The organism is Anaerotignum sp. (genome assembly GCF_051877975.1).
GTDB lineage: Bacteria > Bacillota > Clostridia > Lachnospirales > Anaerotignaceae > Anaerotignum_A.
Window position 1 is genome coordinate 1 of record NZ_JBJEJK010000048.1, and the last position, 42148, is coordinate 42148.

Consider the following 42148-nt stretch of genomic DNA (forward strand, 5'->3'; position numbering starts at 1 on the left):
AGAAAAGAGGGATATTATGCTTAAACCCATGCTTTTCCGCATATTTGATAACCGTTGGCATCTGCTCGAAGCTACAGAATACAATCATGCATGGCGCATCAGATGATTTTCCTCTTCCGTTGCTTTTCTCCGGCTCTTTTTTTAACAGCCTGTTGCAGAAATGAAAATACTCCGCAATATTGAAATTGAAATCTGTATTAAACGCAGCCTTTCCAGCAAGCTTACTTTCTCCGTTTTTGTTGTCCCCGCCGTTATACCACATGGGATTACTGCCGTAGAAATTCGTCCCGATGTTGTACGGAATATCCGCAATTACAAGCTGCGCCTTTGGGATTCCGTATCTCTTGAAATTTTGAAAATTATCGTTGTATAGCTCCGTCTTTATTCCCATTCTTTTATTCCCTCCACCTTTCCCGCTTACTCAGTCCATAAATCCAGTCCAGCGAAAATCCTGTTTCCTTCGCAATCATGTATAGAATCTCTGCTTTCGGCTTCTGCTTTCCTGTCTCATAATTTCTCAGCGTGTAATAGGTGATCCCAGCCATGTCGCAAAATGCCGTCTTGCTCATTCCCTTCCGCAGGCGGATTTCCTGTATCCTCCTGCCGATATATTGATAGTCAGGCATCCTCTTTCCTCCTCTCTCCGTCCTTTCTTTCCTGCCGCCAAACAAAGCACCGACATTCAGTCAGCCCCTTGTTTCCCGCCAGGCGGGCCGGGGGCAGGTCTCCCCGCCCCGGATTTCCTTATTCCTTATGGCAATTTCCAGAACATTGGAATTCTTCCTCCGATTCCATTTCTTTTGTCAGTGCATCAAAAATGACTGATGTTAAATATTCACAGTTTCCCCTAATGTGGCAATCCTTTTCATCAATGACAACAGACGCCCAGACGCTTTCCTCTCTGTCATACACATGAATAGATACGCCGTCTGCGTTGTCATATTCTTCTGCGCCGCTGCATTCGTCGCAGCATCCGGTGCATTCCTCGCAAGCCTTCTCCTGTTCCACCTGCTCCGCATACTCCGCTTCCAAGTCTCTTGCCTTCTCCGCAAAAACCTCCGGAACGAAATCTACTGCTACCGCTCTCCAGTCAATGCCATGCACCGCCGTCTGCAGCAGAAATCCCAGCAGATACCATACTTTTTCCTTGATTTTCTTCACGCAGATTTCATATCCCATGCTTTCGTCATAGTTTTCCTCGCTCACGCAGCTGCTGCTCTCCACGATTTCAAACCCGTTGACCAGCACAGCACGAACCACTGTTGTCTTGTTCCCAAGCGTTTTTGTTTCGTAATGGCTGATAAAATCATCCACCATCTTCTGGCTGATAGAGGGCGCATCCGTTTTCAGTTTCTTGTTTACCTCCAAGGGAAGGTATGCCTTTTCAAATACCGCCTTTGGGCTGAAGCTTTCGTATCCGTCAGGATACCGCACCTTGTAGCCCATCTGGGCAACCTCTCCGTCCGCAAGCATGTAAGCATCAATCTCGTTGTTCTCGTTGCTGTAAATCGCATTCCCAACCTTGAACGCCTTTTCCGCTTCCACCATTTTTGTGCCAATATACTTTCTCATTCCTCATTCCATCCTTTCTTTTTTCCATATCAAATTTCCATAAGCCATCTTCCGGCAAAACGGTTCGTTGCTTTTCCATTGCTTTGCACCGCCTTAATTGCTATGCCTTTCCCCTGCTACTCTCAGCCGTTCCATTTCGCTGCTGTGCTGAACCAGGCCTTGCTTTTCCCTTGCGATTCATGTCTATGCACGGCCCTTCCCTTGCTACGCTTGTCAATTCCCTTGCATTTCAAAACCGTGCCATTCCTTCGCGTTTCGTTTCTTGGCTAAGCCTCTCCGTTGCTAAGCTGAGCTGCGCTACGCTGGTCCTTTGCTTCTCTCTGCGTGTCGGTTATATGCAACACCCAGCCAATCCTTCGCATATCATATCACTGCCCTGCCTGGCTTATCCATATCGTTCGGTGCCACGCCTCGCCCTGGCTTATTCCAGAAAATCAGCGAAGCTGCCTCTCGTTTCCTCCAAAATCTCACAGCGGAATCTGCCCTTGCCGCTGTTGCGCCATTGGCCCAGCCCCCGCAGCTTCCCGTAGCTCAGCCACTCCTTCACAGCCTTATAAAGCCCGTCCTCCATAATGCGGATAGAAAATTCCATTTCTGCCCCTGCGGCAATCTCCTCGCTGTTGGCCAGGCTGATTCTTTCCCCCTGGGGTGTGCTTGCCCGCAAAGGCCGCTGGCAGCTTTGGATGCTCTCCTTCGTCCGAATGGGAATCTCCCTTTCGTCAATGAAAATCAAACCGTCGATTTCCTTCTTGTAAGCCTTAATCTTGCTGCTCTCGCTTCCCTTAATTTTTCGCAGCACCCCGCAGGCGTCCTTGAAAAATCCCTTAATCTGGTAGTCCCAAAGAATGGGAACCCCCTCCTTGTTTCTGGGGAAAACCGTCATGCTCTTTTCAATGGCGCCCTCCACGCCAACAGCCTCAATCTCTTCCTCTCTGCTCTTTGCGTCCGGCGCATGGCTGGCAATAAATTCGCTGTGAATCTCCTTGTTGTTGCTGGCTGTCCCCAGCATGGCTTCCAGTGTTGTTACCTTGCATTTCAAAATCATCATAAGTCCTGCATCCTTTCTTCCTCTTTGTCTTTTTCTGTTTAGAACGGTAAATCATCATCCTCTAATCTCTCATCAATGGGGTAAAATCCCTCCGCAGGCGCCGCCTGTCCGTCTGTTGGTGCAGGTGCCGCCTGTCCGTCTGTTGGTGCAGGTGCCGCCGCAGCCTTCTCCTTCGTTCCGCAGAAATAATGCTCCCCAACGATAACCTCCGTTGTCCAGCGTTTTTTCCCCTCGTTGTCGTCCCAACTGCGCACCTGCAGCCGCCCGGCAATGGCGATCTGCTGTCCCTTTTTCAGGTATTTTTCTGCAAATTCGCCCAGCTTCCCAAAGGCCACGCAGCCGATGAAGTCCGCCTCTTTTTCACCGTTTTTTTTCATAGGCCTGTCCACCGCCAGCGTGTAACGAGCGACAGCCAGGGGTTCTGCCCCCTGGCTGTAACGTACTTCGGGGTCCCGCACCAATCGTCCTATCAAAATGACCTTATTCATAATGCTTAAACTCCCTCTCCTTTTCTCATGTTATATAACCGCTCCGCCTCCTGCGTGCAGTAATAATCGTTCATGTGTGCTTTTCTTCTTTCTTCCGCTTTTTTGATGTTTGCCTGAATGCGCCTTCCCTTTCTCTCCATCAGCCAGCAGAAAAATCCCGTCTCCGCCAGCCAGGCAATGATAACAGCGCACCAAAATGTCTGTTCTGCCCCCATCTCCAAAGCCTCCTTTCCTTTATCCTGTCTCCATCCGCTCCGCTCCCGTGGAATGTAAAATCCAGCTTCCGAAATACTCTATGTATCTGGAATCCTTCCATCTTACGCCGAAGATGTACGGATAGATCGAAACAACCTTGCCGTTTCTCACTCTTTCCTGAATGCTCTTCTTCTCTCCGTCAGAAACAAGCACCTTATAAATAAGCCGCACCCTCTGCCCCTCTCGCAGCCCGCCCATGGGCGGCTGTTTCTCCGGCAGCTCCAACGGCTTCTTCTTTGGCATGTCAACATCTTCCTTTCTTTTTCCAAACGTTTACCCTTTCTTGTCAAGCTCCAATGTTTACTGTTTTTCTTTTATCCTTCCATGCGATGAAATCTTCCTTTTCTACCAGCCATTTCTTCCCAACCTGAAATGCCGGCAGTTCACCGCTTTTGCAAAGCTGCCGAATCCGCTGGTTCCCTAGTCCCGTCAGGATGCTCAGCGCGGCAACGTCAATCAGTAAAGGAAGCTCGTCCCATGATTTGTATATTACAATCGGTTTTCTTGGTCTCATGTTCTCCCTTCCTTCTGATCTGTCATATATAAAAAGGGCGGGGTGTATATTTTTTAAGGGGGAAATATTTTTTCGTTACTGTTTTTGTTCTGCCCCTGCTGCGGGGCGTTCTGAGCATTCAAGTATTTTGGAAGTTCCCCGCCCCTTTTACCTGTGTTAACCGGCGATGTCCTTCGCCTCTTCCCTCGCCTCTTCCTCGGCGATCATCTCTTCCAGCATGTCCACTGCGATGGTCGCCTCCTCGTGCTGCTGTTCAAAGCCCTTCTTGGCCGTTTTGTGTTCATAGTCTGCGCTGCATTCAAAAACTCTCTGTTTCTTCTCTCGCAGAAATGTCTGCAGCAGTTCCTTTCTTGTCATGTTCATGCTCCTTTCTTCTCCTTGTCTTTGCCCCAAAAGTTTTTTATAATGGAGCAAAGAAAGGAGGAATCTTTATGTCCGATAAAGTTACCAGAATTCCTATTACTCATAAGCAGCGAGATATTAACCTTCATGGTTTTGGGTATGTTCCCTGCGAAATAACCGGAAGATATCTCCAGTTTGATAAAACCTATTGCAAGGAAAATAATCTCGTTTTTGTCGATGTCATGGCTGCTGATACAAATTCTGATAGCCCAAGAAAACTGTGTCAGCTTTGCCTTGATATTGCCCTTTTGAAAAAGGTTATCAATGAAATTCAGCCTGAATAGTCCTTTAAAACCTTTTCTGCAATCTCTTTCGCTGCGGCAATATGCTTCTTTGGCAAGTCTGTCATATTGCCGCCCACTTTCAACTCTTTTCTTATCGTCAGAATGGTTTTGTGTATGATTATCCTGGCATCATCCTGCGTCAGCCCGTTTTCCTCTGCGTTTTTTTTGATCCACGCCAGTATCCCAAACCAGGGATGCTCAAAACGCTTATCCATCACCCTGCCTCCTTCTGCTCTCCTTGCCTTTGCCCCAAAAGTTTCCTATAATGGAGCAAAGAAAGGAGAGGTTTCTATGTACTACGCCGATAACGGCATATTCTTAAGTGATAAACAGCTCAAACTATTAAATGCACTCTATAAAAGTGATTTGATGTTAAAAGAGTTTGAGCAAAAAGCCGATTTGATATATGAGGATTGGCTAGAAGTTCTGCATCTGGAAGATTATCTTCAACGCTTCATTGAAGTAACCGAACAAAACGACCCAATGCAAACTATTTTCCATTTAAACTCAGAAGGCCGTGCAATTATAGAAGCTATAAAATCACGCCGCCGAGAAAACCTTATCAATCGACTTTTGTCAATTTTCGCTATTCTTATTTCAATAGCAACATGGATAAAGCAACTGTAGTCCCTGAAAATAATGCTGCCATGAAACGCCAATACTTCAATTTACGCTGCAGCCGAGATATCCGGTCGTCCCTCGTCTGGATCATCGCCTGCAGCGTTTTATCTTTCTTGATTTCCTCTACCCTTTGCAGCTCTTCGTCTACAAAACCAGACAGATTCATCACCCTGCCTCCTTCTCCTCCATCTGCTGTCCTTGCAATATCCAAACCATCCCCTTATAATAAAATTGTCGCAATTTGCGAAGAAAAGGGGGTGAAAATATTGATTTGGAAATTACTTAGTGTCAATTTTATTTTTTTCATTTTGGCTACTCTCTCAAACAGCCGCCTCAGGGCAAGCCTAAATCGCTTGACAACCGATTGTGATAATACGCTAACGTACCTATGTACCAAAAATTCAGTTAGCATCATCTACAATTTTGTTTGGATTGTAGCCCTGCTGATCGCTTCTTTTATCAGCGTATCTGTCTACGCCTTAGTCATCACGGCTATGGCCCTTATGGCATTATCCTCTCTCTTCCGGTTGCTTTCCCATTGCACACCCGGAAAAAGAGAGAGAATCTTGCTCGAATCAAGAGAAATCTCAGGATATAGATTTCTAATCTTCGTTCTGCTGCTTGTGTTTCTGAGTAGGGCTTCGTCCTATCTCATAGTAGCAGGAATCTTCTAAGCCGCATTTTGCGGCTTTTTCTTATCCTGCCTCCTTCTGGCTCTCCATAGCAGAGCGAATCAACAACGTCTGTGCCGCCATGTGGAGAAGATAAACTCCTTGCTCGTCAAGGTTTTTCACCATGTCAATGGTTTCCTGTGTTCTGTCTTTTTTCATTTCACGCATATCAACACCTTCTTTCAAATATCCTGCGTTGTTGTACTCATAATAACACTTCATTTTGAGTAAGTCAACTCATTTTTGCAAAATTTTTCAAAAAAATCCGTTGACCAACTCATTTCAAAATGTTATACTTGCGTAAAGGAGGTGAATAAAATGGAAATCCATGAAAGAATAAAAGAAATCAGAAAAGATAACCATTTAACCCAGAAAGAGTTTGGTGAAAGAATTGGCGCAACCAGAGATGTTATCGGTAACATTGAATTAGGTAGAGTAGAAGCAAAAGAGTATTTAATCAAACTCATTGCAAAGGAATTTGATGTAAACGAAGAATGGATAACAACAGGAGCTGAACCCAAATATCCTGAACGGAATATGGAAGCCCAGCTTGCAAAAAAAATCGGCGAAGTCATTGGGGAAGATGATACCTTCCGAAAACAGTTAATTCTTACCCTTCTGGAACTCAGCGATACAGATTGGGAAGTAATCAAAAAAATCTATCACGAAATGCAGAAAAAAAACGGGTAAGTGTCTCACTTACCCGTTAGTCCTTTTATAAACTCATAAATAATAATCAATTTATTCTCATCTTGTATACTATCTATCAAAGCCCGAATTTTTTCTCTCATGTCTATCCCCCATTCCCTCAATAACAAGAACGTTTGTTCGCGTTTTTATAATATCATTATATCAACAAAAAATCAAATGACTTTCCGCATAAAAAATTGTCGAAAATTTTGTCTGTTTTCCACAATTCCCCTCCCCCTCCCCCTATGTTATGATTTGTGAAAAGGGGGAATTGAATATGGGAAATAATAAAAAAGTATACGAAAATTGCAAAGTTGAGTATGATGAAGAATTTGGCTCTGTCCATGTATACACAAATGAAAAAACGCTATATCTTTATACAAAAACAGATGGAGATAGAGAAAAAGTCAATAAATATGATACTTTAGGTGCAACCGCAGAATTTCTGAGTGGTGTTATCGGTTTTATGATACCGCTTGTTGCTTTCGGCTGTTTATATATGAAAGAAATTATTGCATCCTCAGGAATTTCTTTTGGCTTTATCCTAATCGCTTTATTTGCATCACTTATATGTATCGTAGTAGGCATTATCTTCCTGGTTCCACTTGCTATGGCCTTAATCCATGGATGTAATTTAGATCGAGCTTATCGAAATAAAGAACACTGGAAGATCTTCCTTGCCTCTTTCGTATTCCTTATTCTTACAATTTTGTTTATTTGTATTGATAAACCATATGATTAAAAAAAGAGGATTTTCTTTGTTCTATCGTATCTATCTTAGAAAATCCCGTGCCGATGAAGAAGCAGCTCTTTCCGGAATAATCAAACAATCTCATGGACTGTAAGTCACACCAATAAAAGATAAAAAACCTGACTTGTTTTTGACTAAACCATATCCCCGCAAAGCCAGTAAAATCAACGGCTGCGGGGATTTATTGGTTTTCATTATTTTTGAAATTATTATTTTTTATAGAAAAATATACTATTTTGTCGATATTTGCTAATAGAATTTTGCTCCGCAACGTGTATAATAGAATCAAGAAGAGAATTATCTTCTTACCCTTCGCAATGTGGGACAAAAAAACATTGTCAGAGACAAATACCCTTCGCAATGTGGGACAAAAAAACATTGCCAGAGACAAATACCCTTCGCAATGTGGGACAAAAAAACATTGCCTGCCCTATAGATTCTTTCTATAGGGCTTTTACATAGATAGGAGTTTTTATGATTCAAAATGGTATGTATTTCGGAAAAGATTCTTTTTATCAAATGATTCGCTCTCTTGGCGGTGAATGGAACGATTCAAAAGAACGCCCTCTGGTATGTCTTTTAAAATCCAACGAAAATGATGATCTCTTTTGGGCAATTCCTGTTGGAAACTGGGATCACCGTGATGAAAAAGCAAAAAAAAGAATCCAAAGCTTTCTCTCTCGTCCGGATGATAATATTGGCTCTTGTTTCTATCATCTTGGCAACACAAATGTCAAGTCCATATTTTTCATCAGTGATGCCGTTCCTATCACCGCTTCTCATATCGAAAGAGAATATCTTGATAGACATACCAAAAAAATTTATATAATCAAAAACAAAAAATTATTAGCGGAATTAGAAAGAAAACTCAGGCGTATTCTCTCATGGGAAAACAGCAATCCAAACTTCTTCCGCCAGCATATCACAGATATTAAAAATCACCTGCTCCAAGAGCTTTTGCAGAAGAAATAATCTGACTTGTTTTTGACTTGTCACCATCCCCGCAACGCCAGTAAAATCAACGGCTGCGGGGATTTTATTTTGACTAAAACTTGTTTTTTCCGGCAAGAAAAAAGAGACGTTCCAAAAACGCCTCATTTTTTTGCTTCCCCTGTTTTTTTATCCTCTTTTTGCCAACAAACTCATTTCCAAAACACTTGACTTGATAACTGACTTGAAAAATATCGTTATTTTTAAAATAAAATGCGTTAAAAAACAAAATAACTCTGCAAAAAAAATAAAATAAAAAATCCGAAAACCTTGATTTTTCAACGTTTTCGGACTCTTAATTTCCAATCGAGGCGACAAGATTTGAACTTGCGACCTCTACATCCCTAATGTAGCGCTCTACCAAGCTGAGCCACGCCTCGACATTTTTCGCCGCTCGTTCAGCGGCTCATTTATATTAACACAAGATTAAATCTCTGTCAATTATTTTTTTATCTTTCTTTCAATTTTTTTCTGGCAAAGAAAATCTTTTCAAAAAAAATCGAGGCGACAAGATTTGAACTTGCGACCTCTACATCCCTAATGTAGCGCTCTACCAAGCTGAGCCACGCCTCGATATTTTCTTTACCGCTTTCGTTCAGCGACTTCTATATAATAACACAGGATATTCCAACTGTCAACAATATTCTTTTGTATTTTTTTAAGAACAAATTTAATCTTTTCAAAAAAATAAGTCTCTGCAAAAGCAGAGACTTATTTTAAGTTTCTTACTTCATTTCCGCGATTACTTCAACTTCACACAGAACGTTCTTGGGCAGTGTTTTTACTGCTACGCAGGAACGTGCGGGTTTGCCTGTGAAGTATTTGCCGTAAACTTCGTTGAATGCAGCGAAGTCGCCCATATCAGCCAGGAAGCATGTTGTTTTTACAGCGTCTGTAAATGTCAGGCCGTTTGCTTCCAGAACTGCAGCCAGGTTTTTGCAAACCTGTTCAGCCTGTGCCTGAACATCGGAACCAACGATTTCGCCTGTTGCAGGATCCAGAGCAATCTGGCCGGATGTGAACAGCAGACCATTTACGGAAACTGCCTGGGAGTAGGGGCCCAAAGCTGCGGGTGCTTTATCTGTGCTTGTAAATTTCATTTTCATTACCTCCAAAAAAAATAATACTTTTGTTCGGTTTACCTAACGTATCTATTTTAATCCAAAGACATTATTCAGTCAATGTATTTTCTCCAGAAACACAAAATTTTTCATTCTTTTTACTTTTTCCTCATCTTTATATTCCATTTTTACTGAAATTCAGGTAAAATAAAAATAGTGTGCATTTCACAATAATATAAGAAAAACCATTCTATAAACGAAAGGAAGAAATATATGAGCAACGCAGAAGCGATTCAAAAGCGTCGTATCTTCGGGATCATTTCCCACCCCGACGCAGGGAAAACAACATTGACAGAAAAACTGCTGCTGCACGGCGGTGCGATCCGGGAAGCCGGCACAGTAAAAGCAAGAGGCAAAAACAAATTTGCAAAAAGTGACTGGATGGAAATTGAAAAACAGAGAGGTATCTCTGTTACTTCCTCCGTCATGCAGTTTGAATATGACGGCAAAGTGGTTTCCATCATGGATACCCCCGGTCATAATGACTTCGGTGAAGATACTTATCGTATCCTGACCTCTGTAGACAGCGCCGTTATGGTCATCGACGCGGCAAAAGGTGTGGAAGCTCAAACTGTAAAACTGTTTAAAGTCTGCAGCATGAGGGAGATCCCCATTTTCACCTTCATCAACAAGCTGGATCGCCAGTCCAAAGATCCTCTGGATTGTATGGCTGATTTGGAGGATGCATTAGGTCTGCCCTCTACAGCGGTCACATGGCCCATCGGCAACGGTCTCACCTTTGAAGGCATTTATGACAGACTGGAAAATAAAGTTTACCTGTATAAACAGAAAAACGGCGTTGTGGAACTGGGTGCCAACGGCGTATTTGGCGATACGCTGGAAGGTGTCATCTCCGACGCAAATCTGGACATTCTCCGCAGTGAAATGGAACTGCTGGACGGTGCAGGCAATCCTTTCGATTTGCAAGCCATCAAAGACGGTAAGCTGTCTCCTGTATTCTTCGGCTCCGCTCTGGCAGATTTCGGCATCACACCTTTCCTGCATCATTTCCTAGAATGGTCCCCTGCCCCTGGTGTCAGAAAAACGACCACCGGCGAAGTAAAACCTACTGACGAATTCTTCAGCGGCTTCATCTTCAAAATTCAGGCGAACATGAACCCTGCCCATCGGGACAGGTTGGCGTTCTTCCGCATCTGCTCCGGCACTTTTAACCGTGGTATGAATGTAACCCTCTCCAGAACAGGCAAGCAGATGAAGCTGAGCCAATCCACCCACCTGATGGCAAATGACCGTGAAACAGTAGAGACAGCCATTGCAGGCGATATCATTGGTATCTATGACAGCGGCAACTTTCAGATTGGCGATACCCTGACAGACCGGAAGGAAAAGCTCTTCTTCGAGCCTCTGCCCACCTTCCCTCCTGAATTGTTCTGCCGTGTACGTCCTGTAAACTCCCTGAAGGCAAAACAGTTCCAGAAAGGCGTACAGCAGCTGGCCCAAGAAGGTGCCATTCAGGTTTATCACAATGAATTCAACGATGTGATCCTAGGTGCTGTTGGTCAGCTGCAGTTTGAAGTATTCCAATACAGACTGCTGAATGAATACAATTCCGAAATCCGTATGGAGCCTTTGGAATATCAGGTTGCCCGCTGGGTGGCGCCCGGTTCTCCCAAGGATGTAAAGGATTACGTAGTAGCAAGAAGCACGTTGGTATATGACCACTTTGAACGCCCCATCCTGCTGTTCGCAAACCAGTATACTCTGAACAATTTCATGCAGAAGAACCCCGAGGTGAAGCTGGTTGAAGCCTTGGATGTGGATGATACAGAACATCTGGAAGGCTAAGACCTTGGGGACGCTGTCCCCAACACCCCTGCAAGGGCATCATGCCCTTGACCTGATACGCAAAAGCATTCGCTTTTGCAAAGAAAAATCATTATATCGAGAAATAAAAAGCCCCGACTGCAATTCATAAATGCAATCGGGGTTTCTTTTATCTCTGAATAAAATTAGATATTCTCAATATCTTTCAGCAATTCAGCCACATTTTCTTCTTTTGTCGCCCAGCTTGTGCAGAAGCGAACGGCAGTATGGCTATCCCCCACCTTTGTCCAGAAGGAGAAGGCATATTTTTCCGCCAGTTTTTCCATCACATCATTAGGCAAGATAGGAAATTGCTGATTTGTCTTGGAATCGAAGAGCATTTTGATGCCCTTTGCTTCAAAGGCTCTGCGGATCTGCATGGCCAGATCGTCGGCATGCTTTGCCACTTCAAAATACAGGCCATCCTCGAACAATGTTTCAAACTGGATACCCAGCAATCTGCCCTTTGCCAGCATGCCCCCTCTCTGCTTAATCATATAACGGAAATCTCTTTTCAACGCAGGATTTACGATAACAACGGCTTCCCCCATCATAGCGCCGACCTTTGTACCGCCGATATAGAATACATCCGCCAAATTGGCAATATCGTTCAGTGTGTAATCGCAGCCTTCTGCCGCCAGAGCATAGCCCAATCTTGCGCCGTCGATGAACAAAGGCAGACCACATTTGCGGCAAGTCGCACTAATGGCTTCCAACTCTGCCTTTGTGTATGTGGTGCCATCCTCTGTGGATTGGGAGATATATACCATGCCGGGCTGTACGATATGCTCATGGGTTTCATCGCCCCAGTGGGCATCGTAGCCTGCCTGAATGGCTTCTGCCGTCAGCTTGCCGTCCTCTGTGGTAGGCAAAACGATAACCTTATGACCGGTGGCTTCAATGGCACCTGTTTCATGGACATTCAAATGGCCTGTATCGGCACAGAAAACGCCCTGATAGGGGCGCAGTGTTGCCGCGATCACGGTCATATTTGTCTGGGTACCGCCCACCAGGAAATGCACATCCACATCTTCCCTGCCACAGGCCTGCTTGATCAGCTCTCGCGCACGGTCACAATGAGGGTCAATACCATAACCTGCTGTCTGCTCCATATTTGTTTCCATCAGTCTGTCCAGAATTCTCTGGTGCATGCCTTCTGCATAGTCACATTCAAACCGAATCATCTCTTTATCCTCCTAAATCTCAACTTTTATTATGCAAAATTTTTATCATGTTCATAGGATATCACGGATACTCTTTCTCCGCAACATTCCAATGATTCATCATACAAAAAGAGGCAGTCTGCACCGCCTCTTTTCAGGATTTCTTATTTAAAATAATCTACCATAGATTTGAACAGTTTCATATCATAGTTGCCTGCTACATTCTGATACAGACCATCACCGATACGTTCTGCATGGCCCATCTTACCGATGACACGGCCATCGGGAGAGATCAGACCTTCGATGGCATAAGTGGAGCCGTTGGGGTTGAACTGGATATCGTTGGTAGGCAGACCCTTTTCATCTACATACTGTGTCAGAATCTGACCCTTTGCCGCCAGTTCCTGTACCAGTTTATCTTCCATCAGGATACGGCCTTCCCCATGGGAAATTGGTACGCTGAAGATATCGCCGGCTTTTACATTTGTCAGCCAAGGAGATTTTTCTGTTGCCAATCTCACACGAACGATCTTGGATTGGTGTCTGCTGATGGTATTGTAGGACAGCGTCGGGCAGGTTTCATCTGTATCGATGATTTCACCGTAAGGCACCAGGCCCAGCTTGATCAATGCCTGGAAACCGTTACAGATACCGCAGATCAGACCATCTCTTTCCTTCAGGTGCGCCATTACCGCTTCCTTGATTTCAGGGTTGCGGAAGAAGGCTGTAATGAATTTACCGGAACCATCGGGTTCGTCACCGCCGGAGAAACCGCCGGGGATGAAGATCGTCTGAGACTGTTTCACTTCTTTTGCGAAGCGTTCGATGGAATCTGCGATGCCTGCCGCAGAGAGGTTGTTGATGACGAAGATTTCCGCCTTTGCGCCAGCCCGTTCTACAGCCTTTGCAGAGTCAAATTCGCAGTTTGTGCCGGGGAATACGGGAATCAGCACACGGGGCTTTGCAACGGGTGCCGCTGCTTTATATGTAATGCCTTCTGCTTTTGTTGTGAATGCAGGGATTTCTGCTTTTTCCTCAGCTGCGGCATGCATGGGATAGATTTCTTCCAGTTTATTTTCATAAGCTGCGAAGATTTCTTCCAAAGCAATGCTTTCTCCGCCGCAAACAATGGCACTGCCGCCTGTGGTACCCAACAGGATGCCCGCTTCTGCTTCTGCTGTCAGTTCCAGAACGAATGCGCCATAGTGATAGCCGAAGATATCTTCTTTGCTTACGCCGTCGGCATAAGTAAAGCCGATATCGTTCCCCATTGTCATTTTCAAAATAGCTTCTGCCACGCCGCCGTAAGTAGGTGTATAAGCCGCTGCAACCATGCCGTCTCTCATCAGACCGGTTACGACATCGAATACCTTCTTCAGGCTGTCTGTAGTAGGCAGACCGTCTTTATCATATTCAGGTTTCACCAGAACCACTTTATGGCCTTCGCCTTTGAATTCAGGAGAAATGATGTTGTTGATATTGTCTGTTGTCACCGCGAAGGATACCAGTGTGGGAGGTACGTCGATATGTTCAAAAGTACCGCTCATGGAGTCCTTGCCGCCGATAGCAGCGATCTCCAGACCCTTCTGCGCCATGAATGCACCCAGCAGAGCCGCCAGAGGTTTGCCCCAGCGTTTGCCGTCTTTCATAGGTTTTTCGAAGTATTCCTGGAAGGACAGGTATACATCTTCAAATTTTGCGCCTGTTGCCACCAGCTTTGCAACGGATTCCACAACTGCCAGATATGCGCTGTGGTAAGGGCTCTTTTCCGCGATGAAGGGGTTGTAGCCCCAAGCCATCAGGGAACAGGTGGTAGTATCCTGTTTTTCTACGGATACCTTATTTACCATAGCCTGAATGGGTGTTTTCTGATTTTTGCCGCCGAAAGGCATCAGAACTGTGCCGGCACCGATGGTGGAGTCGAAACGTTCGGAAAGGCCTCTCTTGGAGCATACATTCAAATCCTGTGCAAGTTCCAGATAGCCTTTCTTGAAATCCGAAGGAATTTCCTTTGCGAAAGGCTGAGGAGCCGCAGGTGTGATATCGATATGTTTTTCCGCACCGTTGGAATCCAGGAATTCACGGGAGATATTTACGATATTTTTACCGTTCCAGTTCATGACCAGATAAGGCTTTTCTGTCACTCTGGCAACTACGGTTGCTTCCAGGTTTTCTGCGTAAGCCAGTTCTTTGAAGCGTTCTACATCTGCCGCAGCAACCACAACTGCCATTCTTTCCTGAGATTCGGAAATTGCCAGTTCTGTGCCGTCCAGACCGTCATATTTTTTCGGTACTGCGTTCAGGTCGATTTCCAGACCATCTGCCAGTTCGCCGATGGCAACGGAAACACCGCCGGCACCAAAGTCATTGCAACGTTTGATAAGCTTGGATGCTTCGGGGTTCCGGAACAATCTCTGCAGTTTTCTTTCTTCGGGAGCGTTCCCCTTCTGTACTTCTGCGCCGCAGCTTTCCAGAGATTCCAGTGTATGGGATTTAGAGGAGCCTGTGGCACCGCCGCAGCCATCACGGCCTGTTCTGCCGCCCAGCAGGATAACGATATCACTGTCTACAGGGCGTTCTCTGCGCACATTTTCCGCAGGAGCCGCTGCGATAACCGCACCGATTTCCATTCTCTTTGCTACATAGCCATCATGGTACAGTTCATCTACCTGCCCTGTTGCCAGACCAATTTGGTTCCCGTAGGAGCTATAACCAGCGGCAGCGGTTGTCACGATAGTACGCTGAGGCAGTTTGCCGCGCATAGTTTCGGAAACGGGTGTCAGAGGGTTGCCTGCACCTGTCACACGCATGGCCGCGTAAACATAGGAACGGCCGCTCAGAGGGTCACGAATGGCACCGCCCACGCAGGTTGCCGCGCCGCCGAAGGGTTCGATCTCTGTAGGGTGGTTGTGGGTTTCATTTTTGAACAGCAGCAACCATTTCTGTGTTTCGCCCTCTACGTCAACATCGATTTTTACAGTGCAAGCATTGATCTCTTCGGATTCATCCAGTTTATCCAGCTTGCCTTCCTGTTTCAGGAATTTGGCAACGATAGTACCCATATCCATCAGGTTGATGGGTTTTGTTCTGCCGATGGCTGCTCTGGTTGCCAGATATTCGTTATAAGCTGCCTGCAGCACTTCATCTTCAAATTTGATGCTGTCGATGGTTGTCAGGAATGTCGTATGACGACAATGATCGGACCAATAGGTATCAATCATCTTGATTTCTGTGATGGTAGGGTCTCTCTGTTCGCTCAGGAAATAATTCTGGCAAACCTTGATATCATCCAGATCCATCGCCAGGCCATTATCTTTGATGAAAGCCATCAGGGCTGTTTCATCCAGCCCACGGAAACCATCTACCGTTGCAACCTCTGTAGGAATTTCATATTTTACATCCAGTGTATCAAAGGCATCCAGTGTTGCTTCTCTGGATTCTACGGGGTTGATGAGATATTTTTTGATGGCATCCACATCATCTTCTGTCAGCGTGCCGTAGAGAACATAAACCTTGGCTGTTTTTACCAGAGGTCTTTCCTGTTTGGAAATGATCTGGATACATTCCGCAGCGGAATTTGCTCTTTGGTCAAACTGACCAGGCAGATATTCCACAGCGAACACAGCCGCACCATCAGCAGGGATCTCCTCTCTCAGATCATCCAGCTGAGGTTCGGAAAATACAGTCTGTTTGCAGTAATCAAACAGTTCTTTATCGATGTGTTCCACATCGTAACGGTTCAAAAGGCGCAGATCTGTCAGGCCTTTGATGCCCAACAGATTGATGATATCGCCTTTCAGGGAAGCTGCTTCCGCAGCCAACCCCTGTTTCTTTTCCACATAAATTCTATAAACCATGGTTATACCTCCGCCGCAAGGGCTTTTTTACCAATATCGTTTCTATAAAATGCGTTTTCAAATGTTACTGTTTTTACGCTTTCATACGCTTTTTTGATGGCTTCGGGCAGTGTATCTGCGATTTCTGTCACGCCCAGCACACGGCCGCCGTTGGTCAGCAGCTTACCATCAGCTTCTTTCGCGCCGGCGATAAAAATGAGCTTATCCTCTGCGGGCAATGTGATCTCGAAGCCTTTTTCATAGCTCTGGGGATAGCCTGCGGAAGCCATAATAACACAGCAAGCAGCCTTATCGCTGAATTTTACTTCCACATCTGCCAGTTTTTCTTCTGCCACAGCCTGCATGATGGTCAGCAGGTCGCTTTCCAGCAGGGGCAGTACCACCTGTGTTTCAGGGTCGCCGAAACGGCAGTTATATTCGATCACCTTAGGGCCATTGGGTGTGATCATCAGGCCAAAGAACAGGCAACCCTTGAAGGTGCGGCCTTCTGCGTTCATGGCTTCCATAGTGGGAACGAAAATCTTCTCCATACATTCCTTTGCCACTGCTTCTGTGAAATAGGGGTTGGGGGCAATGGTGCCCATGCCGCCTGTATTCAGGCCCTTATCCCCATCCAAAGCTCTCTTATGGTCCATAGCGGAAACCATAGGAACCATGGTTTTACCGTCTGTGAATGCCAGAACGGAAACTTCGGGGCCTGTCATAAATTCTTCGATGACGATATGGTCACCACTGGCGCCGAATACCTTTTCTGCCATCATGGAACGTACGGCATCCTGGGCCGCTTCCTTTGTTTCAGCAATGATAACGCCCTTGCCCAGCGCCAGCCCATCCGCCTTGATTACTGTAGGCAGAGGCGCTGTTTCCAGATATGCCAATGCTTTTTCCATGTCGTCAAAAACTTCATAAGCCGCTGTAGGAATACCATATTTTTTCATCAGATTTTTGGAGAAAACCTTACTGCCTTCCAGGATCGCCGCTTTTTTATCGGGACCGAAGCAGGGAATACCGATGGCATTCAGGGCATCTACCATGCCCAGCACCAGAGGATCATCGGGTGCAACCACTGCGAAATCAATGGCTTTTTCCTTTGCGAAGGCCACAACGCCTTCCATATCCTTTGCACCGATATCTACGCAGATGGCATCCTTAGCAATGCCGCCGTTGCCGGGCAGTGCGTACAGCTCTGTTACCTGAGGATTTTCTTTGATTTTTTTGATGATAGCGTGTTCTCTGCCGCCACCACCGACTACCATAACCTTCATTTGTTCGTCTCCCTTCGGATTAGTGGTGGAACAGTCTCATGCCTGTAAATGCCATTGCCATGCCAAATTTATTGCAGGTTGCAATAACATTATCATCACGGATAGAGCCGCCGGGTTCCGCAATATAGGAAACGCCGCTCTTTGCCGCCCGTTCAATATTATCGCCGAAGGGGAAGAATGCATCAGAGCCCAGAGCCACGCCTTTGATGGTGGACAGGTATGCTTTCTTTTCTTCTCTTGTCAGGGGTTCGGGCTTTTCGGAGAACAGTGTCTGCCATGTGCCTTCTGCCAGGACATCTTCATAATCATCGGAGATGTAAACGTCGATGGTATTGTCTCTGTCAGGGCGGCCTACAGTAGGCAGGAAAGGCAGATTCAAAACCTTTTCATGCTGTCTCAAGTGCCAGTTATCTGCTTTGCTGCCTGCCAGTCTGGTGCAGTGGATTCTGGACTGCTGGCCGGCACCAACGCCAATGGCCTGGCCGTCCTTTGCAAAGCATACGGAGTTGGACTGAGTATATTTCAGTGTGATCAGCGCAATGACCAGGTCACGTTTTGCTTCTTCGGGCAGTTCCTTATTTTCTGTTACTACGTTATCCAGCAGGGCTTTGTTGATTTCAAAGTTGTTTCTGCCCTGTTCGAAGGTGATACCGTAAACCTGTTTCTTTTCCTGTGCGTCAGGAACATAGTTGGGGTCGATTTTTACGATATTGTAGTTGCCTTTTTTCTTGCTTTTCAGAATTTCCAGCGCTTCCTCTGTGTAGCCGGGAGCAATGATACCGTCGGAAACTTCTCTTTTGATGAGAGTTGCTGTTGTCACATCACAAACATCGCTCAGGGCAATCCAGTCACCGAAGGAGGACATTCTGTCTGTCCCCCTTGCTCTTGCATAAGCCAATGCCAGAGGGGAATCATCCAGACCTTCAATATCATCTACAAAGCAGGCTTTTTTCAGGGCATCGCTCATGGGTGTGCCAACTGCCGCAGAAGTAGGGCTTACGTGTTTGAAGGATGTTGCTGCAGGCATGCCCAGTGCATCCTTGATTTCCTTTACCAGCTGCCAGCTGTTGAAGGCATCCAGAAAGTTGATATAACCAGGTTTGCCATTCAGGATTTCGATAGGCAGTTCCCCGCCGTTTTCCATGAAAATCTTTGCAGGCTTCTGGTTGGGGTTACAGCCATATTTCAGTTCAAACTCTTTCACTTTTTACTCGCTCCTTTCTTCGTAAGGGACTTTGTCTCTTACAATCCCTACCAAGGGGGTCACCCCCTTGGAACCCGATTTGCAGAAACTATCGTTTCTGCGAGGGAAATTTATATTTACAGTTAAAAAGCTTTAGTTATATTTATTAATCATTCTATTTTCCACTGCGCCTGTTTTCAGGTCTGTGAATCTCACATAGATGGAGATTTTATTCTGTTCGTTCAGGTTTTCCCAGATTTCCTTTGTCCAAGCATCGATATCATTGGGAACTGTAGTTCTTTCGGGTTCACCCTGGAAAGTAGGCAGGGGGCTGCCATCGCCCATATAGGTATGGATAAAGTGACCTACACCAGCCAGTGCTTGATAGGAATAAGTAAATCTGTTGCAGGCTGTACCTTCTGCATCCGCACTCTTCAGGATGCTCATTTTATAGGTAAAATCGCCATCAGCGAAGGTCAGCATACCGCTGATTCTGGGTGTCCAGTTGGGGCCATCAGGTTCAAATTCTCTGGTTTCCAAAGCATCTTCGAAGGATTTGCCTTCCAGAACGAAATCACGGATCGTATCTGTCTGATCGCCATTTGTTACGATCAGCTTGCCATCCAGCTTCCGCACGGGTGCATAGATGATCAGGGAAGGATCTTCTACCTTAGATGCATCGTAAGGGTAGATCATCACATCTTCGCCCTCTTCTTTGAAGATACGGTTGCGGCTGTTGTCGCTGCGGCCCATGATGAAATATGCAATGGCTGCCTTTGTGCCATCCTCTGTTTTCCCGATGACGATACCGCGGCCAACATAGCTGTTATCTTTTACCAAATCTTTCATTGTATCTTTCTGATAAACATTCATTGTTTTAACCTCTCTCTTTCTGAAGTTTCGCTGCTACCATCTCAACCGCCTTCGGCAGCAAGATCCATTCTGCCTGTTCCATGACTCTCTTCTGCAGAACCTCTGGGGTATCGCCTTCCTGAATTTCTACTGCTTTCTGGAGGATGATCTCCCCGCCATCGGGAATTTCATTCACATAATGCACCGTTGCGCCTGTCACCTTCACGCCGTAGGCCAAAGCCGCTTCATGGACATGGAGCCCATAGAAGCCCTTGCCGCAGAAGGAAGGAATCAGAGAAGGATGCACATTGACGATACGCTTGGGATAAGCGGATGTGAAATTCTCGCTGAGGATGGACATAAAGCCCGCCAAAACGATCAGTTCAATGCCTTTTTCCTGCAGGATAGCCTTTACCGCTTCTTCGTATGCAATCTGAGAATCGAAATCCTTTCGTTTCACCACTACGGAAGGGATGCCGTTATCAGCCGCTCTTGTCAGGGCATAGGCAGTATCGTTGCTGGCAAGAACCAGTTCAATCTTCCCGTTGGGAATCTCCCCTCTTTTTTCCGCATCGATCAAGGCCTGCAGATTTGTGCCGCCGCCGGAAACGAATACAGCGATCTTTGTTTTCATCAACAAATGACAACACCTTCCTCAGAAGCAACGATCTCGCCCATGATATAAGCATCTTCACCGTTTGCTTTCAGGATCTCGATGGCTTTTTCCGCGTCTTCTTTTGCAACCACAACGCTCATGCCAACGCCCATGTTGAAAGTATTATACATATCTCTTTCAGGGATATTGCCTTTTTCCATGATCAAATCAAAAATAGGGGGTGTTTTCAGGCTTGCTTTATTGATCTTCGCGCCAAAACCTTTCGGGATACTTCTGGGAATATTTTCATAAAAACCGCCGCCTGTAATATGGGAAACTGCTTTTACAGTCACTTCTTCAAACAGAGCCAGCATAGGTTTTACATAGATTTTTGTGGGAGCCAGCAGTGCTTCGCCGATGGACTTGCCGCCCAGTCTTTCCAGAGGGGTTTTGATATCTGTGTTTTCTACATCCAGCACCCGGCGCACCAGAGAAAAGCCGTTGGAATGTACCCCGCTGGAGGGCAGTGCCAGAATCACATCGCCTTCTTTGATGGTCTTATTATTTAAAATTTTATCCTTATCTACAACGCCTACAGCAAAACCAGCCAGATCGTATTCATCTTCGGGATAGAAACCGGGCATTTCTGCTGTTTCGCCGCCGATCAGGGATGCGCCGGACTGTACACAGCCTTCCGCAACGCCGGATACGATGGAAGCCACTTTTTCAGGGAAGTTTTTGCCAACTGCAATATAATCCAGGAAGAACAGAGGCTTTGCGCCAACGCAGATGATATCGTTCACGCACATAGCTACGCAGTCGATGCCTACAGTATCATGCTTATCCATCAGGAACGCCAGTTTCAGCTTTGTACCGACGCCGTCTGTGCCGCTGACCAGAACGGGTTTTGTAATGCCTGTCATATCCAGTTCATACAGGCCGCCGAAACCGCCAATATCGCCCATCACGCCGGATGTCATTGTTTTTGCGATATGCTCTTTCATCAATTCTACTGCCTTGTAACCCGCAGTAATATCTACGCCTGCTGCTTTATAGCTTTCACTATGGCTTTTCATTGTTTTTCTCCTCTCTGTGCTCTCGCATTTATGTTGAAATCATTCTTACCTAATTTAAATAATAAAACTTTTACTTGCTGTACTTTGCTTCCAATGCTGCATTCTTTTCCAGCACCTTTGCTGCTGCTTCCGCTCTTGCATTATCCAGTTTTGCCGCCAGAGCCGCATCTTCCACAGCCAGAATCTGGATTGCCAGCAGGGCTGCGTTTTCCGCACCATCGATGGCTACCGTTGCAACAGGCATGCCGCCGGGCATCTGCACGGTAGAAAGCAGTGCATCCAGACCATCCAATGTGGAAGATTTGATAGGGATTCCAATGACAGGAAGTGTTGTATTCGCTGCCATGGCACCTGCCAGATGGGCTGCCTTGCCGGCCGCCGCAATGATAGCACCGAAGCCGTTTTCCCTTGCGCCCTTTGCAAAGGCTCTTGCTTCTTCCGGTGTTCTGTGGGCAGAGTATACATGTGCTTCAAAGGGCACGTCATATTTTTCCAGAGTTGCCATTGCTTTTTCCACTACAGGCAGGTCGCTGTCGCTGCCCATAACGATACCGATTTTCTTCATGGTTTACCTCCTAATCATCGTTTCAAATATCATCTTTTGTCGCAGAAACACAAAAGGGCAGTCCTATTCTGTTTTTACACAGAAAACAGGACTGCCCAGACGGTCGACAAAAAGCAGTTCTGCACTGCTTCACAACAGACTTTCTGCTCCCCTGTGGTCCCCCACTTTTCCGTCAGTTACAAAAAGCCGCATAAATTTACAATTTCAGTCTATCACAAGGAAATTCCAGTGTCAATAAATTCTATCATTACATTTTATAGTAGATTTCCCGAGAATTTTATCTACATCTTGACACAAAATCCCCTTTGTGATATAGTATTGAAGATTTAGAGAAAAATAGGTTTTGAACCTTGTCAGCGAACGAAAGGAGAGATTACTTTGAACTGTATTTTGACCAATGCAAACGTATTTGTTCAGGGCAATTTCATCAAATCCAACGTATTCATCGCCAACGGTGTCATTACAGAAATTTCCAGCCGTATTCCACAGGATGCGTGTTCCGTTTTTGATTTAAACGGCTGCTTTATTTTCCCCGGTTTTATTGATGTTCACGTACATCTCAGAGAGCCGGGCTTTTTTTATAAAGAGACCATCAAAAGCGGCACTTTGGCAGCGGCCCACGGCGGCTATACCGCAGTCTGCTCCATGCCGAACCTGAACCCTGTGCCCGATTGTATGGAAAATCTGGAAGTGCAGCTGAAAGCCATCCGGGAAACTGCCTGCATCGAAGTGGTTCCCTATGGCACCATCACTGTTGGTGAAATGGGCGAAAAACTTGCTGCTTATGACGAAATCGTTGGGCATGTCTGCGCTTTTTCCGATGATGGACGCGGTGTGCAAAAGGATGAAATCATGAGAGAAGCTATGAAAACTATCAAAGGCTACAACAAAATCATTGCAGCCCATTGCGAAGATAATTCCCTGCTCTGCGGCGGCTATATCCATAAAGGTGTATACGCCCAGCAGCATGGACATAAAGGCATCTGTTCCGAAAGCGAATGGAAGCAGATTGAACGAGATCTGAAACTAGTGCAGGAAACTGGCTGCAAATATCATGTCTGCCACATTTCCACAAAGGAAAGCGTAGCACTGATCCGCAGAGCAAAGGCCGCAGGGCTGGATGTGACCTGCGAAACAGCCCCCCACTACCTGACCATGAATGATTCCATGCTGCAGGAGGATGGCCGTTTCAAAATGAACCCGCCCATCCGCAGCGAAGAAGACAGACAGGCCCTCATCGCCGGTATTCTGGACGGCACCATAGATATGATCGCTACAGACCATGCCCCCCACTCCGCTGAAGAAAAGAGCAGAGGCCTGGCAAAGAGCATGATGGGTGTTGTTGGTCTGGAAACTGCCTTCCCCGTTCTTTATACCGAACTGGTGAAAAAAGGTGTTCTTACCTTAAATAAACTCATCGAATTGATGCATACAAATCCAAGAAACCGTTTTGGCGTTGGCACGGCTCTGGAAGTGGGACAGCCCGCCAGCCTAACGGTATATGATCTGGAAAAAGAATATACCATCGACCCTGAAACCTTCCTGACCATGGGCCGCGCAACGCCCTTCGCCGGAAAAAAGGTATGGGGCGAATGCAAAATGACAATGTATAAAGGCAATATCGTTTGGGCGGAAAAAACTCTGTAAAAACAGACATTGGCCGCCTGCGGGCAAAATGACTCGCCTTTGAAAACTGTAGAGCGGAACGGCCGAAAAATATGCAGTATTTTAAGGTTTCTGCTCATTCCATAAGCAATATCGTATGGCAGGTAAAGTGATCTTGACAGATCCCATCTCTCTCCGTACTCAGATATGTAACTAAATCCAATTCACGTATTTACTTACTATAAGGAGGAAATCAATTATGCCAAAGAGAACTGACTTAAAAAAGATTCTGATCATCGGCTCCGGCCCCATTGTTATCGGGCAGGCCGCTGAATTCGACTATGCCGGTACACAGGCTTGCCTGGCCCTGAAGGAAGAAGGCTATGAAGTGGTACTGGTAAACTCCAACCCTGCCACCATCATGACAGATACCACCATTGCAGATAAAGTGTATATGGAACCCCTGACACTGGAATACATCGCAAAAATCCTGCGTTATGAAAGACCCGATGCCATCGTGCCCGGTATCGGCGGCCAGACAGGTCTGAACCTGGCAATGCAGCTGGCGAAAAAAGGCATCCTGCAGGAATGCCAGGTGGAACTGCTGGGGACAAGCATCGATAGTATCGAAAGAGCAGAAGACCGTGAGCTGTTCAAGGAAATGTGCCAGTCCATCGGCGAACCTGTCATCCCCTCTCAGATCACATATTCTGTAGAAGAAGCCATCAAGGCTGCCAATGAAATCGGCTATCCTGTTGTGCTGCGTCCCGCATTTACCCTGGGCGGTACCGGCGGCGGCTTTGCAAACAACGAAGCAGAGCTGGTCGAAATCATGAAAAACGCCCTGAAGCTTTCCCCTGTACATCAGGTACTGGTTGAAAAGAGCGTAAAAGGCTATAAAGAAATCGAATTTGAGGTCATGCGCGACAGCACAGACCGTGCCATCACCATCTGCGGTATGGAAAACATCGACCCCGTTGGCGTGCATACCGGGGACTCCATCGTTGTTGCTCCTATCCTGACCCTGAACGATCACGACTTCAACATGCTGCGGGATTCTGCCCTGAAGATCATCAAAGAACTGAAGATCGAAGGCGGCTGCAACATTCAGTTCGCGCTGGATCCCAATTCTTCCGATTACTACCTGATCGAAGTTAACCCCCGTGTATCCCGTTCCTCTGCTCTGGCTTCCAAGGCAAGCGGCTACCCCATTGCCAGAGTAACTGCAAAGATTGCAGTAGGGATGACTTTGGATGAAATCAAACTGGGCGAAACAACAGCAAACTACGAACCTGCTCTGGATTATATCGTAGCAAAAATGCCTCGTTTCCCCTTCGATAAATTTGCCACAGCAGCAAATACCCTGTCCACCCAGATGAAAGCTACCGGTGAAGTTATGGGCATTGGCCGTACACTGGAAGAATGCCTGCTGAAATCCATCCGTTCTCTGGAAATCGGTGTTTGCCACCTGCACATGGCAAAATTCGATACCATGTCCAACGAAGATATGCTGGCATATATCGCAACCAGCCCCGATGACCGCATCTATGCGATCGCCCAGCTCATCAGAAACGGTGTTTCTCTGGATGATATCTTTGAAGCCACAAAAATCACAAAATATTTCCTGGAATCCTTCCAGAAAATCGTGGATTACGAAAAAACACTGGCTGAAAATATCGGCAATAAAGAAATCCTGGCAACAGCAAAGAAAATGGGCTTCTCCGATAAATTCATTGGGAAGCTGTGGGGCTGGAACGAAGTAGAAGTTTTCGCTCTGAGAAAAGAAATGGGTCTGTTCCCTGTATATAAAATGATCGAAACCAGCGGCTGCGGCGGCTATATCCCCTACTTCTACTCCACCTACGAAAAGGAAAACGACTCCAGACTGAGCGATAAAAAGAAAATCATCGTTCTGGGCTCCGGTCCTATCCGTATCGGTCAGGGTGTAGAATTCGACTACTCCACCGTACACGCCGTAACCACTATCAAAGAATTCGGCTATGAATCCATCATCATCAACAACAACCCCGAAACCGTTTCCACAGACTACACCACCAGTGATAAGCTGTATTTTGAACCTCTGACAGTAGAAGACGTTATGAACGTGGTAGAACTGGAACAGCCTCTGGGCGTTATCGCTTCTCTGGGCGGTCAGACAGCCATTAACCTGGCAGAACCTCTGATGGAACGAGGCGTAAAAATCATCGGTACAGATGTTGCGGCTATCGAAAAAGCAGAAAACAGAGATGCTTTTGAACATATCATGCAGGAGCTGAACATCCCTCAGCCCAAGGGACAGGCAGTTACAAATATTGAAGACGGTGTAAAAGCAGCGGAAGAAATCGGCTATCCCGTATTGGTTCGCCCTTCCTACGTTCTGGGCGGCAGAGCGATGCAGATCGTTGCCGATGAAGAACAGCTGCGTACCTATCTGAAGAGTGCCGTAGCCATCAATGAAGACCAGCCCGTACTGGTTGATAAATATATCCAGGGGAAAGAACTGGAAGTGGATGCCGTTTGCGATGGTATTGATGTATTTGTTCCCGGTATCATGGAACACGTTGAAAGAACAGGGGTACACTCCGGCGACTCCATCTCCGTATACCCTACCTTCAGCGTATCCAATAAAGCAAAAGGGAAAATCCTGGAATACACAAAGAAACTGGGGCTGGGCATCGGCATTGTCGGTCTGTTCAACATCCAGTTCATCGTTGATGAAAAAGATGATGTATACGTTATCGAAGTAAACCCTCGTTCTTCCAGAACAGTACCTTTCCTTTCCAAGGCAACAGGCTACTCTCTGGCAGATATCGCTACACTGGTCATCCTGGGCAAGAGCCTGAAAGAACAGGGTATCTTCGGCCTGTATCCCGATGAAAAGAAGAGATGGTATGTAAAAGTACCCGCTTTCTCCTTCTCCAAACTGCACGGTATGGACACTTACCTGTCTCCTGAAATGAAATCCACCGGGGAAGCCATCGGCTACGACAACAAACTGAACCGTGCGTTGTATAAAGCTCTGCAGGCTTCCGGCATGAACATTCTGAACTATGGTACTGTATTGGCGACCATCGCTGATAAGGATAAAGAAGAAGCACTGCCCCTGATCCGCCGTTTCTATGAATTGGGCTTCAATATCGAAGCAACAAAGGGCACAGCAGACTTCCTGAAAGAACACGGCATCCGTACCCGTACCAAGAAAAAACTCTCCGACGGCAGCGAAGAAATCTTCGATTCCATCCGTCAGGGCTATGTAAGCTATGTCATCAACACAAGAGACTTGAATTCCATGCACAGCAGCAGTGACGGTCAGGAAATCCGCCAGTGCGCCGTAGAAAATAACGTATCCGTATTCACAGCACTGGATACCGTACGGGTTCTGCTGGATGTTCTGGAAGAAACAACACTGGGTATCTCTACAATTGATGCGTAATAAGGAGGTTTCCTCTTGAAACAGTCTATTTTTACAATCCAAAGCAATGAAAAACTGACCGCAAGCGTATGCAAAATGGTTTTGGCGGGGGATACCTCCGCCATCACCGCTGCCGGTCAGTTTGTGAATATTCAACTGAAAGGCTTTTTCCTGCGCCGCCCCATTTCTGTCTGCGATTATGACGAAAATACCCTAACCATCCTCTACAAGGTCGTGGGCAAAGGCACAGAAGCCATGAGCCAGATGAAAGCTCCCCATAAATTGGATGTTTTGACCGGGCTGGGCAACGGCTATGACATCTCCCTCAGCGGCGAAAAGCCCCTGCTCATCGGCGGCGGCGTTGGCGTACCTCCCATGTATCGTCTGGCGAAAAACCTGATTGCAGAAGGCAAACACCCTATCGTCATCCTTGGGTTCAATACAAAAGATGAAATTTTCTACGCAGAGGAATTTGAAAAGCTGGGGGTAGAAGTACACATTGCCACAGCAGACGGCAGTGTCGGTGTGAAAGGCTTTGTCACCGATGTGGTAAAGACTATCCCCGACTATACCTATTTCTACACCTGCGGCCCCGAACCTATGCTGAAAGCCCTTTCCGATGTGACCACAACCAGCGGTCAGCTGAGCTTCGAAGAACGGATGGGCTGCGGTTTCGGCGCGTGTATGGGCTGCTCCTGCCAGACAAAATATGGCAGCAAACGTATCTGTAAAGACGGTCCTGTACTGGTGAAGGAGGAAATCATATGGTAAATACAAAAGTGACCCTTAGCGGTATCACACTGGATAACCCTGTCATCCCCGCCAGCGGTACCTTTGGCTACGGCTACGAATTTGCGGAATTATATGACATCAATATTCTGGGTTCTTTTTCCTTCAAAGGAACCACAAAGGAACCCCGCTTCGGCAACCCCACACCCCGTATCGCAGAATGTCCTGCAGGTATGATCAACTCCGTTGGTCTGCAGAACCCCGGTGTGGAAAAGGTCATTTCCGAAGAACTGCCCAAGCTGGCAAAATGCTTCCATAAGCCTGTCATTGCCAATGTCAGCGGCTTTTCCATCGAAGAATATGCTTACACCTGCGCATTGCTGGATAAAGAGCCTCAGGTGGGTATTCTGGAAGTAAATGTATCCTGCCCCAACGTACACCATGGCGGCATGAGCTTTGGCACAGATCCCGCTGCGGCGGCGGCAGTCACAAAAGCAGTGAAGGCTGTAACCACAAAGCCTGTTTATATCAAACTGACCCCTAACGTAACCGACATCGTTTCCATTGCAAAAGCCTGTGAAGAAGCCGGCGCAGACGGCATCAGCCTCATCAACACCATGATGGGGATGCGCATCGATCTGAAAACGAAGAAACCCGTCATTGCCAACAAAATGGGTGGTTTTTCCGGCAGTGCCATCTTCCCTGTGGCCCTGCGTATGGTATATCAGGTAGCAGAAGCTGTAAATATCCCTGTCATCGGTATGGGGGGTGTTTCCTCTGCGGAGGACGTCATCGAAATGATGCTGGCAGGGGCAACAGCCGTTGAGATCGGCGCAGCAAATCTGGTGAACCCCTTCATCTGCAAGGAAATCATCGAAGACCTGCCCCACGTCATGGAAAAATATAACATCAAAGACTTGAATGATATCATTGGAGGTGCCCGCAAATGAGTAAAGACGTAATCATCGCCTGCGATTTTAACAGCAAGGCAGACCTGATGGCATTTTTGGACAACTTTAAAAATGAAGAAAGAAAGCCTTTCCTGAAAGTAGGCATGGAGCTTTTCTATGCAGAAGGCCCTGCCATCGTCAAAGAAATCAAGGAAAGAGGTCATAAGATTTTCTTAGACCTGAAACTGCACGATATTCCCAATACAGTAAAGAAAGCCATGGCTGTACTCTCCGCCCTGGATGTGGATATCTGCAACCTGCACGCGGCAGGCACAAAGGCCATGATGGAAGCAGCACTGGAAGGCCTGACAAGACCCGACGGCACGCGCCCTCTGCTGATCGCCGTAACACAGCTGACCTCCACCAGTGAAGAACGCATGAAGGAAGACCTTTTGATCGACCATCCTCTGGATGAAGTTGTCATGCACTATGCAAAATGTGCAAAGGATTCCGGTCTGGACGGCGTTGTTTGCTCCCCTTTGGAGGCAGGCAAGGTAAAAGAGGTTTGCGGGGACGCTTTCCTGACAGTGACCCCCGGCGTTCGTTTCGCCGATGGCGAAGTGGGCGATCAAGTGCGCGTGACAACCCCTGCAAAGGCAAGAGAACTGGGCTCCGATTATATCGTTGTGGGCAGACCCATCACCCAGGCTCCCGACCCTGTAGCCGCATATCACAGATGTATTTCCGAGTTCCTCGGCTAAGACCGTGGGGACGCAGCCCCCACTACCTCACCCGATTTGCAGAAACTGCGTTTCTGCTGAGGTGATTTATCCATATAGAAAATTGAAATCAATCTGGATTTTAGGAGGACATAAATTATGAATATCAAAGAACAGATCGCAAAAGACCTGCTTTCCATCGGTGCAGTTTTCCTGCGCCCCGAAGACCCCTTCACATGGGCCAGCGGCATCAAAAGCCCTATTTACTGCGACAACAGACTGACTCTGACATCTGTAGAAGTAAGAAACCATGTGGAAAACGCTCTGGCGGAAACCATTAAAAAAGAATACCCCGATGCTGAAGTATTGATGGGGACTTCTACAGCCGGCATCGCTCACGCCGCTATCACAGCTCATCTGCTGGATCTGCCCATGGGGTATGTTCGCTCCGGTGCAAAGGACCATGGCAGAAATAACCAGATCGAAGGCAAACTGGAAAAAGGACAGAAAGTAGTCGTTGTAGAAGACCTGATCTCCACCGCAGGCAGCTGCATCGAAGTCGTAAACGTTCTGCGGGAAGCAGGGGCTGATGTTCTGGGCGTGGTAAGCATCTTCACTTATGGCCTGCAGAAGGGCTTAGACAGACTGGCGGAAGCAAACGTAAAGAATGTAAGCCTGTCCAATTTTGACACTGTTGCAGAAGTTGCAGCAAGAGAAGGCTATATCAAAGAAGCTGATATTGCCCGTCTGATGAAATTCCGCAGCAACCCTAATGATGAAAGCTGGAGGGAGATGTGATCTATGAGAAGTCTCATCGACATCGTTGACCTGACTGTAGAAGAGATCGATGAACTGATCGCTACAGCCAATGACATCATCGCAAACCCTGATCAATATGCTGAAAAATGCAAACGCAAAAAACTGGCGACTCTGTTTTTCGAGCCTTCCACCCGTACCCGCCTGAGCTTTGAAGCCGCTATGCTGGAATTGGGCGGCAGCGTCATCGGTTTTTCCGGCGCCGGCAACAGCTCCGCCGCAAAGGGCGAAAGCGTTTCCGATACAGTCCGCACTGTGGGTTGTTATGCGGATATCATCGCCATGCGTCACCCCAAGGAGGGCGCGCCCATGATCGCCTCCATGCGTTCCCCTGTTCCCATCATCAACGCGGGCGACGGCGGACACAACCACCCTACCCAGACACTGGCCGACCTTTTGACCATCCAAAGGGAAAAAGGCCGCTTCGATCATCTGACTATCGGCATGTGCGGCGACCTGAAATTCGGCAGAACCGTACATTCCCTGATTCACGCACTGAAACGCTATGAAGGCGTCCGTTTCGTGATGATTTCTCCCGATGAACTGAAGGTGCCTGAATATATCATTCAGGAACTGGAAAAAGAAGGCATCCCCTATACAGAAACCACAAGCCTGGAGGACGCCATGCCCTCTTTGGATATCCTGTATATGACAAGAGTACAGCGGGAACGCTTCTTCAACGAAGCGGACTATATCCGCCTGAAAGACAGCTATATCCTGAACATGGATAAACTGGAAACCGCAAAGAGCGACCTCTGTATCATGCATCCCCTGCCCCGTGTCAATGAAATTTCCGTTGCAGTGGATGATGACCCCAGAGCCTGCTATTTTAAACAGGTATCCAACGGGAAATATATCCGTATGGCTTTGATTCTGAAATTACTGGAGGTGGCAAAATGAAAATCGATTCCATCAACAACGGCATTGTCATCGACCATATCCGCGCAGGAAAAGGCATGGAACTGTATCATTTCCTGAATCTGGACAGCATGGATTGTTCTATTGCCCTGATCAAAAATGCCCCCAGCCAGAAGATGGGCAAAAAAGATATCATCAAAATCGATACGGAACTGGATTTGGATTTGGATATCTTGGGCTATATTGACCCCAATGTGACCATCAACGTCATCAAAAACGGGGAACGTGTGGAAAAATTCCACCCCCAGCTGCCGGAACGGCTGACAAATATCATCCAGTGCAAAAATCCCCGCTGCATCACCTCTGTAGAACAGGAGATTCCCCATATCTTCAAGCTGACAGATAGAGAACACGGCGAATATCGCTGCATCTACTGCGAATCCAAGGCAAAAAATTAAACATGCTTTGATACAAAAACAGCCCTCTAACTTCCGTTAGAAGGCTGTTTTTTATAAATCTTTGATTTTCATTTGTTCTAATTCTCTGTTCTTTTTTAGATTTTGCCGATTCAGAATATAAATCAAAAGCAAAATCCATGTAGGGATATTTCCTAAGATAAACGTCAACAGAACTTCTCCTGCGGATGTTTCTTCTAACAAATTTAGCATAGGAATGGTTCCCAGCAGGAAAAAGAGCAGCGGCAGCAGCAAGCCCAGCCACCATGGCTCTCTTTTCGATAAAAACCACTCTAAAACACATATTCCGATCATCACTGCCAACAAAAAACAAAGCATAAAAGTAATAGCCCCACTGGAAAATGCCATCTTTTCATCCCCTTTTTATAAATCCTTCAGCTTCATTTGGGCGTATTCCCGTTTTTGTTTCAAACGGATTCTCTGGAATCCATAAAGCAACAGCAACAAAATCGTTGTTACATTCAAACGCAAAAATAAACCTGCACCAGCTGCTTCATATTCCGCCATCATTCTTCCCAGGCTATCCCCAAAAAGCAACACCGGAAGGATCAACCCCAAATACCATTCTTCTTTTTTTGCCAGCTTCCATTCCAGAAAACAAGCCAACCCAAGCTTGCCGACAACTAAAATCACACAAATCAATGCTGCAATCCACGAATTCATCTTGTCCCATCCTTTTCTTTTTTATATGCCGTAATCAATAGCTTTGCTGTTTCAAAATCCATTTTTTCATCAAGGGCAAGCTGCTTTACCATAGCAATGAATGGTTCTTCTGCCATTTGCTCGTTCAGCTGGATTTTTTGGATGAGCCTGTCCAGCCGCAGACGCACAGTAGGATAGGTGACGCCATACAGAGAGGCGACTTCCTTTAAAGACCCAGACGCTAATATGAATTTCTTAATGAAGGTCAGTTCCTCTTCCTCCAGCCCTAAAACCCACGCAGGCAATTTTTTCTGTTCCATCCCTTCCGCTCCTTTCATATTATTAAAATAACATTTCATTTTATTAAAGTCAATCTTATATTTTATTTTAAGAATATTGTAAGATTCTTTTTCTTTCTTTTCCGCATAAACTATTCTAAAAAAACGAAAAGGGAGCGTAATCATGCAGAATCCTCATGTTAAATATCTGAAAACAAAAAAAGGGTACTTCTATCTTTTTTATTACGAACAAGGCAGTATCTTTTGCCGCAGCTTTTCTTACGATGGCTGGACAGTTCCTCAGAAGATTGCAGAGCGGGTCACACCTGCCTTTTCCCTCTGCCAATATGAGGATACGGTCTATCTCCTTTATGCTGCCGGCGACGGACAGCTTTCACTGGCATCTTCATCGGATTTTTCCCAATGGGAACATCGGCCTATAATGCTTGGCCATCAAAACACGGGCAATACAAAATATTTTCTTCTGCCTTCCGAAGATGCCTTCCATATTATCTATCACCTGCCCACAGAATCTACCAATATAGATTCCCTGGTTTACAGCACTTTTCGCAATGGACAATGGGGAAAACCCTACCAGATCGACCGTTTCATGCCCATGCAAAAAACGCCATTTCTCGCCCGCCGGCTCAGTAAAGAACATATCATACTATATTACCGCACAGGGCGAAACGTACTAAGTGCCAGAGAAATGCTCCTGACCCCTTATACCATGGGCAGCGTGACACCTCTGATCCAAACGCCATCCCCTTATGCAGATGTTTCCATTGTCAATGACAGTGAAAAAATCCATATGCTCTATATTGTGCGGGGGATGTTCCGCACCCAAGTGGTCTATCAATATAAGCATACCTCCGCCATCAGCACGCCCCGTATCCTCTGGGAGGATGCCAACTGCGACAACTGCCTGGCCTTTTTGAAAAACGGAAAGGTCATCCTCATGTGGACAGTCAACGGGCAGCCCATGCGCTGTGTTTCGGAAAACGGCGGTGCCTCCTTTGGCCCCGCAGAACGATATATGGAAAAATTCCCTGGCTATTGCCTGAAAGGGGAACTATTGGGCGCACAGGATGATTCTCTGAATGCAGCAGAATGCTATGGCAATGCCCAGCATGGGTTTTTACCTGCCGTCTTTGCCCCTTCTCCTCTTCCCAAGCCCAAAACACCGCCGAGACAATCCATTCAGCCAGATTATTCCAAAGCCTACACAGCCCTTCAGGATGCTCATAAAAAGCAGATAGAAGAACTTACGGCCCTGCTGGCGCAGCGGAGCGATGAAGTGGCTGCAGTCAATGCCCGCTGGAAAGCACAGGCGGAAAAACTGGAAGCTGAGGTGGCTGCCCTGCGAAAAGAAAATGAAACCTTACGAGCCAAACAAAATGCCCCCGCTCCGGCCCTTTTATCCCCAATCAATGACACAAAAAAAGATGCCTGACTTAAGCTCTTTTTCAGAATATACCATCTCAAAATCGATTCTTTCTGAAACAGAACTACCGGCGACATTCCTTAGAAGAAAACAAACATAAAAAAGAATTATCTTTTCTTCTAAGGGTGCGCCATGTCAAACATCTTTTTATGCTTCTATCACTTCCTGCAAAATCTCCGCAATCTCTTCCAAAACCCCGCTGCAGTCTGCCCCCAATGCCGAAAGCCTGCAGCAATCCAAACCGCAAAATCTTTCCTGGGCTTTCAGCAGGAACAGGATACGTTTCTGTTTGATTTCTTCCTCATCGCATAAAAGACCCAGCACCATCACCGCTGCTACCAAGGCACTGCACATGCCATTGATGCCAAAGCCGCCATGGATTCCCTCACAGGCCGCCAATAATTCCTCCGGTAAAGAAAAACCATATTCCGCCGCCGCAGCCTGCAAAATGATCTGAGAACAATTATCCCCGCCGGAACAAAGTGGCTGTATCCTCGCTTTCAGCATTCCTTCACCCCCTTTTCTTTATTCTATGAAAAAAACGGACAAACGTGAAAAAGTCTCAAATCTTTTCAGATTTGAGACTTTCCAAAACATTCTTATATGCCGCAGGCTTCTGCTTCATCTTCTTCTACAATTTTTGTTGCCATAGGACGATATTTGCCGCTTTCCCAACGGGGATTCTGGCTTTTAATCCACAGCATTGTCAGCAGGATGCCCAATACCCCCAGCACCAAGCTGGACAGGACAGGGGAGATCATCGGCAGCACCTTAGGCACGCCAAAATACCCCACTACAATACCCACAATAAAAGCCACAAAAGGCAAACCATACATAATCATGACTGCATTGAAGAACGCATTTTCCTGCAGTTCCAATTCGACCCAGTCGCCTTCTTCTGCATCGCAGAGATTTTTTGCTTCGATATCCATTTCTTTTTCTGTCATACCGGAAAGGCATGCTCTGCATTCGCCGCATGCTTCTTTTCTATGGATCTTCACAATAGCAAGATCCCCTTTGATTTCGCTCACTAAGCCCTTCATCGTTTGACCACCTTTCTATATCTGACCTAAATAGGTAACCTGCAATCATACATATATGATTATACAACAAATTCAGTATAAAAAAAAGCTGTTTTTTCTTAGATTCCTCATCTCCTTTCCCTTTTCGGAAATCCATTGCATTTTCTCCTGATTCCTGCTATAATATATTGGCTACTGTATCAATGAAATATTTTTTGGGGACGTACTCAAGTGGTTGAAGAGTCCAGACTCGAAATCTGGTAGGCCGGGCAACCGGTGCGAGGGTTCAAATCCCTCCGTCCTCGCTGAAAGCCTTGCCCCATCAGCAAGGCTTTTTTTCTTTTCTTTTTTGGATGAATATGGTATAATGGCTACACTTCGTACTGATTGCAAAGGGTAACACCTGAGTGAAAAGGCGTACAGACCAACCTCATGAATTGAAGGGAAAAGATTCCCTTTTCTACGTCTGCGCTTTTTCCGCGCAGACTTTTTCTTTTTTCAGAAACTTTTGGAAAGGAGGATGTAAATTGAAAAAAACGCTCTTTGCTCTTGCGCCTTTGATGGGTATCCTCCTGATCCTCGCCCTCTGGGTTCTTCTCTGCAGGCTGGGTATTTTCAGCACCTATGTCCTGCCGCCCCCGGAAAAGGTATTTGCCTGCTTTTTGAAAATGCTGAAAAGCGGGGAAATCTTTACAGATGTCATCATCTCCCTCCTTCGTATCCTGAAAGGGTTTTTCATTGCTTTTCTGCTGGCTTTTGCCTTAGGAATGTTCCGTTCTCTGGTACCAGCTTCGGAAAAATATTATAACTGCATCGTGCAGTTTTTCCGCAATGTGCCCCCGCTGAGCCTGATTCCTTTGTTGATCCTTTGGTGCGGCATTGGGGAAACAACCAAAACCGTCATCATCGTGCTAGCGTCCTTCTTCCCCATGTATCTGAACATCGTCAAAGGCTTCACTGGATGCGACCGGAAACTTTTGGAAGTCGGCGATGCTTTCGGATATTCAAACATTGAAAAATTCAGGCATATCATTCTGCCTTACGCTTCTGCCGATATCCTTGTGGGTATGCGGATTGGCATGGGCTACAGCTGGCGTGCCATCATCGGAGCGGAAATGATCGCCGCTTCCTCCGGCATTGGCCACATGATTCTCTTCGCTCAGGAAATGAGCCGCACAGATAAAGTGATCGTTGGTATTTTTGTAGTTGGTATCGTTGGCCTGCTGACAGATAAGATTTTTGGGGTTCTGCTGAAAAAATTATTTAAAGGAAATGGTGAAAATGGCTGGAATTGAGTTGAAAAAAATACAGAAATCCTATGTTGTGGATGGACGTTCCCTCCCTGTTCTAAACGGCATCAATCTGCAGATTCCCGAAAAGAGCATCACCGTCATTCTGGGGCGCAGCGGCTGCGGAAAAACGACCCTGCTCCGTCTGGTGGGCGGTCTGGAAGCCCCAGATTCCGGAGAGATTCAATTCGATGCAGCCCATAGAACTGCCTTTGTCTTTCAGGAATCCCGCCTGATGCCATGGCTGAATGTATGGGACAACGTAAAATTTGGGCTGAAAAAGCAGCCCTGCGCGGATGCCTCCATTCAATCCATCATCGATACTGTAGGCTTAAGCGGCTTTGAAAAGGCCTATCCCCATCAGCTTTCCGGCGGGATGCAGCAGAGGGCTGCTATTGCCCGAGCCCTGGCCTATGATCCTTCCTTCATTATGATGGATGAGCCCTTCGCCGCTTTGGACTTTTTTACCCGGGAGCAAATGCAGAGAGAATTGATCCGCCTGCAAAAGAGCCGTGGTGCCAGTATCCTTTTTGTCACCCACAGCATTGATGAAGCCCTGCTTTTGGGGCACAAAATAATAATCATTGAAAATGGACAGGTAAAAAAAGAATTTCTCATCAATACAGACAGCGATGAAAGAGACCTGTTGGCAAAAGAATTGATCGAACTGAAACGAGAGATTCTTGCACAATTAAACTTATAAGGAAAGCAAGCTGTTTCATCAACAGCTTACAATAAAAAGAAAATGAAGATTTATAGGAGGTCAATATGAAAAAAAGATTTATTGGTATGGCAATGGCAGCCCTGATGGCTGCAACTGCACTGACAGGCTGCGGCGGCAATGCCGCTGAGGGAGAATCTCTGGACAAGCTGACATTCACCTATGTCACATCTCCCCTGAACGTTCCTTCCATTATTGAAAAAGAAAAAGGCATTTTCGCAAGCACATTTGAGGATATGGGCATTTCCGTGGAATACGCAGAACTGACATCTGGCGCAGACCAGACCCAGGCTCTGGCTTCCGGCGATGTACAGGTGCTGTATGCCGTTGGTGCCACATCCGTCATCCTTTCCGCTGCTAATGATGCAGATATCAAGGTATTAAATATGTATAGCCGCTCCCCCAAGGCTTTCTGTATGTATACACAGGAGGAGAACATCATCTCCCCCGAAGACCTGCGGGGAAAAACCATTGGGGGCCCTGCCGGTACAAATCTGCATGAATTGCTGGTGGCTTATCTGGCAACGGCAGATATGACCATTGATGATGTAAACTTTGTGAATATGTCTATTCCAGAGGCAAAAGCAGCCTTGGATGGCGGCAGCCTGGATGCCGCTCTTATCGCCGGCGCAGCAGCTTATCAGGCAAAACAGCAGGGGTATCACCTGATTGCGGATGGCGAGGGTCTGATCAACGCCATCATCGCTGTAGCAGTGACAAATGAATTTTATAATGCCCATCCCGAAATCATCGAGAAACTGCAGCAGGCACAGGATGAAATTGCATCCTTCATCCAGGAAAACGAAGGGGAAACACTGCAGATTGCAGCAGCCGCATTGGATCTGGATGAGGCCGCTGTTGCGGAAATGTATGAATATTATGACTTCTCCACAGAAATCACTGAAGCGGATAAGGCCGGCTTCCAGAGTACGGCAGATTTTATGTATGAATCCGGTATGATTGAAAAGGAACTGGATGTATCCACTTTGTTCTTTGAATAAGCATAGACGCAAAAAAACGAGAGAATCCTTCTCTCGTTTTTTTGTTGCTGCCTTATTCAAACAGCAGAATCTATCCGATGCTTTACGCCGCTGTTTCGTGAACAGGTTCTTTTTTGAAAAATTTCATAGATGCGCCTTTTTTCTCTTTCAGGCGGATCAGTCTTGCTTCATATCCCAGAAATTCATTGTAACGAAAGGATTCCTTCGTTCCATCGGACATCCGGCAATAAAAATGATACGGATACATTTCCAGCACAACCCCGTGGCGAATCTGCCTTGTGATATAGCTGTAATCCTTCAGTAAAGAGCGTTCCCGAATCGTGATTTCGCTTCCAATCCGCATCCCCTGCTGCATAGCAATCTCCCTCAGCCATGTATTTTGCCATCTTCTCTTTTCTCTCATTTTTGTTCCCCCTTCTAAATTTACGTTTAAACCGTAAAATTATTGTAAAAAAATATACTTCATTTCCTTTCATAACAATGATACTACGGTTTTACCATAATTGTCAACGATTTATTCGTATTTTTTTATTTTTTCTTGTATTTTTACGTTTTATCCGTATAATTAAACCTAAGGAGGTGATTCCATGAATGATAGAAACAATAAAGCCATCCTCGCAAAAAATATTCGTCATTACATGGAACTGAATCATAAAACAAGAAATGAACTCTGTGAAGCCCTTGGTGTGAAATATACCACCCTTACAGATTGGGTCAATGGCAAAACATACCCCCGTATCGATAAAATCCAATTGATGGCCAATTACTTCGGCATTGAAAAATCCGATTTGGTGGAAGACCGCCCAAAGCTCCCGCCTGATGCCATTCCTTATGTCCCCCGCCCGACTGTTTCCATCCCCATTGTTGGTGTTGTAAACTGCGGGGTTCCCCTTTTGGCGGAAGATAATATCGAGGGATATCACGAAACGCCTATCGATGATATCACAACCGGCGAAACCTATTTTTGGCTCCGTGCCAAAGGAGACAGTATGATGAATATTGGTATCCATGAAGGGGATCTGCTCCTGATCCGCCAGCAAAACGATGTGGACAGCGGCGATATCGCAGTGGTTTCGGTCAATGGAAATGATGCCACCCTGAAACGGGTCATCAAAAAAGAGAATGCCATTGTGCTGCAGCCGGAAAATTCCGCTTACGAAATGAAAATCTTTGTAGGGAAAGAAATGGAAGAAGTCCATATCCGCGGCAGGCTCATGAAATTGGAAAAACGATTTTAATATATAAAACCCCGTCTTAGGACGGGGTTTTTGTTTGATTTCTTGGAAAGAGATTTTCCCTTTATTTTTTTGTCTGCATGATTTCAATGACCTTCATATCCAAGCCATCCAGCGCTTCGTGACTCAGTTTTGCCAGATTTTTTGCAGTATCTTCTGCTTTTGTGCTGTTGATACCATCTGTTACAGGGATAATGCTGCCATCCATCGCGTACATTGCCGCATAGACCGCTTCCCCGGCGCATGCGGAAACCTTAACCGCACAGCCGCCCTTTGCGCCATCGCAGAAGATACCGGCTACAGAGCCCATCATATTCTGTACTGCGCCGTCAATCTGTTCGTATGTGCCGCCCAGCATATAGGTCATACCTGCCGCAGAGCCTGTCCCTGCTACCATTGCACCGCAAACAGGGCTCAGGCGTCCAACGTGTTTCTTCATGTACATAATCATCAGCATAGCCATAAATTCTGCTCTCAGCAGTTTTTCTTCAGGAATACCCATCTTTTCCGCAAAAACAGCCATGGGCAGTGTCGTAGAAATGCCCTGGTTGCCGCTGCCGCAGAAGGTCATGACAGAGCCATTGCCGCCATACATACGGTAGTCAGCCGCCGCTGCGGGAATGCTTCTTACTGCATTGACAACATCATTGCTCATCATGCCTTTGTTGATGAGGTTCTGGATCGTAGGACCTACACCAAAGCAGTATTTCTTTTTCATACCAATCTTGGCGATCTCCATATTCATATCAATGGCTTCTTTGATAAACTGCAGATCCTCCACATCAACTTCATTTGCCCAGTCATAGAATTCTCTGAAAGTATGCTGGGTCACATCAAAGCCGCCTTCTTCTGTTTCTTCAGCTGCTTCTTCTGTTTTTCTGTTATCCACCAGAACTTTGCCGTCTTTTTCCGCAAATACCATATTATCATGGGCATCTTCTGTAATGGTGTGGGCTTTTTCACTGCCGCTTGTTGCAATACATTCGATGTAGAACTGGCTGCTCTTCAGTACTTTCACTGTGACAAAACCATCCGCTACCAGTTTCTGTGCCTGTGCAACATGTTCCGGCTTGATTCCCGCGCAAATTTCCATGGTATTGCCGGGCTTGCTCAGCAGCATCCCCAGTACACATGCCAATTCGATACCGCAGGTTCCTGTATTGGGAATCTGTACACTATAGGCGTTTTTGAAAATATTGGAGCTGATGACCATATCCAGCTTTTCCGCAGGCTGTGTCAGCAGTTCGCAGGTTCTGGAAACCGCCAGGGCAATGGCAACAGGTTCTGTGCAGCCCATGCTGGGTTTCATTTCAGCTTTGATTGCATTGATAACAACGTTCATATCCATCATATTCTTCCTCCTCTATCACTCAAATCATTATGGTTGATTTTTTCTTCTGTTTTTATATAGAGCAAGATTCGTGCCAAAAGAAAAAGCCCTTTTTTCAAAGGACTTTTTTTCTTATTTTCTCATTTATGAGAAATGAAATTTATTCCATTTAGGTTTTATTTTTTCATTGTGTGCCATCTGTGTACAATTTCCTATCCATGTCTTTATCAAAGCAAAGGAGTCTTTGTTTTTAGCCAAAAAACAAATGACTTTGTATACACAAAATTTTTCTCAAATTTGAGATTCATTCTCATAAATGAGAATCAAAGGAGGTCATATTTTTTTAATTTTCGATATAATGTAGCACGGCTGATCTTCAGTGCTTCTGCCAATTCCTTTTTTTCTTCCAGAGTTGCCCCCTTGCGAATCATGCTGCCTAAAACACGCTTTTCATATTCCTCGATAATTTCTTCCAGAGACCAATCCTCATACCCTTTACTGGAACGCAGAACAATATGATCCGGCAAATCGGACAGCTGTATTTTTTCTCCTTCTGTGATATTCGCCAGATATTCAATGATATTTTTCAGCTCGCGCACATTTCCCGGCCAATTATAGCTGATCAGCGTCTGCAGTGCTTCCGGGGAAAGCCCTGTCATATTTTTTCCCAGCTTCTGATTATAATAAGCAATGTAATACTCAATCAAAGCCGGCAGATCTTCTTTTCTCTTCCGCAGGGGCGGCAGTTCAATAGGAATAATATTCAGCCGGTAGTACAGATCTTCCCGGAAAGTCCCCTCTTCTACCATTTGCTCAATATTTTTATTTGTAGCACAGATCACACGGATATCAATGGGGATCGGTTTTGCGCCGCCAATTCGTTCCACTTTGTTTTCCTGCAGCACCCGCAGCAACTTTGTCTGCACTGGAAGGGGCATATCGCCGATCTCATCCAAAAAAATGGTGCTGCCATCGGCCAGTTCAAACTTCCCGATAGAGCCATGTTTTTTCGCCCCGGTAAAAGCCCCTTCTTCGTAGCCGAACAACTCACTTTCCACCAGATTTTCCGGAATTGCCGCACAGTTGATGGAAATCATCAGTTTATCGTGTCTATCGCTGAGGGCATGGATCATCTTCGCCATCAATTCCTTGCCTGTGCCGCTTTCCCCCCGCAAAAATACTGTAGAATCAGATTTTGCGACTTTTTGTCCAATCCGAATGGCTTCCTGCATCAGGGGGCTTTTCCCTACGAAAGACCAGCCTTTTTCTGCATCGTGGACCACCTTCAGCTGTTGTTCCAGGCGTTCCTTCGCTTCATCAGTATAGAGCTTGCTTTCCAGCAGAACAGACATATATTTCAGAAATTCCTCCATCTGTCCTCTGTTATCCAGCAGATTCTCTCTTTGTTCTTCATTGAAGGCAATGATGGAAATGATACCTACCACAGCGCCCTCTTTAAAAATAGGATATGCCACATTGGCCAGCTCTTTACAGGTTGCCCGCTTTTCGCATACCTTGCAGTTTTCATCCAAAGCCGCATTTGTGATCATGCCATTTTCCCCGGAAATGAGGATATGGTTAAAAAAATTGCCATGGGTCACAGTCTTGCCGATTTCCCCAGCATAGCTGCCTGTTCCTGCCACACGGATCAATTCGTTATCCACAACGGTAACATCTGCCTCCAGAATGGATGCAATGGCCTGCACATAGGCCTGTATAAAGGACTGTATTTTCATCAAAGCAGTCATCGGATCCCTTCCTTTCTCAAAAATAAGAATAGCACAAAAGATTTTTGGAAGCAACAAAAACCCTTGAAAAGCTGGTTGATAAAAGAGCCCAAATCAAAACCACTAGTTAAACTAGTGGTTTGCACCAGCCCTAAAAGGGCATATTA

General features: G+C 46.1%; 47 protein-coding genes, 3 tRNA genes, 1 pseudogene and 1 riboswitch. Of the genes and pseudogenes, 20 read left to right on the plus strand and 31 right to left on the minus strand.

The genetic code is table 11. From position 1 onward, the window contains the following. The 9 genes and pseudogenes from ACI39P_RS07480 to ACI39P_RS07520 all read right to left on the minus strand — a co-directional run. Nucleotides 1–391, minus strand: a pseudogene (locus ACI39P_RS07480) (site-specific DNA-methyltransferase); the annotation flags it as partial. A 4-nt stretch (nucleotides 392–395) separates the two neighbouring features. Beyond that, nucleotides 396–626 carry a helix-turn-helix domain-containing protein gene (locus ACI39P_RS07485; protein ID WP_439720044.1) on the minus strand — a complete coding sequence of 77 codons (231 nt, stop codon included), beginning with the start codon at nucleotides 624–626 and terminating at the stop codon, nucleotides 396–398. Nucleotides 627–744: 118 nt separating this feature from the next. After that, entirely contained in the window at nucleotides 745–1572 is an 828-nt protein-coding gene (locus tag ACI39P_RS07490; RefSeq protein WP_439720045.1) for a Gp49 family protein, read from the minus strand. A gap of 421 nt (nucleotides 1573–1993) precedes the next feature. Next, a complete protein-coding gene (locus tag ACI39P_RS07495) occupies nucleotides 1994–2620 on the minus strand; it encodes a hypothetical protein (RefSeq protein ID WP_439720046.1) in 627 nt (208 codons plus the stop codon). A 38-nt stretch (nucleotides 2621–2658) separates the two neighbouring features. After that, nucleotides 2659–3108 (minus strand): single-stranded DNA-binding protein, encoded by a 450-nt coding sequence (locus ACI39P_RS07500; RefSeq protein WP_439720047.1) that lies wholly within the window; start codon nucleotides 3106–3108, stop codon nucleotides 2659–2661. Between the two features lie 5 nt (nucleotides 3109–3113). Next, complete coding sequence (locus tag ACI39P_RS07505; RefSeq protein ID WP_439720048.1) at nucleotides 3114–3323, minus strand: hypothetical protein; 210 nt, start codon at nucleotides 3321–3323, stop codon at nucleotides 3114–3116. 19 nt (nucleotides 3324–3342) lie between these two features. Further along, entirely contained in the window at nucleotides 3343–3606 is a 264-nt protein-coding gene (locus ACI39P_RS07510; protein ID WP_439720049.1) for a hypothetical protein, read from the minus strand. A 43-nt stretch (nucleotides 3607–3649) separates the two neighbouring features. Continuing rightward, entirely contained in the window at nucleotides 3650–3877 is a 228-nt protein-coding gene (locus tag ACI39P_RS07515; RefSeq protein ID WP_439720050.1) for a helix-turn-helix domain-containing protein, read from the minus strand. 156 nt (nucleotides 3878–4033) lie between these two features. Beyond that, nucleotides 4034–4240 (minus strand): hypothetical protein, encoded by a 207-nt coding sequence (locus tag ACI39P_RS07520; RefSeq protein ID WP_439720051.1) that lies wholly within the window; start codon nucleotides 4238–4240, stop codon nucleotides 4034–4036. Between the two features lie 68 nt (nucleotides 4241–4308). Here ACI39P_RS07520 and ACI39P_RS07525 point away from each other — a divergent pair, with 68 nt between their 5' ends. After that, nucleotides 4309–4563, plus strand: coding sequence for a hypothetical protein (locus tag ACI39P_RS07525; protein WP_439720052.1), 255 nt, complete (start codon nucleotides 4309–4311; stop codon nucleotides 4561–4563). Here the strand turns inward: ACI39P_RS07525 and ACI39P_RS07530 are convergent. Beyond that, on the minus strand, nucleotides 4551–4778 hold the full coding sequence (locus ACI39P_RS07530) for a hypothetical protein (protein ID WP_439720053.1): 228 nt from the start codon (nucleotides 4776–4778) through the stop codon (nucleotides 4551–4553). The genes ACI39P_RS07525 and ACI39P_RS07530 overlap by 13 nt on opposite strands. Nucleotides 4779–4854: 76 nt before the next feature. Here ACI39P_RS07530 and ACI39P_RS07535 point away from each other — a divergent pair, with 76 nt between their 5' ends. Further along, entirely contained in the window at nucleotides 4855–5190 is a 336-nt protein-coding gene (locus ACI39P_RS07535; RefSeq protein WP_439720054.1) for a hypothetical protein, read from the plus strand. Here ACI39P_RS07535 and ACI39P_RS07540 read toward each other — a convergent pair. Then, on the minus strand, nucleotides 5156–5350 hold the full coding sequence (locus tag ACI39P_RS07540) for a hypothetical protein (RefSeq protein WP_439720055.1): 195 nt from the start codon (nucleotides 5348–5350) through the stop codon (nucleotides 5156–5158). The two genes, ACI39P_RS07535 and ACI39P_RS07540, sit on opposite strands and share 35 nt — an antisense overlap. 529 nt (nucleotides 5351–5879) lie before the next feature. Next, a complete protein-coding gene (locus tag ACI39P_RS07545) occupies nucleotides 5880–6023 on the minus strand; it encodes a hypothetical protein (protein ID WP_439720056.1) in 144 nt (47 codons plus the stop codon). Between the two features lie 150 nt (nucleotides 6024–6173). On the opposite strand from ACI39P_RS07545, the gene ACI39P_RS07550 reads away from it, so the two are divergent. From ACI39P_RS07550 to ACI39P_RS07560, 3 genes are all read left to right on the plus strand, one after another. Beyond that, complete coding sequence (locus tag ACI39P_RS07550; RefSeq protein ID WP_439720057.1) at nucleotides 6174–6545, plus strand: helix-turn-helix domain-containing protein; 372 nt, start codon at nucleotides 6174–6176, stop codon at nucleotides 6543–6545. 277 nt (nucleotides 6546–6822) lie between these two features. Further along, nucleotides 6823–7287: a hypothetical protein gene (locus tag ACI39P_RS07555; protein WP_439720058.1), complete on the plus strand. Its 465-nt coding sequence runs from the start codon at nucleotides 6823–6825 to the stop codon at nucleotides 7285–7287. A 483-nt stretch (nucleotides 7288–7770) separates the two neighbouring features. Then, complete coding sequence (locus tag ACI39P_RS07560) at nucleotides 7771–8268, plus strand: hypothetical protein (RefSeq protein ID WP_439720059.1); 498 nt, start codon at nucleotides 7771–7773, stop codon at nucleotides 8266–8268. Nucleotides 8269–8592: 324 nt separating this feature from the next. Here ACI39P_RS07560 and ACI39P_RS07565 read toward each other — a convergent pair. The 3 genes from ACI39P_RS07565 to ACI39P_RS07575 form a co-directional block, all read right to left on the minus strand. Further along, a tRNA-Pro gene (locus tag ACI39P_RS07565) sits at nucleotides 8593–8666 on the minus strand. Nucleotides 8667–8785: 119 nt separating this feature from the next. Further along, nucleotides 8786–8859: transfer RNA gene (locus ACI39P_RS07570), tRNA-Pro, on the minus strand. 152 nt (nucleotides 8860–9011) lie between these two features. Beyond that, nucleotides 9012–9386 carry a RidA family protein gene (locus ACI39P_RS07575; RefSeq protein WP_016408489.1) on the minus strand — a complete coding sequence of 125 codons (375 nt, stop codon included), beginning with the start codon at nucleotides 9384–9386 and terminating at the stop codon, nucleotides 9012–9014. 234 nt (nucleotides 9387–9620) lie between these two features. On the opposite strand from ACI39P_RS07575, the gene ACI39P_RS07580 reads away from it, so the two are divergent. Then, the gene (locus ACI39P_RS07580; RefSeq protein WP_439720060.1) at nucleotides 9621–11213 is read left to right on the plus strand and encodes a peptide chain release factor 3; all 1593 of its coding nucleotides are present in this window, start codon (nucleotides 9621–9623) and stop codon (nucleotides 11211–11213) included. A 164-nt stretch (nucleotides 11214–11377) separates the two neighbouring features. On the opposite strand, the gene ACI39P_RS07585 is transcribed toward ACI39P_RS07580, so the two are convergent. The 8 genes from ACI39P_RS07585 to purE form a co-directional block, all read right to left on the minus strand. After that, nucleotides 11378–12415 carry an aminotransferase class I/II-fold pyridoxal phosphate-dependent enzyme gene (locus ACI39P_RS07585; protein ID WP_439720061.1) on the minus strand — a complete coding sequence of 346 codons (1038 nt, stop codon included), beginning with the start codon at nucleotides 12413–12415 and terminating at the stop codon, nucleotides 11378–11380. A 143-nt stretch (nucleotides 12416–12558) separates the two neighbouring features. Continuing rightward, nucleotides 12559–16251: a phosphoribosylformylglycinamidine synthase gene (locus ACI39P_RS07590; RefSeq protein ID WP_439720062.1), complete on the minus strand. Its 3693-nt coding sequence runs from the start codon at nucleotides 16249–16251 to the stop codon at nucleotides 12559–12561. Between the two features lie 2 nt (nucleotides 16252–16253). Then, a complete protein-coding gene (purD, locus tag ACI39P_RS07595; RefSeq protein ID WP_439720063.1) occupies nucleotides 16254–17516 on the minus strand; it encodes a phosphoribosylamine--glycine ligase in 1263 nt (420 codons plus the stop codon). A 19-nt stretch (nucleotides 17517–17535) separates the two neighbouring features. Next, nucleotides 17536–18720 (minus strand): phosphoribosylaminoimidazolecarboxamide formyltransferase, encoded by a 1185-nt coding sequence (locus tag ACI39P_RS07600; protein ID WP_439720064.1) that lies wholly within the window; start codon nucleotides 18718–18720, stop codon nucleotides 17536–17538. 132 nt (nucleotides 18721–18852) lie between these two features. Continuing rightward, nucleotides 18853–19572, minus strand: coding sequence for an IMP cyclohydrolase (locus tag ACI39P_RS07605; protein ID WP_439720065.1), 720 nt, complete (start codon nucleotides 19570–19572; stop codon nucleotides 18853–18855). 4 nt (nucleotides 19573–19576) lie between these two features. Further along, complete coding sequence (purN, locus tag ACI39P_RS07610) at nucleotides 19577–20185, minus strand: phosphoribosylglycinamide formyltransferase (protein WP_439720088.1); 609 nt, start codon at nucleotides 20183–20185, stop codon at nucleotides 19577–19579. Continuing rightward, the gene (gene purM, locus ACI39P_RS07615) at nucleotides 20185–21222 is read right to left on the minus strand and encodes a phosphoribosylformylglycinamidine cyclo-ligase (RefSeq protein WP_439720066.1); all 1038 of its coding nucleotides are present in this window, start codon (nucleotides 21220–21222) and stop codon (nucleotides 20185–20187) included. Before purM ends, purN begins: the two co-directional genes overlap by 1 nt. Nucleotides 21223–21292: 70 nt before the next feature. Next, a complete protein-coding gene (gene purE / locus ACI39P_RS07620) occupies nucleotides 21293–21787 on the minus strand; it encodes a 5-(carboxyamino)imidazole ribonucleotide mutase (protein ID WP_439720067.1) in 495 nt (164 codons plus the stop codon). Nucleotides 21788–21873: 86 nt separating this feature from the next. Next, nucleotides 21874–21977: riboswitch (ZMP/ZTP riboswitch) on the minus strand. Between the two features lie 188 nt (nucleotides 21978–22165). Between purE and ACI39P_RS07625 the strand changes: the two genes are divergently transcribed. The 8 genes from ACI39P_RS07625 to ACI39P_RS07660 all read left to right on the plus strand — a co-directional run bounded on the left by ACI39P_RS07625 (nucleotide 22166) and on the right by ACI39P_RS07660 (nucleotide 31274). Next, entirely contained in the window at nucleotides 22166–23434 is a 1269-nt protein-coding gene (locus ACI39P_RS07625; protein ID WP_439720068.1) for a dihydroorotase, read from the plus strand. A 217-nt stretch (nucleotides 23435–23651) separates the two neighbouring features. After that, nucleotides 23652–26825: a carbamoyl-phosphate synthase large subunit gene (gene carB / locus ACI39P_RS07630; protein WP_439720069.1), complete on the plus strand. Its 3174-nt coding sequence runs from the start codon at nucleotides 23652–23654 to the stop codon at nucleotides 26823–26825. A gap of 15 nt (nucleotides 26826–26840) precedes the next feature. Beyond that, entirely contained in the window at nucleotides 26841–27575 is a 735-nt protein-coding gene (locus ACI39P_RS07635) for a dihydroorotate dehydrogenase electron transfer subunit (protein ID WP_439720070.1), read from the plus strand. After that, on the plus strand, nucleotides 27569–28483 hold the full coding sequence (locus ACI39P_RS07640) for a dihydroorotate dehydrogenase (RefSeq protein WP_439720071.1): 915 nt from the start codon (nucleotides 27569–27571) through the stop codon (nucleotides 28481–28483). Before ACI39P_RS07635 ends, ACI39P_RS07640 begins: the two co-directional genes overlap by 7 nt. Next, nucleotides 28480–29184 (plus strand): orotidine-5'-phosphate decarboxylase, encoded by a 705-nt coding sequence (pyrF, locus tag ACI39P_RS07645; protein WP_439720072.1) that lies wholly within the window; start codon nucleotides 28480–28482, stop codon nucleotides 29182–29184. Before ACI39P_RS07640 ends, pyrF begins: the two co-directional genes overlap by 4 nt. A gap of 117 nt (nucleotides 29185–29301) precedes the next feature. After that, entirely contained in the window at nucleotides 29302–29940 is a 639-nt protein-coding gene (gene pyrE / locus ACI39P_RS07650; RefSeq protein WP_439720073.1) for an orotate phosphoribosyltransferase, read from the plus strand. 3 nt (nucleotides 29941–29943) lie between these two features. After that, on the plus strand, nucleotides 29944–30858 hold the full coding sequence (gene pyrB / locus ACI39P_RS07655; RefSeq protein ID WP_439720074.1) for an aspartate carbamoyltransferase: 915 nt from the start codon (nucleotides 29944–29946) through the stop codon (nucleotides 30856–30858). Then, nucleotides 30855–31274: an aspartate carbamoyltransferase regulatory subunit gene (locus tag ACI39P_RS07660; RefSeq protein WP_439720075.1), complete on the plus strand. Its 420-nt coding sequence runs from the start codon at nucleotides 30855–30857 to the stop codon at nucleotides 31272–31274. The genes pyrB and ACI39P_RS07660 overlap by 4 nt, the downstream gene beginning before the upstream one ends. Nucleotides 31275–31325: 51 nt before the next feature. Here the strand turns inward: ACI39P_RS07660 and ACI39P_RS07665 are convergent, their stop codons facing one another. From ACI39P_RS07665 to ACI39P_RS07675, 3 genes are read right to left on the minus strand one after another with little or no spacing between them, the layout of a single operon-like run. After that, entirely contained in the window at nucleotides 31326–31640 is a 315-nt protein-coding gene (locus ACI39P_RS07665) for a hypothetical protein (RefSeq protein WP_439720076.1), read from the minus strand. A 15-nt stretch (nucleotides 31641–31655) separates the two neighbouring features. After that, nucleotides 31656–31955 carry a hypothetical protein gene (locus ACI39P_RS07670; protein ID WP_439720077.1) on the minus strand — a complete coding sequence of 100 codons (300 nt, stop codon included), beginning with the start codon at nucleotides 31953–31955 and terminating at the stop codon, nucleotides 31656–31658. Further along, complete coding sequence (locus ACI39P_RS07675; protein ID WP_439720078.1) at nucleotides 31952–32254, minus strand: DUF2089 family protein; 303 nt, start codon at nucleotides 32252–32254, stop codon at nucleotides 31952–31954. Before ACI39P_RS07675 ends, ACI39P_RS07670 begins: the two co-directional genes overlap by 4 nt. A 142-nt stretch (nucleotides 32255–32396) precedes the next feature. On the opposite strand from ACI39P_RS07675, the gene ACI39P_RS07680 reads away from it, so the two are divergent. Then, nucleotides 32397–33665, plus strand: coding sequence for a hypothetical protein (locus tag ACI39P_RS07680; RefSeq protein ID WP_439720079.1), 1269 nt, complete (start codon nucleotides 32397–32399; stop codon nucleotides 33663–33665). A gap of 138 nt (nucleotides 33666–33803) precedes the next feature. On the opposite strand, the gene ACI39P_RS07685 is transcribed toward ACI39P_RS07680, so the two are convergent. Together ACI39P_RS07685 and ACI39P_RS07690 are read right to left on the minus strand one after the other, a co-directional pair. After that, nucleotides 33804–34163, minus strand: a complete 360-nt coding sequence (locus ACI39P_RS07685) for a C-GCAxxG-C-C family (seleno)protein (RefSeq protein WP_439720080.1) — start codon at nucleotides 34161–34163, stop codon at nucleotides 33804–33806. Nucleotides 34164–34255: 92 nt separating this feature from the next. Continuing rightward, complete coding sequence (locus tag ACI39P_RS07690) at nucleotides 34256–34699, minus strand: SoxR reducing system RseC family protein (RefSeq protein ID WP_439720081.1); 444 nt, start codon at nucleotides 34697–34699, stop codon at nucleotides 34256–34258. 196 nt (nucleotides 34700–34895) lie between these two features. On the opposite strand from ACI39P_RS07690, the gene ACI39P_RS07695 reads away from it, so the two are divergent. The 4 genes from ACI39P_RS07695 to ACI39P_RS07710 all read left to right on the plus strand — a co-directional run bounded on the left by ACI39P_RS07695 (nucleotide 34896) and on the right by ACI39P_RS07710 (nucleotide 37689). Further along, nucleotides 34896–34983, plus strand: a tRNA-Ser gene (locus ACI39P_RS07695). Between the two features lie 222 nt (nucleotides 34984–35205). Next, the gene (locus tag ACI39P_RS07700) at nucleotides 35206–35973 is read left to right on the plus strand and encodes an ABC transporter permease subunit (protein WP_439720082.1); all 768 of its coding nucleotides are present in this window, start codon (nucleotides 35206–35208) and stop codon (nucleotides 35971–35973) included. Next, a complete protein-coding gene (locus ACI39P_RS07705) occupies nucleotides 35960–36670 on the plus strand; it encodes an ATP-binding cassette domain-containing protein (protein WP_439720083.1) in 711 nt (236 codons plus the stop codon). Before ACI39P_RS07700 ends, ACI39P_RS07705 begins: the two co-directional genes overlap by 14 nt. A 104-nt stretch (nucleotides 36671–36774) precedes the next feature. Further along, on the plus strand, nucleotides 36775–37689 hold the full coding sequence (locus tag ACI39P_RS07710; RefSeq protein ID WP_439720089.1) for an ABC transporter substrate-binding protein: 915 nt from the start codon (nucleotides 36775–36777) through the stop codon (nucleotides 37687–37689). Between the two features lie 82 nt (nucleotides 37690–37771). Here ACI39P_RS07710 and ACI39P_RS07715 read toward each other — a convergent pair whose 3' ends face one another. Then, nucleotides 37772–38092: a hypothetical protein gene (locus ACI39P_RS07715; RefSeq protein ID WP_439720084.1), complete on the minus strand. Its 321-nt coding sequence runs from the start codon at nucleotides 38090–38092 to the stop codon at nucleotides 37772–37774. Between the two features lie 184 nt (nucleotides 38093–38276). On the opposite strand from ACI39P_RS07715, the gene ACI39P_RS07720 reads away from it, so the two are divergent. After that, on the plus strand, nucleotides 38277–38927 hold the full coding sequence (locus tag ACI39P_RS07720; protein ID WP_439720085.1) for a S24 family peptidase: 651 nt from the start codon (nucleotides 38277–38279) through the stop codon (nucleotides 38925–38927). 61 nt (nucleotides 38928–38988) lie between these two features. On the opposite strand, the gene ACI39P_RS07725 is transcribed toward ACI39P_RS07720, so the two are convergent. Continuing rightward, on the minus strand, nucleotides 38989–40275 hold the full coding sequence (locus ACI39P_RS07725) for an L-serine ammonia-lyase, iron-sulfur-dependent, subunit alpha (RefSeq protein WP_439720086.1): 1287 nt from the start codon (nucleotides 40273–40275) through the stop codon (nucleotides 38989–38991). Between the two features lie 302 nt (nucleotides 40276–40577). Further along, nucleotides 40578–42002: a sigma 54-interacting transcriptional regulator gene (locus tag ACI39P_RS07730; RefSeq protein ID WP_439720087.1), complete on the minus strand. Its 1425-nt coding sequence runs from the start codon at nucleotides 42000–42002 to the stop codon at nucleotides 40578–40580. Nucleotides 42003–42148 lie beyond the last annotated feature (146 nt).

Coding starts and splice junctions, on each gene's coding strand:
- ACI39P_RS07585 (WP_439720061.1), bottom strand. CDS start 12,415: ATGATTCGGTTTGAATGTGACTATGCAGAAGGCATGCACCAGAGAATT.
- purD (WP_439720063.1), bottom strand. CDS start 17,516: ATGAAGGTTATGGTAGTCGGTGGTGGCGGCAGAGAACACGCTATCATC.
- ACI39P_RS07665 (WP_439720076.1), bottom strand. CDS start 31,640: ATGGCATTTTCCAGTGGGGCTATTACTTTTATGCTTTGTTTTTTGTTG.
- ACI39P_RS07555 (WP_439720058.1), top strand. CDS start 6,823: ATGGGAAATAATAAAAAAGTATACGAAAATTGCAAAGTTGAGTATGAT.
- ACI39P_RS07575 (WP_016408489.1), bottom strand. CDS start 9,386: ATGAAATTTACAAGCACAGATAAAGCACCCGCAGCTTTGGGCCCCTAC.
- purM (WP_439720066.1), bottom strand. CDS start 21,222: ATGAAAAGCCATAGTGAAAGCTATAAAGCAGCAGGCGTAGATATTACT.
- ACI39P_RS07520 (WP_439720051.1), bottom strand. CDS start 4,240: ATGAACATGACAAGAAAGGAACTGCTGCAGACATTTCTGCGAGAGAAG.
- ACI39P_RS07670 (WP_439720077.1), bottom strand. CDS start 31,955: ATGAATTCGTGGATTGCAGCATTGATTTGTGTGATTTTAGTTGTCGGC.
- ACI39P_RS07640 (WP_439720071.1), top strand. CDS start 27,569: ATGGTAAATACAAAAGTGACCCTTAGCGGTATCACACTGGATAACCCT.
- ACI39P_RS07560 (WP_439720059.1), top strand. CDS start 7,771: ATGATTCAAAATGGTATGTATTTCGGAAAAGATTCTTTTTATCAAATG.
- carB (WP_439720069.1), top strand. CDS start 23,652: ATGCCAAAGAGAACTGACTTAAAAAAGATTCTGATCATCGGCTCCGGC.
- ACI39P_RS07715 (WP_439720084.1), bottom strand. CDS start 38,092: ATGAGAGAAAAGAGAAGATGGCAAAATACATGGCTGAGGGAGATTGCT.
- ACI39P_RS07605 (WP_439720065.1), bottom strand. CDS start 19,572: ATGAATGTTTATCAGAAAGATACAATGAAAGATTTGGTAAAAGATAAC.
- ACI39P_RS07500 (WP_439720047.1), bottom strand. CDS start 3,108: ATGAATAAGGTCATTTTGATAGGACGATTGGTGCGGGACCCCGAAGTA.
- ACI39P_RS07675 (WP_439720078.1), bottom strand. CDS start 32,254: ATGGAACAGAAAAAATTGCCTGCGTGGGTTTTAGGGCTGGAGGAAGAG.
- ACI39P_RS07550 (WP_439720057.1), top strand. CDS start 6,174: ATGGAAATCCATGAAAGAATAAAAGAAATCAGAAAAGATAACCATTTA.
- ACI39P_RS07505 (WP_439720048.1), bottom strand. CDS start 3,323: ATGGGGGCAGAACAGACATTTTGGTGCGCTGTTATCATTGCCTGGCTG.
- pyrE (WP_439720073.1), top strand. CDS start 29,302: ATGAATATCAAAGAACAGATCGCAAAAGACCTGCTTTCCATCGGTGCA.
- ACI39P_RS07685 (WP_439720080.1), bottom strand. CDS start 34,163: ATGCTGAAAGCGAGGATACAGCCACTTTGTTCCGGCGGGGATAATTGT.
- pyrB (WP_439720074.1), top strand. CDS start 29,944: ATGAGAAGTCTCATCGACATCGTTGACCTGACTGTAGAAGAGATCGAT.
- ACI39P_RS07490 (WP_439720045.1), bottom strand. CDS start 1,572: ATGAGAAAGTATATTGGCACAAAAATGGTGGAAGCGGAAAAGGCGTTC.
- ACI39P_RS07545 (WP_439720056.1), bottom strand. CDS start 6,023: ATGCGTGAAATGAAAAAAGACAGAACACAGGAAACCATTGACATGGTG.
- ACI39P_RS07690 (WP_439720081.1), bottom strand. CDS start 34,699: ATGAAGGGCTTAGTGAGCGAAATCAAAGGGGATCTTGCTATTGTGAAG.
- ACI39P_RS07530 (WP_439720053.1), bottom strand. CDS start 4,778: ATGGATAAGCGTTTTGAGCATCCCTGGTTTGGGATACTGGCGTGGATC.
- pyrF (WP_439720072.1), top strand. CDS start 28,480: ATGAGTAAAGACGTAATCATCGCCTGCGATTTTAACAGCAAGGCAGAC.
- ACI39P_RS07510 (WP_439720049.1), bottom strand. CDS start 3,606: ATGCCAAAGAAGAAGCCGTTGGAGCTGCCGGAGAAACAGCCGCCCATG.
- ACI39P_RS07495 (WP_439720046.1), bottom strand. CDS start 2,620: ATGATGATTTTGAAATGCAAGGTAACAACACTGGAAGCCATGCTGGGG.
- ACI39P_RS07515 (WP_439720050.1), bottom strand. CDS start 3,877: ATGAGACCAAGAAAACCGATTGTAATATACAAATCATGGGACGAGCTT.
- purN (WP_439720088.1), bottom strand. CDS start 20,185: ATGAAAACAAAGATCGCTGTATTCGTTTCCGGCGGCGGCACAAATCTG.
- ACI39P_RS07680 (WP_439720079.1), top strand. CDS start 32,397: ATGCAGAATCCTCATGTTAAATATCTGAAAACAAAAAAAGGGTACTTC.
- ACI39P_RS07485 (WP_439720044.1), bottom strand. CDS start 626: ATGCCTGACTATCAATATATCGGCAGGAGGATACAGGAAATCCGCCTG.
- ACI39P_RS07730 (WP_439720087.1), bottom strand. CDS start 42,002: ATGACTGCTTTGATGAAAATACAGTCCTTTATACAGGCCTATGTGCAG.
- ACI39P_RS07590 (WP_439720062.1), bottom strand. CDS start 16,251: ATGGTTTATAGAATTTATGTGGAAAAGAAACAGGGGTTGGCTGCGGAA.
- ACI39P_RS07705 (WP_439720083.1), top strand. CDS start 35,960: ATGGCTGGAATTGAGTTGAAAAAAATACAGAAATCCTATGTTGTGGAT.
- ACI39P_RS07720 (WP_439720085.1), top strand. CDS start 38,277: ATGAATGATAGAAACAATAAAGCCATCCTCGCAAAAAATATTCGTCAT.
- ACI39P_RS07535 (WP_439720054.1), top strand. CDS start 4,855: ATGTACTACGCCGATAACGGCATATTCTTAAGTGATAAACAGCTCAAA.
- ACI39P_RS07540 (WP_439720055.1), bottom strand. CDS start 5,350: ATGAATCTGTCTGGTTTTGTAGACGAAGAGCTGCAAAGGGTAGAGGAA.
- purE (WP_439720067.1), bottom strand. CDS start 21,787: ATGAAGAAAATCGGTATCGTTATGGGCAGCGACAGCGACCTGCCTGTA.
- ACI39P_RS07710 (WP_439720089.1), top strand. CDS start 36,775: ATGGCTGCAACTGCACTGACAGGCTGCGGCGGCAATGCCGCTGAGGGA.
- ACI39P_RS07580 (WP_439720060.1), top strand. CDS start 9,621: ATGAGCAACGCAGAAGCGATTCAAAAGCGTCGTATCTTCGGGATCATT.
- ACI39P_RS07725 (WP_439720086.1), bottom strand. CDS start 40,275: ATGATGGATATGAACGTTGTTATCAATGCAATCAAAGCTGAAATGAAA.
- ACI39P_RS07525 (WP_439720052.1), top strand. CDS start 4,309: ATGTCCGATAAAGTTACCAGAATTCCTATTACTCATAAGCAGCGAGAT.
- ACI39P_RS07660 (WP_439720075.1), top strand. CDS start 30,855: ATGAAAATCGATTCCATCAACAACGGCATTGTCATCGACCATATCCGC.